The sequence below is a fragment of the Maribacter aquimarinus genome, from assembly GCF_047345505.1.
Lineage (GTDB): Bacteria > Bacteroidota > Bacteroidia > Flavobacteriales > Flavobacteriaceae > Maribacter.
The window spans coordinates 230687-288357 of sequence record NZ_JBLFEO010000001.1; the positions used below are offsets into that span (position 1 = coordinate 230687).

General features: G+C 51.2%; 44 protein-coding genes (1 of these 44 cut by a window edge). 30 read left to right on the top strand and 14 right to left on the bottom strand.

All coding sequences use genetic code 11. The features are described 5' to 3' along the window. The first annotated feature begins 667 nt into the window (after window positions 1-667). Window positions 668-1018 carry a GIY-YIG nuclease family protein gene (locus ACKWCC_RS01000; RefSeq protein WP_413994021.1) on the top strand — a complete coding sequence of 117 codons (351 nt, stop codon included), beginning with the start codon at window positions 668-670 and terminating at the stop codon, window positions 1016-1018. 12 nt (window positions 1019-1030) lie between these two features. Here the strand turns inward: ACKWCC_RS01000 and carB are convergent, their stop codons facing one another. Both carB and rpmH read right to left on the bottom strand, forming a co-directional pair. Next, complete coding sequence (carB, locus tag ACKWCC_RS01005) at window positions 1031-3883, bottom strand: carbamoyl-phosphate synthase large subunit (protein ID WP_413994022.1); 2853 nt, start codon at window positions 3881-3883, stop codon at window positions 1031-1033. A gap of 123 nt (window positions 3884-4006) precedes the next feature. Beyond that, on the bottom strand, window positions 4007-4174 hold the full coding sequence (gene rpmH, locus ACKWCC_RS01010) for a 50S ribosomal protein L34 (protein ID WP_413994023.1): 168 nt from the start codon (window positions 4172-4174) through the stop codon (window positions 4007-4009). A 340-nt stretch (window positions 4175-4514) separates the two neighbouring features. On the opposite strand from rpmH, the gene ACKWCC_RS01015 reads away from it, so the two are divergent. Further along, complete coding sequence (locus ACKWCC_RS01015) at window positions 4515-5030, top strand: DUF2892 domain-containing protein (protein ID WP_413994024.1); 516 nt, start codon at window positions 4515-4517, stop codon at window positions 5028-5030. 47 nt (window positions 5031-5077) lie between these two features. On the opposite strand, the gene ACKWCC_RS01020 is transcribed toward ACKWCC_RS01015, so the two are convergent. The 3 genes from ACKWCC_RS01020 to ACKWCC_RS01030 form a co-directional block, all read right to left on the bottom strand. After that, the gene (locus tag ACKWCC_RS01020) at window positions 5078-5713 is read right to left on the bottom strand and encodes a hypothetical protein (RefSeq protein WP_413994025.1); all 636 of its coding nucleotides are present in this window, start codon (window positions 5711-5713) and stop codon (window positions 5078-5080) included. A gap of 535 nt (window positions 5714-6248) precedes the next feature. Continuing rightward, on the bottom strand, window positions 6249-7220 hold the full coding sequence (locus ACKWCC_RS01025; RefSeq protein WP_413994026.1) for a lytic transglycosylase domain-containing protein: 972 nt from the start codon (window positions 7218-7220) through the stop codon (window positions 6249-6251). A 106-nt stretch (window positions 7221-7326) separates the two neighbouring features. Next, window positions 7327-8016, bottom strand: coding sequence for an alpha/beta fold hydrolase (locus ACKWCC_RS01030; protein ID WP_413994027.1), 690 nt, complete (start codon window positions 8014-8016; stop codon window positions 7327-7329). Window positions 8017-8173: 157 nt separating this feature from the next. On the opposite strand from ACKWCC_RS01030, the gene ACKWCC_RS01035 reads away from it, so the two are divergent. After that, window positions 8174-8467 carry a GNAT family N-acetyltransferase gene (locus ACKWCC_RS01035; RefSeq protein ID WP_413994028.1) on the top strand — a complete coding sequence of 98 codons (294 nt, stop codon included), beginning with the start codon at window positions 8174-8176 and terminating at the stop codon, window positions 8465-8467. Here ACKWCC_RS01035 and mtaB read toward each other — a convergent pair. From mtaB to ACKWCC_RS01050, 3 genes are all read right to left on the bottom strand, one after another. Next, window positions 8464-9852: a tRNA (N(6)-L-threonylcarbamoyladenosine(37)-C(2))-methylthiotransferase MtaB gene (gene mtaB / locus ACKWCC_RS01040; protein WP_413994029.1), complete on the bottom strand. Its 1389-nt coding sequence runs from the start codon at window positions 9850-9852 to the stop codon at window positions 8464-8466. The two genes, ACKWCC_RS01035 and mtaB, sit on opposite strands and share 4 nt — an antisense overlap. A gap of 168 nt (window positions 9853-10020) precedes the next feature. Then, a complete protein-coding gene (locus ACKWCC_RS01045; RefSeq protein ID WP_413994030.1) occupies window positions 10021-11199 on the bottom strand; it encodes a GlmU family protein in 1179 nt (392 codons plus the stop codon). A 187-nt stretch (window positions 11200-11386) separates the two neighbouring features. Beyond that, the gene (locus tag ACKWCC_RS01050) at window positions 11387-11656 is read right to left on the bottom strand and encodes a type B 50S ribosomal protein L31 (protein WP_413994031.1); all 270 of its coding nucleotides are present in this window, start codon (window positions 11654-11656) and stop codon (window positions 11387-11389) included. A 180-nt stretch (window positions 11657-11836) separates the two neighbouring features. Between ACKWCC_RS01050 and ACKWCC_RS01055 the strand changes: the two genes are divergently transcribed. The 7 genes from ACKWCC_RS01055 to ACKWCC_RS01085 all read left to right on the top strand — a co-directional run bounded on the left by ACKWCC_RS01055 (window position 11837) and on the right by ACKWCC_RS01085 (window position 18595). Then, window positions 11837-12361 (top strand): DUF4199 domain-containing protein, encoded by a 525-nt coding sequence (locus ACKWCC_RS01055; RefSeq protein ID WP_413994032.1) that lies wholly within the window; start codon window positions 11837-11839, stop codon window positions 12359-12361. Window positions 12362-12407: 46 nt separating this feature from the next. Beyond that, complete coding sequence (locus tag ACKWCC_RS01060; RefSeq protein WP_413994033.1) at window positions 12408-13388, top strand: glycosyltransferase family 2 protein; 981 nt, start codon at window positions 12408-12410, stop codon at window positions 13386-13388. A 23-nt stretch (window positions 13389-13411) separates the two neighbouring features. Next, a complete protein-coding gene (locus ACKWCC_RS01065; RefSeq protein WP_413994034.1) occupies window positions 13412-15121 on the top strand; it encodes a phospho-sugar mutase in 1710 nt (569 codons plus the stop codon). After that, entirely contained in the window at window positions 15121-16941 is a 1821-nt protein-coding gene (locus ACKWCC_RS01070; protein WP_413994035.1) for an ABC transporter ATP-binding protein, read from the top strand. The genes ACKWCC_RS01065 and ACKWCC_RS01070 overlap by 1 nt, the downstream gene beginning before the upstream one ends. Window positions 16942-17089: 148 nt before the next feature. Continuing rightward, on the top strand, window positions 17090-17641 hold the full coding sequence (locus tag ACKWCC_RS01075) for an RNA polymerase sigma factor (RefSeq protein ID WP_413994036.1): 552 nt from the start codon (window positions 17090-17092) through the stop codon (window positions 17639-17641). Between the two features lie 11 nt (window positions 17642-17652). Further along, window positions 17653-18156, top strand: coding sequence for a hypothetical protein (locus ACKWCC_RS01080; protein WP_413994037.1), 504 nt, complete (start codon window positions 17653-17655; stop codon window positions 18154-18156). After that, window positions 18149-18595: a hypothetical protein gene (locus tag ACKWCC_RS01085; RefSeq protein WP_413994038.1), complete on the top strand. Its 447-nt coding sequence runs from the start codon at window positions 18149-18151 to the stop codon at window positions 18593-18595. The genes ACKWCC_RS01080 and ACKWCC_RS01085 overlap by 8 nt, the downstream gene beginning before the upstream one ends. Before the next feature lie 44 nt (window positions 18596-18639). Here the strand turns inward: ACKWCC_RS01085 and ACKWCC_RS01090 are convergent, their stop codons facing one another. After that, a complete protein-coding gene (locus ACKWCC_RS01090) occupies window positions 18640-19683 on the bottom strand; it encodes a WD40/YVTN/BNR-like repeat-containing protein (protein WP_413994039.1) in 1044 nt (347 codons plus the stop codon). A gap of 78 nt (window positions 19684-19761) precedes the next feature. Here ACKWCC_RS01090 and ACKWCC_RS01095 point away from each other — a divergent pair, with 78 nt between their 5' ends. From ACKWCC_RS01095 to ACKWCC_RS01130, 8 genes are all read left to right on the top strand, one after another. Beyond that, window positions 19762-20976: an RsmB/NOP family class I SAM-dependent RNA methyltransferase gene (locus ACKWCC_RS01095; protein ID WP_413994040.1), complete on the top strand. Its 1215-nt coding sequence runs from the start codon at window positions 19762-19764 to the stop codon at window positions 20974-20976. 930 nt (window positions 20977-21906) lie between these two features. Further along, window positions 21907-22344, top strand: coding sequence for a hypothetical protein (locus ACKWCC_RS01100; RefSeq protein ID WP_413994041.1), 438 nt, complete (start codon window positions 21907-21909; stop codon window positions 22342-22344). Window position 22345: 1 nt separating this feature from the next. Then, the gene (gene rpsU, locus ACKWCC_RS01105) at window positions 22346-22543 is read left to right on the top strand and encodes a 30S ribosomal protein S21 (RefSeq protein ID WP_413994042.1); all 198 of its coding nucleotides are present in this window, start codon (window positions 22346-22348) and stop codon (window positions 22541-22543) included. 126 nt (window positions 22544-22669) lie between these two features. Further along, entirely contained in the window at window positions 22670-23476 is an 807-nt protein-coding gene (gene proC, locus ACKWCC_RS01110; RefSeq protein ID WP_413994043.1) for a pyrroline-5-carboxylate reductase, read from the top strand. A gap of 2 nt (window positions 23477-23478) precedes the next feature. Next, the gene (proB, locus tag ACKWCC_RS01115) at window positions 23479-24249 is read left to right on the top strand and encodes a glutamate 5-kinase (protein ID WP_413994044.1); all 771 of its coding nucleotides are present in this window, start codon (window positions 23479-23481) and stop codon (window positions 24247-24249) included. Window positions 24250-24266: 17 nt separating this feature from the next. Next, window positions 24267-25463, top strand: coding sequence for a glutamate-5-semialdehyde dehydrogenase (locus tag ACKWCC_RS01120; RefSeq protein WP_413994120.1), 1197 nt, complete (start codon window positions 24267-24269; stop codon window positions 25461-25463). Between the two features lie 220 nt (window positions 25464-25683). Beyond that, window positions 25684-29424 carry a phosphoribosylformylglycinamidine synthase gene (gene purL, locus ACKWCC_RS01125; RefSeq protein ID WP_413994045.1) on the top strand — a complete coding sequence of 1247 codons (3741 nt, stop codon included), beginning with the start codon at window positions 25684-25686 and terminating at the stop codon, window positions 29422-29424. Then, a complete protein-coding gene (locus ACKWCC_RS01130; protein WP_413994046.1) occupies window positions 29421-33179 on the top strand; it encodes an SNF2-related protein in 3759 nt (1252 codons plus the stop codon). Before purL ends, ACKWCC_RS01130 begins: the two co-directional genes overlap by 4 nt. Window positions 33180-33226: 47 nt before the next feature. On the opposite strand, the gene ACKWCC_RS01135 is transcribed toward ACKWCC_RS01130, so the two are convergent. The 4 genes from ACKWCC_RS01135 to pflB form a co-directional block, all read right to left on the bottom strand. After that, a complete protein-coding gene (locus ACKWCC_RS01135) occupies window positions 33227-34483 on the bottom strand; it encodes an L-lactate MFS transporter (RefSeq protein ID WP_413994047.1) in 1257 nt (418 codons plus the stop codon). 465 nt (window positions 34484-34948) lie between these two features. Then, window positions 34949-36451: a DUF3360 family protein gene (locus ACKWCC_RS01140; protein WP_413994048.1), complete on the bottom strand. Its 1503-nt coding sequence runs from the start codon at window positions 36449-36451 to the stop codon at window positions 34949-34951. Between the two features lie 159 nt (window positions 36452-36610). Further along, window positions 36611-37369, bottom strand: coding sequence for a pyruvate formate-lyase-activating protein (gene pflA / locus ACKWCC_RS01145; RefSeq protein WP_413994049.1), 759 nt, complete (start codon window positions 37367-37369; stop codon window positions 36611-36613). Between the two features lie 70 nt (window positions 37370-37439). Beyond that, entirely contained in the window at window positions 37440-39665 is a 2226-nt protein-coding gene (pflB, locus tag ACKWCC_RS01150; protein ID WP_413994050.1) for a formate C-acetyltransferase, read from the bottom strand. A gap of 790 nt (window positions 39666-40455) precedes the next feature. On the opposite strand from pflB, the gene ACKWCC_RS01155 reads away from it, so the two are divergent. The 10 genes from ACKWCC_RS01155 (at window position 40456) to ACKWCC_RS01200 (ending at window position 55464) form a co-directional block, all read left to right on the top strand. Next, complete coding sequence (locus ACKWCC_RS01155) at window positions 40456-42078, top strand: beta-N-acetylhexosaminidase (protein ID WP_413994051.1); 1623 nt, start codon at window positions 40456-40458, stop codon at window positions 42076-42078. A gap of 211 nt (window positions 42079-42289) precedes the next feature. Continuing rightward, the gene (locus ACKWCC_RS01160) at window positions 42290-44782 is read left to right on the top strand and encodes an MG2 domain-containing protein (protein WP_413994052.1); all 2493 of its coding nucleotides are present in this window, start codon (window positions 42290-42292) and stop codon (window positions 44780-44782) included. A 222-nt stretch (window positions 44783-45004) separates the two neighbouring features. Then, a complete protein-coding gene (locus tag ACKWCC_RS01165) occupies window positions 45005-46774 on the top strand; it encodes an AMP-dependent synthetase/ligase (protein ID WP_413994053.1) in 1770 nt (589 codons plus the stop codon). Window positions 46775-47104: 330 nt separating this feature from the next. Continuing rightward, entirely contained in the window at window positions 47105-47557 is a 453-nt protein-coding gene (locus ACKWCC_RS01170) for a MarR family winged helix-turn-helix transcriptional regulator (RefSeq protein ID WP_413994054.1), read from the top strand. 16 nt (window positions 47558-47573) lie between these two features. Next, window positions 47574-49979, top strand: a complete 2406-nt coding sequence (locus ACKWCC_RS01175) for a 3-hydroxyacyl-CoA dehydrogenase/enoyl-CoA hydratase family protein (protein WP_413994055.1) — start codon at window positions 47574-47576, stop codon at window positions 49977-49979. Between the two features lie 64 nt (window positions 49980-50043). Beyond that, complete coding sequence (locus ACKWCC_RS01180) at window positions 50044-50397, top strand: four helix bundle protein (protein ID WP_413994056.1); 354 nt, start codon at window positions 50044-50046, stop codon at window positions 50395-50397. Window positions 50398-50458: 61 nt separating this feature from the next. Further along, a complete protein-coding gene (locus ACKWCC_RS01185; RefSeq protein WP_413994057.1) occupies window positions 50459-51649 on the top strand; it encodes an acetyl-CoA C-acyltransferase in 1191 nt (396 codons plus the stop codon). A gap of 74 nt (window positions 51650-51723) precedes the next feature. After that, the gene (locus ACKWCC_RS01190; RefSeq protein WP_413994058.1) at window positions 51724-52041 is read left to right on the top strand and encodes a four helix bundle protein; all 318 of its coding nucleotides are present in this window, start codon (window positions 51724-51726) and stop codon (window positions 52039-52041) included. An 85-nt stretch (window positions 52042-52126) separates the two neighbouring features. Further along, complete coding sequence (locus ACKWCC_RS01195; protein WP_413994059.1) at window positions 52127-53938, top strand: acyl-CoA dehydrogenase family protein; 1812 nt, start codon at window positions 52127-52129, stop codon at window positions 53936-53938. Between the two features lie 98 nt (window positions 53939-54036). After that, window positions 54037-55464: a pyridoxal phosphate-dependent decarboxylase family protein gene (locus tag ACKWCC_RS01200; protein WP_413994060.1), complete on the top strand. Its 1428-nt coding sequence runs from the start codon at window positions 54037-54039 to the stop codon at window positions 55462-55464. Here ACKWCC_RS01200 and ACKWCC_RS01205 read toward each other — a convergent pair. Then, window positions 55461-57257, bottom strand: a complete 1797-nt coding sequence (locus ACKWCC_RS01205) for a glycoside hydrolase family 15 protein (protein ID WP_413994061.1) — start codon at window positions 57255-57257, stop codon at window positions 55461-55463. The two genes, ACKWCC_RS01200 and ACKWCC_RS01205, sit on opposite strands and share 4 nt — an antisense overlap. A 2-nt stretch (window positions 57258-57259) precedes the next feature. Between ACKWCC_RS01205 and ACKWCC_RS01210 the strand changes: the two genes are divergently transcribed. Together ACKWCC_RS01210 and ACKWCC_RS01215 are read left to right on the top strand one after the other, a co-directional pair. Further along, entirely contained in the window at window positions 57260-57568 is a 309-nt protein-coding gene (locus ACKWCC_RS01210) for a hypothetical protein (RefSeq protein WP_413994062.1), read from the top strand. Further along, window positions 57540-57671 carry the start of a bifunctional alpha,alpha-trehalose-phosphate synthase (UDP-forming)/trehalose-phosphatase gene (locus tag ACKWCC_RS01215; protein ID WP_413994063.1) on the top strand. Its footprint extends 2082 nt past the window's final position, so the window shows 132 of its 2214 coding nt (coding positions 1-132); the start codon lies at window positions 57540-57542; its stop codon lies beyond the right edge, outside the window. Before ACKWCC_RS01210 ends, ACKWCC_RS01215 begins: the two co-directional genes overlap by 29 nt.

The following is a 57671-nucleotide window of genomic DNA, read 5'->3' on the forward strand; positions in this document are numbered from 1 at the left end:
AAAAAATTAGGGGCCGGCGCATAAAAGGTTGGATTGGAATACGTTAATTCCTTTAAAGATAGTAATGAGCCTCGAGCCATATTGCCATTGTTTTCTTAAAATTGTGCTCTTTAGAAAACCTGATGCAGGTGAATCAAGGCAACCACCCAGAAAATGAAATGCCAATCGCTTTTTTTGGTTTCAAATTGAAAACACCCAGCTCCAAGGATAACGTCCAGAATCACCAAACAACCCAGAACAAACGTTCATCCTGTCCCCTGCTGGGACGCAAACAACACGTTAGCAGTGCCGCATCTACCTAACTAAAGTAGGCGTACCAGTGCACAAACACCCCATTATTTAAAAAGATAAAGATCGATGGCCTTGATCAAAAAATACCCCAAGGGAAGCCCAACGACATAGCCGATAAAATAGACTAGGAAAGTTTTGAAAGAATGTATCTTATTCCTGAACATCGTGCTTTTTTTTTCTATGTTAATGTTAGTGGCCCAAAGATATAAAAAAAATCAAAACAGTATGAATGGCGAAAAATAGCTTTCATTGCTGGGACAGGCGAGCGAGTTACGCCACTGCACTCACGGTCTTCATTGCCCGGCGGGCCCTCCTTTCCCTAAGGATTTGGAGGGTAGCCCTCCCCGACCTTATTTTTGGAACATAACCCAGCCCCATGCCCAAGCCCCAATACCGCGTTTATGTGATCGAGCTGTCCAAGCGCGTCTTTACGGAAAACAAAAAATTTAGGGAAGCCAATCCGCAATACAACGGGGTGCAGCAATGCCTGTATGTGGGGATGACCAGTAAAACGCCCCAGGAACGTTTCTTGGAGCACAAAAGCGGACACCGGAACAAGAAGGGCCATCGCCTATCGTCCTCCATCGTAAGGGGGTACGGACAGTACCTGCGCGGCAGCCTGTACCAGCACCTGGCGCCCGTGGCCACAAGGGCCGAGGCCCTGAGACTGGAAAAGGCCCTGGCCCTGGAACTAAGGCGCAAGCGCCATGCCGTGTGGTTCAACTAACGGGGGCGGGGCCTACTTGCTCAGGTACATTTTTCGCCTGGCGTAGAGGTTGTAAAAATCATCGTCCTTGAGGCTGTCTATGAACAGGATGCTCTCTCCCGTGCTCTTCATCTCGGGGCCCAGGTTCTTGTTCACGTTGGGAAACTTGTTAAAAGAGAAGACCGGTTGCTTTATGGCATAGCCCTCCAGCTGCGGATCAAATTTAAAATCCTTCACCCTTTTTTCGCCCAACATCACCTTGGTGGCATAGTTTACGTACGGTTCCTTGTAGGCCTTGGCTATAAAGGGAACGGTACGGGAGGCCCTTGGGTTGGCCTCAATGATATAGACCATGTCATCCTTTATGGCAAACTGTATGTTGATCAGCCCCACCGTGTTCAGGGCCAGGGCAATTTTTTTGGTGTGGTCCTTGATCTGCTGCATCACAAACTCGCCCAGGTTAAAGGGCGGCAGGGTGGCATTGGAATCCCCGGAGTGGATGCCACAGGGCTCAATGTGCTCCATGATGCCAATGATGTACACCTCCTCCCCATCGCAAATGGCATCGGCCTCGGCCTCTATGGCGCCATCCAGGTAGTGGTCCAGCAACAGTTTGTTGTTGGGTATCTTGCGCAGGAGGTCCACCACGTGGGCCTCCAGGTCCTGCTTGTTGATCACGATCTTCATGCCCTGGCCGCCCAGCACGTAAGAAGGCCTCACCAACAGCGGAAAACCCAGTTCATCTGCCAGTTGTAGGGCCTCATCCGCCGTCTCTGCCACTCCGAACTTGGGATAGGGAATGTTGTTCTCCTGCAAAAGGGTACTGAAGCTGCCGCGGTCTTCGGCCAGGTCCAGGGACTCAAAACTGGTGCCAATGATCTTTATGCCATACTTGCTCAATTTCTCGGCCAGTTTCAGGGCCGTTTGCCCGCCCAATTGCACAATGACGCCCTCTGGCTTTTCATGCCTGATGATGTCGTAGATGTGCTCCCAAAAAACAGGTTCAAAGTAAAGCTTGTCTGCCGTGTCAAAATCCGTGGAGACCGTTTCGGGGTTACAGTTGATCATGATGGTCTCGTACCCACATTCGGCCGCGGCCAGTACCCCGTGCACGCAACAATAATCGAACTCAATGCCCTGTCCTATGCGGTTGGGTCCGGAACCCAGCACCACAATTTTCTTTTTGTCCGTTACCTTACTGTCGTTCTCCACATAGCGCGTACCGTCGGCCAGCTCGATCTCCGCTTCAAAGGTGGAATAATAATACGGCGTCATGGCCTTGAACTCTGCCGCACAGGTATCTACCAACTTATAGACCCTGTTGATGTTTAGCTCGGTGCGCTTGTTGTACACTTCGCTCTCGTAGCATTCCAGCATGTGGGCGATCTGCCGGTCCGCGAACCCTTTTTGCTTGGCCTCCAACAAGAGGTCCTTGGAGAGGGTGGCAATGGTATATTTTGATATTTCTTTCTCCAACTGATGCAGTTCCTCGTACTGTTTCAGGAACCACATGTCTATTTTGGTGATTTCATGGATCCTGCTCAGGGGGATGCCCATCTGTATGGCATCGTACAGGACAAAGACACGGTCCCAACTGGGCACGGTGAGCTTGCTTATGATCTGGTCGTAGTCCTTGTACCCCTTCCCGTCTGCGCCCAGGCCGTTGCGTTTGATCTCCAGCGATTGGGTGGCCTTGTGCAGCGCCTCCTGAAAGGATCGGCCAATGCCCATGACCTCTCCCACGGATTTCATCTGCAGCCCTAGGGTACGGTCCGATCCCTCGAACTTATCAAAGTTCCAACGCGGTATTTTCACGATCACATAATCCAAGGTGGGCTCAAAGAGCGCCGAGGTGGATCGGGTGATCTGGTTGTCCAGCTCGTCCAAGGAGTAGCCAATGGCCAGTTTGGTGGCGATCTTGGCAATGGGGTAGCCCGTGGCCTTGGAGGCCAGGGCCGAGGAACGGGACACCCTGGGGTTGATCTCAATGGCAATGATCTCTTCTTTTTCGTCCGGGCTCACGGCGAACTGCACGTTGCAGCCCCCTTCAAAATCGCCAATGCTGCGCATCATGTGAATGGCCATGTCCCTCATTTTTTGGAAAGTGCGGTCAGACAGGGTCATGGCCGGGGCCACGGTAATGGAATCCCCGGTGTGGATGCCCATGGGGTCCATGTTCTCAATGGTACAGATAATGACCACATTGTCATTTTTGTCGCGCAGCAGTTCCAACTCGTATTCCTTCCACCCCATCAGGGCCTTGTCTATCATGACCTCGTGTATGGGCGATATTTCCAGGCCATGGCTCAGGAGGGCATCAAAATCTTCGGGCTGGTACACAATGGAGGCCCCTGCCCCGCCCAAGGTGTACGACGCCCGGATCACCAAGGGAAAGCCAAACTTTTGGGCAATTTCCTTGCCCTGCAAAAAAGAGGTGGCGGTGGCCTGTGGCGCCATGCCCACGCCAATGTCCAGCATCAGTTCCCGGAATTTTTCCCGGTCCTCGGTAATGTTTATGGCATCTATGTCAACCCCTATGAGCTCTACCCCAAAATCTTCCCAAATGCCCTTTTTATCGGCCTCTATACAAAGGTTCAAAGCCGTTTGGCCACCCATGGTGGGCAGTACCGCGTCTATCTGCGGATGGGCCTTTAGTATTTCCACGATGGATTTCGTGGTGAGCGGTTTTAAATAGACGTGATCGGCCATGGAGGGATCGGTCATGATCGTGGCCGGATTGCTGTTGATCAAGACGGTCTCGATGCCATCTTCCCTGAGGGAGCGTAGGGACTGTGACCCAGCGTAATCAAATTCGCAGGCCTGGCCAATGATGATGGGGCCGGAGCCAATGAGCAGTATGCAGTTTAAATCTTTTCGTTTTGGCATGATCTACAGTGTTTTGGGTAATAGGGTCTGTGCAATGGATGCCCCAAGGGCGCCGTGGGGCCAAAAAAAAGGTGCTACTTCCATAAAGTAACACCTTCGTATTTTGTATGATGGCAATATCATCTATTTTTTATGTCTAAGCTCAGAGGATACGGTGAGTTTTTTTCTTCCCTTGGCCCTTCTTCGTGCCAAGACCTTTCTTCCATTGACAGAGGCCATGCGCTCCCTGAACCCATGTTTGTTCTTTCTTTTTCTTTTAGAGGGCTGGTATGTTCTTTTTTGTCCGGGCATGTCTTAAAAGATTTTCTTTTGTTAGCGGCCTACGGAATCTTCCGTAAAACTGGGCGCAAATATACAAAGACTTTTGTCTTTGGCAACAGGAATCAAAAAAAATAATTTTTGCCCCATGGCCATAAGGAAAACCAAGGTTTTCGCTAGTTTTGCAGGGTTAAAAGAGAAGGCCGGTGGCGGTGCTCCAAACACGCAATGGCGCAGGGCCGGTAAAGCAAACCACCTCGGGGCAAGCCCACGGGGCATTCATTAGAAACTGAATATTAATTTCGAGGCAAGCCTTGGAGCATCAAACCCTTTGGCGGTGCCAATGAAATCAGCAAAACCTTAAACCACCATTATGTTCAATAAAAATATAAAATTGGTCATTGCGGCCTTGATCGTTGCGTACGCCATCTACCAATTCATTGAAGGCTATGTTGGCAATGGCATTTTCCTGATTCTTTTGGCCGGTATCTTCGTGTTCCTTTACTATAGAAACGAGATGATCTTATTGGCCTTCCTGCGCATGCGAAAACAGGATATGGCGGGCACCAAGAAATGGCTGGACAAGATCAGGAACCCAGAAACGGCACTGACCACCAAGCAGCAGGGGTACTACAATTACCTCCACGGCATCATTTTTTCACAGACAAATCTCACCACGGCCGAAAAATACTTCCGTAAAGCACTGAAATTGGGGCTTACCATGGATTATGACGTGGCCATGGCCAAATTGAGCCTGGCGGGCATTTCCATGCAAAAGCGCCGAAAACGGGAGGCCACCCAATTGCTGCGCGAGGCCAAGAAGTTGGACAAGAACAACATGCTCACCGAACAGATCAAGATGATGCAACAGCAAATGAAAAAGATCTGAGCTGTGGCAGACCTTGCGCCAAATGCGTCCCGGGCCCCTAGCGCTCCTTATTGCACAATGCCCTTTTCCGTAAGGTAACGTGCCAATTGCTTTCCGTAGGATTTTGCCGTGCCCTTGATGGAGGCATAGTTGGATACGGCAGATTGCCCGCTCCACACCAAGGCCTCTTCCCTGCGCTGTACCCCGGTGTCGTAGAGGTTGGCCTCAATGATGTATTCCTTTTCCGTGGTGTAGTAGTCCGGGGTCTGCACATAACCGTAGGTCCTGAAGATAAAACCGCCCGCCCGGGCAAAGCCCGTGGGATAGGTCATCGCGGTGCCGGGATTGTACACTTGTTTGTCCCGTACATTTACCAAACTAAGCACCAGCACCCCGTCCACTTCCTGCTCCTTTAGCCGCTTTACCAACTGCTCTTCCTGCCATTCCGATTCCCCTGCCACCAGGGAAACAATGTTCATCCCGGTAATGGCGTCCTGGCCCTGGTTCACCAATTGCGCCACAATGGCTTCCTCGGCCTCTTGCCTTACCTCCATGTCCTTGCTCACCACGAGCACGGTAAGTTTATCAAATTCCTTTCCGTTATAGTTCTCCTTGGTCCATTCCGAGGCCATCATGTTCTTAAGGCCGCCACAAGACGACAACAAAACCAAGGCACTGAGAAAAAAGAGCCGTGTTGCTTTCATATCCGTATCGTTTTTTTTTGAGGCTGCAAAATAAGGAAAAAATGGTTTTCCAGATGCGTGCCGATGCTGGGTGGTGGGAAGTACGAAGTTAGAAGTTAGAGGTTAGAGGTTAGAGGTTAGAGGTTAGAGGTTAGAGGTTAGAGGTTAGAAGTTAGATGTACGAAGTGGGAAGTGCGAAGTGGGAAGTGCGAAGTGGGAAATACGAAGTTTGATGTACGAAGTGGGAACCATTGAGCATTGAGCATGAACTCTGGGAGGTCGTTCTTCTGACTTGGGCCGATGGGATGAAGATTGGCCTTCAACCTTATACCTTTGGCGTTCAGTCTTGATTCTTCTTTAAATTATGTGCTGAGAGGCTGTTTTTGTGATTTGGGTCAATGTCGGTCAATTTGGGCCTTTATGGGCTCCGATGTCTTAAGCCGTGTCCCTCAGGCCCTGAGCACAAAGTCCTACGTCGTCAATCTCTCCACATTGTTCCCTTGTTCCCCACCAAGTGGCGCGCCCGCCGCAGAAACCGGCCATCGGGAAACATCGTCTATTTGGTCTCCCTGTAAAATCCTTTGTTGGGAATGGTAATGCTATACTTTTTGCCGGAGGCGTTGTTTAGATGGTTCTCCCTTAGCCAGGGATTGTGCCTTTTTAAAATCTTGTAGGTAATGCCGTATTCCTGGGCAAAGTCGGTAAGGTTGGCAATGGGTTTGTCCACCTCTACCGTAAAGGAGGGCGCCGCTTGGTACAGATCCTGTTCGTCTATGTAAAAACCATACTTTTCCGGATGGCTCAGGATTTCCTTGATGGCCATGATCCTAAAGACGTACCTACCGGTTTCCTCACTCATGAGCAGATCATAGTAATCATCCACCTCCTGGGCGGCCATGAACTTGTTGATCGCCCCGGGTCCAGCGTTGTACGCCGCCGCGGTGAGCGTCCAACTACCGTAGCGTTTTTTCCATCTGTTAAGGTATTCACAGGCCACTTCGGTGCTTTTTTCCAAATGGTAACGCTCGTCCACATTGCTGTTTACCTCCAGGCCGTATTCCTTTCCGGTACCGCGCATGATCTGCCAGAAGCCCGTGGCGCCCGCCGGTGAGACCACGTTGGTCAGGGCACTCTCCGCCACCGCGAGGTACTTAAAATCGTCCGGAATGCCATTTTTGGCCAAAATGGGCTCAATGACGGGAAAGTATTTATGGGCGCGCTTCATGAGCAACAGGGCGTTGGACTGCCAGTAGGTGTTCACCAAAAATTCTCGGTCCACCCGCTCCATGACCTCGGGGTCTTCCTGGGGCACGGCCTCCCCGGCAAAATTAAGGTCTTCCGGAATGGCAATGGAAGAGATGCGGTATTCCCGGGCCACATGTTTTTGCACACTGTCGCTAGGCGCATCAACCTTGGCGCCCTTGGTTTTGGCAGCCGTATTGGAATCGGGTGCCTTTACCGCAAATACCAAGGTTCCCACAATGAAAAGAATACCACAGAACATTAAAAAGGATTTCAATATTTTCATTTCTGACGAATTAAAAAGGATTTGGTCCGGTTAAAAAATGGGGCCTTTTACCGTTCTGGGAAGGTCTTCTCCCCTAGCTGCAATGCCCCTACCTGTCTCAAAGGTATTAAATAGAACTGTTTTCTTGCAAGATAATTGTGGGCAAGTGCTCATTGAACCACTTTGCCCTGTGAATGATCATGGTATGGGTGGCATTCTTTACCACCAGGCAATTGGTGGGGTTGGCCAGGGGGAAAACGGTGTCCTTGTCCCCGTGAATGTGCACCAGGCCGGCAGGCGGATGCTCCTGTTTCCAATTCACCGTCTTGTCAATGCACCAGTCCAAATACGCCTTGTCCCGCACGCTCAGGTAGCGCTCATACAGTTTCAGCCGCTTGGTAACGGCTTCTCCAAACGCATATTTTGCCAACAGTTCCACATTGTTCACCAAACCGGTGGGCAATAGCTTGTGCGCCTTGGTGTAACGGGCAAACAACATTTTTTTTGGCAACTCTGCGGTGCACTTTACACTGCTTACAATGATCGTTTTTTTAACGTGGACCATACGGGCCATTTCCTGCACCAAAATACCGCCAAAGCTCACCCCCAAAAGCACTGGGTTATCGTGCACAATATGGCGGGTCATCAACCGGGCGTATTCCTGCAGGGTCATCTTTGGTGTGGGCAGCTCCCATTCCAAGTAAACACATTCAAAACGGGAGGCATCCAATTTTATGTGCTCAAAAATGGCAGGGCCGGCGGCCATTCCCGGCATAAAATAAACTGCAATTTTGTGGGGCCGTTTTGAATTTAACATCGTTTAAAAATAGGATTTTCACCAAATTTTGGTTAAATTTGCTCACTTTGGCCATTAAAATGTTATTTTTTTTCGGCTGGTTTTTAAAGAACCGTGAGCATTACGATTGGGGAACATCGTAATTTTTTTGTCTTAGACCAACACTAAATTATACTATATGAACAATGTTACCATCACTGACAATGCTTTCTTGCGCCAATTTGAAACAAAAATTGACGGGCACCTGGCCAAAATAGAGTATTCATCCCAAGAAAGAAAAGTTTTCCTGACCAAGTTCATTGTACCGGAAGAAATCAGTCAAGAGGGCTTCAAGGAAGATTTCATCAAGGCGGTGTTGCACCATCTCCAAGAAAAGAACCTCCGTGTGGTTCCCACAAGTCCGCAAATAGCCGGTTTCTTAAGGAAGAACAGGCAGTACAAAGAAATGTTACCGGTGGGCATACGCATTTAGACCGAATTGAGCCTCCCTTCCCGGGAGGTTTTTTTTTGCCCTTCTTCGTCCTTCCTTCCGCCCATCCATTCAAAGCGCACCAACCCATCCGTGTCTATTTGGGCAAGGACCACTCGGTGCAGGGTGTTCACCAGCTGCGGATTCCAAGGCGCCTTTACCTTCACGTAGTTTTCCGTGAAGCCGTGAATGTAGCCTGCCTTGTTCTCACTTTCAAAGAGCACTTCGCGCTCCGTTCCCAGTTGACTTTCATAGAAGGCCCTTCTTTTTTTAACGGACAGGGCGCGCAACATCTTACTGCGTTTGTTCCGTACCTTTTGGGGCACCACCCCGTCCAGGCCAACCGCCTCCGTATTGTCTCGCTCGGAATAGGTGAACACGTGCAGGTAACTTATGGGCAGTTCATTGAGAAAATGGTAGGTTTCCAAAAAGAGGTCGTCGGTTTCCCCGGGAAAGCCCACGATCACATCCACCCCTATGCAACAATGGGGCATGGCCTCCTTGATCTGTTGTACCCTGTCCCGGTAAAGGGCCGTCATGTACCTGCGCTTCATAAGCTTCAACAACACATCGCTGCCGCTTTGCAGGGGAATGTGAAAATGGGGCACAAAGGCGTTGGGCCGTGCCACGAAGGCTATGGTCTCGTTCTTTAAAAGATTGGGCTCAATGGAAGATATCCGCAAGCGCTCAATACCGGGCACCGTGTCCAAGGCCTTCACCAAGTCCAAAAAGGTATGCTCGTGGCGTTTGTTGCCAAATTCGCCCTTGCCGTAATCACCAATGTTAACCCCGGTGAGCACAATTTCCCGTATCCCCTTATTGGCTATTTCCCTGGCATTGGCCAGGACATTGTCCAGGGTATCACTGCGGGAAATGCCCCGTGCCAGGGGAATGGTGCAGTAGGTGCATTTGTAGTCACAGCCATCCTGCACCTTGAGAAAGGCTCTGGTACGGTCGCCAATGGCATAGCTTCCCACGTAGAAATCGGCCTCTTCTATGGAGCAGGAATGCACCTCTGCGCGTCCCGAACGGTCTTGGGGCTGGTTAAAAAGCCCGTTGACGTACTCCGTGATGTTAAACTTTTCGGTGGCCCCCAAAACCAGGTCCACCCCGTTCACCTCGGCCAGTTCCTCGGGTTTCAACTGGGCATAGCAACCAATGGCCGCCACCACCGCCTCCGGGTTTGCCTTTTGGGCCTGGCGCACCACGGTCTTGAACTTTTTGTCTGCGTTTTCTGTAACGGAGCAGGTGTTGATCACGTACATGTCTGCCCGTTCCGTAAAGGGCACGCGCTCAAAGCCCTCCTCCTCAAAACTTCTGCCTATGGTGGAAGTTTCGGAAAAATTGAGCTTGCAGCCCAAGGTATAGAATGCCACTTTCCTTTTCATCTGGAGCCAACCTTTTTGTAAACGTGCAAAGATACGGTTTTGACCTAGATTGATGGGAAGCCTGTTTTAGGGCGTGCAGCACCCCAAATACTTTTGCCACCATCAATGGTCAGGGGTATGCCCGCTGCCGTGGGACAGGGCCATCAAGGGGAGAGCCAAGGCCCATAGCTAGGAATAATTGCGCCATTCTTGGGTTAGATCGAAGACGTGGAACAAAATATCGGCCTCCACGGCATTGAATTCCACCCCTCTTCTGGCCATCATCACCTCTGCGGCCTCAAAGGCCTTGGTGGGCATATAGGTGCTGAAACCGGAGGCCCCGCCCCAACTAAAGCTGGGTATGAAGTTTCGGGGGAAACCGGGCACATAAATGTTGCAGTTTACGCCCACCACCGTGCCGGTGTTGAACATGGTATTGATGGCAGATTTGCTGTGGTCGCCCATCATGAGGCCGCAAAACTGCAGCCCGGTCTGCTCAAAGCTCCGGGTGCCATAGTTCCAGGCCCGCACCTTGGCGTAATTGTTCTTTAGGTTGGAATTGTTGGAGTCCGCGCCAATGTTGCACCATTCCCCCAGCACCGCATTGCCCAGATAGCCTTCATGCCCTTTGCTGCTGTAGCCAAAGATCACGGCATTGCTTACCTCCCCACAGACCTTGCTGTGCGGGCCAATGGTGGTATCGCCATAAATCTTTCCTCCCATTTTCACCACGGCATGCTCACAGAGGGCCAACCCGCCACGGATAAGGCTGCCCTCCCATACCTCTGCATTTTTGCCAATATAGATGGGCCCGTCGGTGGCGTTCAAAATACTGTATTCCACCTTGGCACCAGGCTCCAGAAAGATGCGTTCGGGGCAAATAAGGCTATTGGTGGCAGAGATGGGCTCGCTCTTACGGCCTTTGGTAAGCAGTTCAAAATCGGCCTCCAGGGCCGCCCCATTTTTGGAAAAGATGTCCCAGGTGCGTCTTATCTCCACCAATTCGCCCTTAAAGGGGACATTTTCAAAACTGTTCACCGCCTCCCGATCGGGATCACCGGAGGTGCAATAGGCCACGAGGGTGTCGCCCGCCATTAACTTTTGGGAGGCTCCCAAAAGACCAATGGCCTTGACCAATTTTGGGTTGGGAAGCAGGGCCGCATTGATGAAGGTGTTCTCGGCGGCGGTGCGCATGGGAAACTTAACGCTCAGGTAGGCTTCCGTCTTACAGGAAGCCGTGGTGCCCAAATGGGCCTCCCATTTCTCCCTGATGGTAAGAATGCCCATGCGAATATCGCAAACGGGACGGGTAAAGGTAAAGGGCAAAAGATGTTCCCGGGCGGGACCATCAAAAAGTATGGGGTTCATGGTGTCGGTGGTTTTGGGCAAAATTAAGAAATCTTAAAGCTCAGGAACATTTGTTTGGACAATCATCCAAAAAAAATGGGTGAAAACCATCTCTTGGCCCTGGCGGCCCAGGGCACTTCCCACGCCCACCAAAAAAACCCCCAGTGGAAGCCACTGGGGGTCTCGTGTGCATCTAAAAAAAACGTTGCTACTCCTCCTGTTTGGAGGGCTTGGCAAATTTTTTGTACTTGTTCTTGAACTTGTCTATACGGCCGGCCGTATCCAACAATTTGGCCTTACCGGTATAAAAGGGATGGGAAGTTCTGCTGATCTCCAATTTTACCAAGGGGTATTCCACGCCATCCACTTCCAAGGTCTCCTTGGTGTCTGCGGTGGATTTGGTGATGAACACATCTTCGTTGCTCATATCCTTGAAGGCGACCAACCTATAATTTTCAGGGTGAATTCCTTTTTGCATTATGTTACTTTTTGTGCCCCCATTTCCAACAGCGGCTATTTTCAGGGGGCAAATTTAATTAATTTCTTGGGATAGCACGATTAAAATAGAGAAATATCCCCCAAAAAAAACAACCTGACTGTAACTTTTGGTACATTGCCCCTACCAATGGCATACAGTAACAACCAAAAACAAAAGAACATGGAACAGAACAGACCAACCACCGGAAAGGTATCACTGAATTTTGGACTATTGACGGGCGCTGTGGGCATTGTATTTGGCCTAATGCTCTACTTTGCGGACATGCACTACGAACGCGGTTTTGCCGTACAGACCATACAGATATTGATTTTGGTGGCCGGGATCATCGTGGGCATTGTACAGTTCAAGAAAATGAACTTGGGCTTTTTAACGCTATCGGAAGCGTTGAAGGTGGGTGCCGGAGTGGCATTGATCGCTGGCATCCTGGGCCTCGTCTATTTTTTCTTCCTCTCTAACGTCATCGAGCCAGACTACATGGACAACGTATTTGAATTGGGCAAGGAAGAGGCGATGGCCGCCAACCCCAGTTTAACCGAGGAGCAGATGGACCAAGGCATTGAAATGCAAAAAAAGTTTGCCTGGATCTCCTATCCGATCATCCTCATATTCAACATCATCATTGGGCTGGTCGTGGGCCTCATCGTGGGGCTGATCATGAAAAAAGAAGAACTGGCAGACGAGTAACAGCGGCATTTGTCTTATTTTTGACGGGAATTCCCAGAAGGTCGCCATGCAGCTATCCATCGTCATTCCCTTATTGAACGAAGAAGAATCGCTCCAAGAACTGCACGATTGGATCGTCTCGGTGATGACAGACCACGGGTTTACCTATGAAATCCTTTTTGTGGACGATGGCAGCAGTGATGCCTCTTGGGACATCATCATGAAACTGGCCAAGGGGAACCCCAACGTCCGGGCACTGAGGTTTCAACGCAATTTTGGCAAGTCGCAGGCCCTACACGCCGGATTTGGCCAAGCCCAGGGCGATGTGGTGATCACCATGGACGCCGATCTACAGGACAATCCGGAGGAAATCCCCGCGCTCTACCAAATGATCCGGGAAGGGGACTACGACCTGGTCTCTGGCTGGAAGAAAAAGCGCTACGATTCCGTATTGTTCAAAAACCTGCCCTCCAAACTCTTCAATTGGGCGGCAAGGAAAACCTCAGGGGTGCGCCTGCATGATTTCAACTGCGGCATCAAGGCCTACCGCAAACAAGTGGTGAAAACCATTGAGGTGTCCGGGGAAATGCACCGTTACATTCCGGTCTTGGCCAAGAATGCCGGTTTTACGGCCATAGGCGAAAAGGTGGTACAGCACCAGAGCAGAAAGTACGGCCGCACCAAGTTTGGGGCAGAACGCTTCATCAACGGTTTTTTGGACCTTATCACCATCTGGTTCGTATCCAAGTTTGGCAAACGGCCCATGCACCTGTTCGGGGCCCTGGGCGTGCTCATGTTCCTCATAGGGTTTGGTTTTGCGCTCTACCTGGGCGTGGACAAACTGTTCATTAACCCCTTTAGCCGTCTCATTACCGATCGCCCCCAGTTTTATATTGCCCTGACCTCCATGGTCATAGGCACCCAATTGTTTCTGGCCGGTTTTCTGGGCGAGATCATGATCCGATCAAAAAAAGAGGAAACCCGTTATGTGATCACAGAAGAAATGGGCATCAATACCACCACTTTATCCCATTCGGAGCAACCTTAGACAACAACATTAATTTATACCTTATGAACAACATTCTGGAAACTGCCAAAAGTTGGATGACCGATTTCTTTGATCCGGCCACCAAAAAAGAAGTGCAGCACCTTATGGACCATGACCCCGAAGAGCTCAAGGACCGGTTTTACAAGCAAATGGAGTTCGGTACCGGTGGCATGCGCGGTATCATGGGCGTGGGCACCAACAGAATAAACAAGTACACCCTGGGCAAGAGCACCCAGGGGCTTAGCAACTACCTGAACAAGACCTACAAGGGCGAGGCCATAAAGGTGGTCATTGCCTTCGATTGCCGGCACAACAGCGACTCCCTGGCCCGTACGGTGGCCGAGGTGTTCTCTGCCAACGGCATTAAGGTGTACCTCTTTTCCGAACTGCGAACCACGCCGGAACTTAGCTTTGCCGTAAGGCATCTCAACTGCCATGCGGGCATTGTGCTCACGGCCTCGCACAATCCTCCGGAATACAATGGGTACAAGGTCTATTGGACGGATGGAGGACAGATCGTACCGCCCCAGGACGGTGAGATCATCGCGGAAATCAACGCGCTGCCCTACGAGGACATAAAATTTGAACCCAACGAAGCCCTCATTGAGGTCATTGACAGGGAAGTGGACGAAGCCTTCCTAGAGGCCTCCGTGGCCAACGGCAATTTCAACGCGGCGGGCAAGGACGATTTTAAAATTGTCTTCACCTCCCTGCACGGCACCTCCATCACCGCCATTCCCGAGGTACTGAAACGGGCGGGCTATAAGAATGTGACCGTGATTGAGGAACAGGCCGAGCCCAATGGGGACTTCCCCACGGTACAATCGCCCAACCCCGAGGAGCCCGAGGCGCTCTCCATGGCGATTGCAAAGGCCGAGGAAATTGGCGCGGACATGGTGGTGGGCACGGATCCGGACAGCGATCGCTTGGGCATTGCCGTGCGCAACCTGGAAGGCAAGATGGAAATTGTGAACGGCAACCAGGCCATGGTCCTGATGACCCAGTTTTTGCTGCAACAGAGAAAACAAAGCGGGGTTAAGGGCAATGAGTTCATTGCCACCACCATTGTGAGCACGCCCATGATGCAACAAATGGCAAAGGCCCACGGGGTGGAATTCAAAACCGCGCTCACTGGCTTTAAGTGGATCGGAAAAATGATCAAGGACTTTCCGGAGTCCGAGTTCTTGGGCGGCGGCGAAGAGAGCTTTGGCTATATGGTGGGCGATTTTGTGCGGGACAAGGATGCCGTGACCTCCACCCTGCTGGCCTGTGAGATCGGAGCCCAGGCCAAGGCCAATGGGAGCTCTTTCTACAAAGATCTGATCGCTTGCTATGTGGCCTATGGGTTTTACAGGGAGCACCTGGTGGCCATTACCAAAAAAGGAATTAGCGGCGCCGAGGAAATTAAACAGATGCTCAAGGATTTCAAGGAAAAGCCGGTGGCGTCCGTGGCGGGCTCCAAGGTAAAATGGGTGGAGGACTACAACACCTCCGTGGCCAAAAACGTGCTCACCGGGGAAGAAAGGACCATAGACCTTCCCAAGGCCAATGTGCTCATCTATGAGACCGAAGACGGCACCCGGGTGGCGGCCCGTCCCAGCGGCACGGAACCCAAGGTAAAGTTTTACATAAGCACCAACGCCCCATTGCCCGCCGCCGAGGCGTACAAGGAGGTGGCCGCCCAGTTGGACGCTAAAATACAGCGCATCCTGGCGGAGCTCAATCTTTCTTGATGGAGTATTTTAAGAAAATCCTTCGCTTTGCCAGACCCTACGCCCTGTACGGGTACCTGAATATTTTTTTCAATGTCCTCTATGCCCTTTTCAGTGCCTTGGCCTTCGCCGCCCTGATCCCCACCTTGGACGTTATTTTCTATCCTGAAAAAAAAGTGACCACGAAACCCGTATATGAGGGACTGGGCACCGTTAAGGATTATGCCCTAAAGCAGGTGAACTACACCGTGACCCAGTATGCCGGAGACGACCAGATGAAGGGCTTGGTGCTGGTCATTGGCCTGGTGTTGCTGCTGTTCCTGCTCAAGAACCTGTTCAACTACCTGGCCATGTACTTCATTACCTTCCTGCGCAATGGGGTGCTTAAGGACCTTAGAAATGCCATGTACCAAAAGATCACCCAGCTGCCCATTTCCTATTTTACGGAGAAAAGAAAAGGAGATGTCATTGCCAGGGTCACTTCAGATGTCTTGGAGATCCAACACTCCTTCCTCTCCATTTTGGAACTGATCGTACGGGAGCCCCTGACCATGCTCTTTACCCTGCTGATCATGTTTGGCATCAGTCCGCAACTCACCCTTTTTGTGTTCGTTTTCATTCCCATTTCCGGCCTCATCATTACCAGGATCGGAAAATCACTGAAGAAAAAATCGGATCGCGTACAAAAGGAACAGGGCGAATTTTTGAGCATTGTGGAAGAGACCTTGGGCGGCCTCAGGGTGGTCAAGGCCTTCAATGCGGAAAATAGGTTTGTAAAGCGGTTTCAAAAAAGTACCTCGCGTTTTTTCCATTTTAGCAACGCACTGCTAAACCGGCAGAACCTGGCCTCTCCCACCGGGGAGTTTTTGGGCATTTTGGTCATTGGGGTGCTCCTCTGGTACGGCGGGCAACTGGTGATCGTTGAAAAGACCTTGGATGCGGCCTCCTTCATTGGCTATATTGCCCTGGCCTACAATTTCCTTACCCCGGCCAAATCCATTAGCAAGGCCTCTTACGGTGTACAGAAGGGCAATGCGGCCGCGGAAAGGGTACTGGAGGTCCTGGAAACCGAAAACCCGATTGCCGAAATGCCAAATGCCATTGACAAAGCAGGCTTTACCAGTGATGTGGTGCTCAAAGATGTGTCCTTTAAATACGAGGACGATTATGTATTGAAGCACTTTAACCTCTCCGTGCCCAAAGGAAGCACGGTGGCCTTGGTGGGGCAGTCCGGCAGCGGCAAGAGCACCATTGCCAATCTCGTGACCCGTTTTTATGACGTGACCGAGGGCAGCATTGCCATAGACGGCACCAACATAAAGCAACTTACCAAAGCATCGCTCCGGGCACTGATGGGCCTGGTGACCCAAGACTCCATCCTTTTCAATGACACCGTGGGCAACAACATTGGCCTGGGCAGGGAGAACAGTAGCTTGGAAGACATACAGGAGGCCGCCAAAATTGCCAATGCCCACGACTTTATCATGGCCCTTCCCAAGGGCTACGAGACCAATATTGGCGATAGCGGAAACAAGCTCAGCGGCGGCCAGAAGCAACGCCTCTCCATTGCGCGGGCAGTGCTCAAGAACCCGCCCATCATGATCCTGGACGAGGCCACTTCGGCCCTGGATACGGAAAGTGAGCGCCTGGTGCAGGACGCCCTGGAAAAAATGATGAAAAACCGCACCAGCATTGTCATTGCCCACCGCTTGAGCACCATACAGAACGCGGACAAGATCGTGGTGCTGCAGCGGGGCCAGATCGTGGAAGAGGGCACCCACAGTGAACTCATCCATAAAAATGGGGCCTACAAGAAACTGGTGGCCATGCAGTCCCTGTAATGATAGGGTGTCCGTGCGGTTGCGCGGCCGTTGCCCAACCGGTGCATTGATCGCTTCCATCCCCTGGGCCACGGGTTTGCCACCAAAATGTCTTCCGGCATTAAACCATTTTGTAAATTCAGGGTCTTAGCATACAAAACACGGTCTATTGAAGTCCATTGACCCCTTGGTGGCCCGCCTCCAGAACAAAGAAACCCGCGCAGACGCGTTCAGGACGCTGGTGGGCCAATACAAGGAGCGCTTGTACTGGCACATTCGCGGTTTGGTCCTGAACCACGCCGATGCGGACGATGTGCTGCAAAACACCTTTTTAAAAATCTTTAGGCACATAGACGGTTTTAAGGGCGATAGCAAATTGTTCTCTTGGATGTACCGCATTGCCACCAATGAATCGCTCAACTTTTTAAAGGAAAAATCAAGACAACTGGGCATGGCCACCGAAGAATACCAATCACAATTGGCAGAAAATCTGGAGGCCGATGTTTATTTTGAGGGCGATGGGATACAACTACAGTTGCAACGGGCCGTTGCCAGCCTGCCGGAAAAACAGCGATTGGTCTTTACCATGCGGTATTTTCAAGAGCTGAAGTACAGCAGCATGTCCGAAATCTTGGGCACCTCCGTGGGCGGGTTGAAGGCCTCCTACCATCTGGCCGCGAAGAAGGTGGAAGCCTATGTTAAAACAGCGCAAAGCATTTGATTGAAACTGCCATGAAAAAGAAACCGCACAATCCCTTTTCCGTTCCCGAAAACTACTTTGAGCGGTTGGAGGAACCTTTGGTGCAACGGGCCCTGTCCCAAGACAAAAAGCATCCCAAGGCAGCCGGGTTTACCGTGCCTGAGGGGTATTTTGACCATTTGGAGGCCACTTTGGCAAAAAAAACGGCACAGCACAAAAAAGTGATTCCGTTAAAGCGATACCGAAAATGGTACTGGGCCGCCGCAGTGGCCGTCCTAACCGTACTGTTCTTTTCCCTACCGCCAAAAAGTACGCCCGCACCAAATTTCCAAGGCCTGGCCCTGGCCGATATGGCATTCTATTTGGAAGAGCAGGGCAGCGCCCTTTCAGATGCGGAACTGGCCCAGACCCTATCCATGGACGAATTGGAAACGCTGGCGATGGACGGACTTTTGCTGGAGGACACCGCGCTGTACGACTATTTGGACAAGAACATTGAAGATTTGGAAACACAAAACATATACGAAGATGATTAAGTGGAAGATGACAATGCTATGGGTGCTCCTGGTTTCCTTTGGAGCCCTGGCACAGCAAAATGAGCGGCTGGAACGGGTAAAGGCCTTAAAGGTGGCCTTTTTTACGGAAAGACTGGACCTGAGCCCCGAAGAGGCCGAAGCCTTTTGGCCCATCTACAACGCCCACGAAACCCGAATGCAGGCCCTGCGACAACGGGAACGCGACCATAAAAGGGAAAGTGGGTCAGACATCGCAACAATGACGGACAAGGAGGCAGAGGCCGTGATAAAAGAAATATTGGTTCAAGAAAAAGAGCGTGCCCAAGAAAAAGAGCGCTTCATTATGGATATGGGCAAGACCCTCTCCCCAAAAAAGACCCTACTCTTGTTACAGGCAGAAACAGATTTTAAAAGGCAGTTGTTGCGGCAGTACGGTCAAAAAAGAAGGGGTCGTCCGTGAGCATGTCCGTCCGTAGGCCAAAAGCCTTTACGGAGTGGGCTTAGTTACTGTTCCGCGGTGGCAAAGGACAATTTGGCCACCCGGTTCTTCCCCGCTGCATAGGCCACGGTGGCAGAAAGGAACCTTATGGTGTAAAAGCCCTCATCGCTGAGCTTCTGCCAACTGAGGCCCCCATCTGCCGAATAGGAAATGCCCGTGAAGCCCACTGCCACCAATTGCTGTCCGTAGCTTCCCGGAACAAACTGCACGCAGCTTTTGTATCCCGGTGCGGCACCATTGGCCACCAGCTTCCAGGTAGCGCCGCCATCGTCCGTTCTCATTTTGTTGTTGGTGTTTCCCTCCGGTGCGGTATAGTCGCCCCCAATGGCAAAACCGGTGCGTTCATCGTAAAAATCCAAGGAATAGATGCCCTGTGTGGCCCCATCATTGGCCATGGGGGTCTTGATCACCTCCCAGGTCGCTCCCTTGTCCGCCGAAAAATAGATGTTGCCCGCGGTGGTTCCCATCCAGACCTTGTCTCCCTGGAGGGCTATGTTGGTGTTGCTCGCCGCAAAGGCGCCCTCTCCATCCGCGGCCTTTGGCAGGTCCCTGCATGGCACTTTTTGCCACGTTTGCCCGCCATCCCTGGTAAGGAGTACGGAAATGCAGTCCCCTACCCTGTCCCCCAGGGCTATGCCGTCTTTGTTGTCCCAAAATTGCATGGCATCGTAGAACACCCCTTCACCGCGCTCTTGGTACACCAGTTCCATGTTGCCGCCTTCCCCCGTTTTATACAGCAGGGCAGGATCGCTCACGGAGAGCATAAAGAAATCGGTGTCCGTATGGGCCACTGCCCTAAAGGAGGGGGCTACACTGTCATGCACCATAACGCTGGCCAGCACCTTACCGCTCAATACCCCCACGGTGCCAAAAAGGCCATCGGCACCGGCAAAGGCCAAGGTGCCCGTATCCAGGAAATCAATGGCCCTAATGCTCATGGAGTCGGTGTACACCGGGGTAATGTCCACGCCGGTGAACACGGTTCTGGGCTGGGGCTGTGCGCAGCGGACCAATAAGGCCATGATCAATAAAAGGACATAGGGGCGCATAAGACAATTTTCACCAAAAATAATCGGAATCGTCCCCAAAGCAATACCTTTGCCCCCATAATTTTAGAGCCAGAACCCATGAAATTGCACAGAAACTTGGTATTTGCCGTGATCGATGCCCTGAACCAGATCTTCAATGAAGGCGAATATGCGGACAAGGTGGTACAAAAGGTGCTTAAAATAGATAAGCGCTGGGGTGCCAGGGACCGTGGGTTCATCGCGGAGACCACTTACGAAATGGTGCGCTACAAAAGGCTGTACAGTGAGATCGCAGAGGTAAAGGCACCTTTTTCAAGACCGGACCTGTTTCGCATGTGGGCCGTTTGGGCGGTGCTCTCCGGCCTGCGCCTACCCGATTGGAAACAGATAGAACCCACCCCGGAGCGGCGCATAAAAGGAAAATTCGATGAGCTTTCCAAAATTAGAAAGTATCGCGAATCCATACCTGATTGGATAGACCATTTGGGGGCAGCCGCCTTAGGAGAAGCCTTTTGGACCTCGGAACTGGCCAAGCTCAACGAGCCGGCATCGGTCATTTTGCGCACCAATACCTTAAAAACCACCAAGGAGAAACTGCGAAAGGCCCTGTTGGAAGAGGGCATAGTGGCCGAACCCATCCAAGGCTATCCGTGGGCACTGCAACTCCCGGAAAGGGCCAATGTCTTTGTGACCCAAGCCTTTAAACAGGGCTTTTTTGAGGTGCAGGATGCCTCTTCGCAGAAAGTGGCGGCCTATCTGGACGTGTCCCCCGGACAGCGGGTGGTGGATACCTGCGCCGGAGCGGGGGGCAAGACGCTGCACCTGGCCTCACTGATGGAAAACAAGGGGCAGCTCATTGCCCTGGACATTTACGAGAGCAAGCTCAAGGAACTAAAACGCCGCGCCCGCAGAAACGGGGCGCACAATATAGACACCCGGGCCATAGACAGCACCAAGGTGATCAAAAAACTGTACGGCAGTGCCGATCGGGTTTTGGTCGATGCCCCTTGCACCGGTCTGGGCGTGCTGCGCAGAAACCCGGACACCAAATGGAAACTGCGCCCCGATTTCCTCGAAAAAATCGTGAAGACCCAACAGGAGATCTTGCGGTCCTACAGCAAAATGGTCAAGGAGGGGGGCAAAATGGTCTATGCCACCTGCTCCATTCTCCCTGCGGAGAACCAAGATCAAATTGCCCATTTCTTGGCGTCTGCGGAAGGGGTGGACTTTAGCCTGGTAAAGGACAAAAAAATATGGGCGCACAAGAGTGGGTACGATGGTTTTTATATGGCCCTGTTGCAAAAGGGCGGTTAGGCGCCCGACCCATTCAGGGCCCTTGCCCAAAAAAAAGGATTCTACCACCAAGGTCGTGGAAACGAAACGAAAATGGTACTGGCCAGATATGGGACGCTAGGACGTAAGTCTAAAAATAGATTCGATTACAAACACCCAGGAAGTAGGTCGCTATCATTCACGGAATAGAGGTAAGCAGATAAATAGGCATTAATTAAAAAAGGTAATTAAATGATTATCTGATCATTACTAATTTTTCCATTGTTCCTTCGAGCGCCCGCCTACCGTACGGGCAGGCAGTGGAGAACCATGCGCCAGCCAAAGGAGGCGTCAACTGCCTGCCGCGACCACCATCCAGGCGGGGGCCCGGCCCGACATTAGGGCTGTCAACTCTATTTAAAACAGGCAAGCATCTACCCACATGCACCATAAAATACAACATCCTACGTCTTCCGACTTTTAGTCCCCAGTTAAATTGTGAATCAAGAGTTTTACCCGCAACGCTAAGGGTGAAATCAAAAAAAAGGAATGGAGGCGCTCACCACGGGCCAAACGGCAGCCCCAGTAAAAACCAAGGACAAGGGAATGCGCACATGGCAGTGGCCCGGTGAAAATTCCCAAAAGAAGGAAGTCGCCAATTTTTTTTTACAATCCTGCAATCTGGGCAAGAATTTCTTGTGAACCCCTCAAAAAGATAAAAGTATCGGGCCAAGCCTTCGTCTTACCGTTCAATTTTTCATACTTTTGAAATTATGGCGGAAAAGACACATAAGCGAAAAAACCACAGGATTTTCACTTTCAGTTATCTGGTTTTCCGAAACCAGTCCCAAAAATTCATTCCCCCGACCCATTGAGGTGCCTTTTTATTTTTGTCCGGGGCGTTCCTGCCCCCGCATACCGCTATATTCAATACCTAGCGGAAACAAATCAAAAACTTAAAAGTGCTGCCATATGCAGATCAATACGTACGACGCCTTTTCGCGTTTAACGCCGCTACAGATCGATGGGTTGACCAAGTTTATCCACAAACACCAAATTGAGGACAACGCCAGGGAGACAGACATCAGAAGGGCCATAAGATATGCGTCCAAGGAAGTGCCCGGTTTTGGGGGCATTGTATATACCGCAGAGGAAGATGGCATGTTGATCGGGGCCATTGTCATGAACAGAACAGGTTTGGAAGGGAGCCTTCCGGAACAGCTGGTGGTGTCCATTGCCGTGCACAGGGAGCACCGGGATAGTACCGTTTACAGAAAAATGTTGAACTATGTGGTGGACTATTCCTGTGGAGATATAGGGGTACAGGTAAAAAAGGACAATCCCCTGGTTCCTGTGTTGGAAGACCATGGGTTTAAAAATGATTACATACAAATGAACTTAAAACAATGACATGCTAAAAATAGAGATCAAAGAAGGAGAGAACATTGAAAGGGCGCTTAAAAGGTATAAGCGCAAGACCCGGAAAGTAAAGCTTCTACAACGCTTGAAGGAGAACCAGTACTTCACCAAGAAATCCGTGGAAAAAAGGGCGCAAAAGAAAAAAGCGGCCTATCGCGAACAGTATCTCAGGGAACAGTCCGAGGAGTAAAAGACCCGCCCCGACCGTTATCCTTCAACATATAATGAACCCTCTCATTTCTTGATGCCCAGCAGGGCATTTATTGGCGATGGAAACCACTGCGTCCGCTCCTGGACGACCTTAAAAAAACAACAGATGAAAATTTTAGTGATAGGCGCCGGGAACATGGGGCTTACCTATGCTGAGGGCATGTCCAAGTCCAAACTGCTCAAGCGGCACAACATCATGGTCCTGGACAAGTCCGAAGAAACCTTGGAAGCCGTGGGCCGTATGGCTCATTTTGACACCTATGATGAACTCAAGACCTGTGTGCCGCAGGCAGATATCATCATGATCGCGGTTAAGCCCCACCACGCCGAGGAACTGCTCAAGGAACTGCGCCCCTTGGTGACCAAGGGCCAGGTGCTCATCTCCATCATGGCCGGCATGCACATCAAGGCCATCCAAGCCTTCACAGGCCTGAAAAAAGTGGTGCGGGCCATGCCCAATCTGCCCGCAAAGGTGGGAATGGGCCTCACCAGTTACGTGGCCTCCCCCGAGGTTTCGCGCTTGGAACTGTTAACCGTGGAAACCCTGCTAAACACCACCGGCAAGAGCATAAAGGTGGACAATGAGAATTTCATTGATGCCTCCACGGGCATCTCGGGAAGTGGTCCGGCCTATGTGTTTTATTTTATGCAGAGCATGATGGACGCTGCCCTGCAAATGGGCTTTTCCCACAACGTGTCCAAGGTGCTGGTAAGCCAAACCTTTACCGGGGCGGTGGAACTCTTTAACCAGGATAACATATCGCCCAACTCCTGGATGAAAAAGGTGGCCTCCAAGGGCGGCACCACCCAGGCGGCATTGGACAGTATGAAAGACAATAAAGTGGGGGAGCTCATCAAGGAAGCCGCCTTTGCGGCCTTTGACCGGGCCGTGGAACTGGGAAAAGAATATTGACCATGTACAAAGAACTCATTGTAATAAAAGTGGGCACCAATGTAATGACCAATAGGGACAACCGCATTGTGCGTCCCGTGCTCAACAATCTGGTACGCCAAATAGCCCAACTCTACGAGCGCAACATCATGACCATTTTGGTGTCCTCGGGTTCCGTCATTGCCGGCAAGGAGGTCTTGGGAGAGGCCAGCATAAAGGAAAAAACACAAAAGCGCCAGGTCTATTCGGCCATAGGGCAGCCAAGGATGATGCGCCTGTATTACAACATTTTCCATCAATACGGGATGAAATGTGCGCAAGTACTGCCCACCAAACGGGATTTTAGTCCTGGACTGCACCGTGACAACATGATCAACTGCTGTCAAGGCCTGCTCTCCGAGGGCGTGGTGCCCATAGCCAATGAGGACGATGCCGTCTCTGTGACCATGTCCATGTTCTCGGACAATGACGAACTGGCCACCCTTATTGCCCAACTGATGAATGCGGACAAACTGATCTTGCTCACGGATAGGGACGGACTCTACAACGGACATCCGGACTCCGAGGGCAGCGAGGTCATTGAAAAAGTAAAACCCAAGGAAGATTTGGACAGATATATAGAGGAAAGCCATAAAAAGGAGGGCGAAGGCCGTGGCGGTATGGGCTCAAAGCTTAATTTTGCCCAGATGGCGGCCGCCCGAAACATTACCACCTATATTGCCAATGGCAAAAAAGAGAACACGATATTGGACATCATGGACGGCAAGCAGGTGGGAACCGAAGTCAGTGTATAACAAAAAAGATACCTATGATGGACCTACTGGACACTACACTAAAAAACAAGGTATTGCAAACCATGGAGCAACTCCTGGAAAAGCACAGGGATGCCCTTTTACGGGCCAACAGTAAGGATCTGGAGGCCTTTACCCTAACCGATCGGGCCCTTTACGATCGCTTGGTGGTGAACAATGACAAAATAGATGGAATGATCCAGGCGGTGCGGTCCGTAAGGGAGCAGGACGATCCGGTAAACCGCGAAATCTCCCATGCCCAACTGGCCAACGGTCTCCGCATCAGCAATCGCACGGCTCCCTTTGGCACCATTCTCATCATCTATGAGTCGCGGCCAGATGTTACCGTGGAAGCCGCTGTTTTGGCCTTTAAGGCCAACAACACCATTTTCTTGAAGGGCGGCAAGGAAGCCCTGCACAGCAATACCGAACTGGTAAAACTTTGGCACCGGGCCCTTGAAGACAATGGCCTGTCCAGTGACTACATACAACTCCTTACCCTTGACCGGGAAAAAACCCGGGCGTTTTTAAGGAACCCGCCCGTAAAGTTGGACCTGATCGTGCCCCGGGGCGGGGAACGCCTCATTGCCTTTGTGAAGGAACATGCACAGTGCGCGGTCTTGGTGAGCGGAAGGGGAAACAACTTTCTGTACTTGGACAAGAACGCCGATTGGGGCAAAAGTGTGGCCGTGGCCCTAAATGCCAAAACACAAAAAATTTCGGCATGCAACGCCGTGGACAAGATACTGATCCACAAGGAGCTGCCCGGGTTCAAGGAAAAAGTGCGTTCCTTGGCCGGTGCGCTGGAAAAAGAAGGAGTGGAACTTTTGGTGGACGATGCCCTTGCCCCAATCCTTCCCGAACAAAAGAGAATGGATGAAGCACTGTGGAAAACCGAGTTTTTGGCCATGAAGTGCTGTTTGGCCGCCGTTGCGGACACCAAGGAGGCCGTAAACTTGATCAACGAGCACTCCGGGGGCCATTCTGCCAGCATAATGACGGAAAACCAAGAGGTGGCCCACCAGTTCATGCAACAGGTGGACTGTGCCGCGGTGTACCACAATGCCTCTACCCGCTTTACCGATGGCGGACAGATGGGCGTTGGCGCGGAGCTGGCCATAAGCACGGACAAACTGCACCACCGCGGGCCCCTGGGCCTTGAGCAACTGGTCACCAATAAATACCATGTCTTTGGAGATGGGCAGGTCAGGGCATAAGCGACGGTTTTAAGAAGCATCCCTTAACCGCGCCCCGCTACCCACAAAACCAAGATGCCGGAAAAAAGGGCGAAACCCTTCTAGAAGGGCACTGCAAAAGACCTGGCAACCCCCAGGGCCTTATCAACACCTATGGTGTAAAACTGCTCCCGCGGAGCGGTCACCACTTCATTTTAAATCGTAATTTTGCCGCTGTTATCCTCAAAAAGAACGCGCCGTTATGATTTACTTTTTTGGAAGTGCCAAGAACAAGGTTTATGCCGTTGAAACCACCGCAGAGCTCTTGCCCGCGGACCAGGAGAAAATGGTCTGGCTCTTTGGCAACCGTGCCCTTATGAACTCGGCGTCCGTGGACGCCTTTTTTGTTGGCCCAAGGGCCGCCATGGTCACCCCCTGGAGCACCAATGCCACGGAGATCGCGCAGAACATGGGCATTTCGGGCATACGTAGAATTGAGGAATTCAATGCCGTAGCCTCAAATTTTGGGGACTATGACCCCATGCTCTTTCAAAAATACCAAGGGCTGGACCAAGATATCTTTAAGGTGGATGCGGAGCCCAAACCCATTTTGGACATAGACGATATTGCGGCCTACAACCAAGAAGAAGGCCTTGCCCTGAGCGACGAGGAAGTAAATTACCTAAACGGCCTGAGCGATAAAATGGGCCGAAAGCTCACGGATTCCGAGGTCTTCGGCTTCAGCCAAGTGAACTCAGAACATTGTAGGCACAAGATCTTCAACGGAACCTTTGTCATCGATGGGCAGGAAATGCCCACTTCCCTATTTCAGCTCATAAAGAAAACATCCAAGGAAAACCCCAATACCATCGTATCGGCCTATAAGGACAATGTGGCCTTTATCAAGGGGCCAAAAGTGGTCCAGTTTGCCCCGAAAAGGGCAGATGTTCCTGATTTTTATAGAGAGGAGAGCTTTGACTCCGTCATTTCCCTCAAGGCCGAGACCCATAACTTCCCTACCACCGTAGAGCCCTTTAACGGGGCTGCCACCGGTTCCGGTGGCGAGATACGGGACCGCTTGGCGGGAGGGAAAGGCTCCCTTCCCTTGGCGGGCACGGCCGTGTACATGACCGCCCTGTCCCGTTTGGAAGAAGACCGGCCCTGGGAAAAGGGAATGCCCGCCCGCCCCTGGCTGTACCAAACCCCAATGGACATCTTGATCAAGGCCTCCAATGGCGCATCGGATTTTGGCAACAAATTTGGGCAGCCCCTCATTGCGGGCTCCGTGCTCACCTTTGAACACGATGAGGCCTCCGCTCCCTTTGGAGCAGGGCCAAAAACAGATGGAGGCACCAAAAAAGAAGGGAAGCCCTCCCGAAGACTGGGTTATGACAAAGTGATCATGCAGGCCGGGGGCATTGGCTACGGCAAAGCGGCACAGGCCTTGAAGGACACCCCTGAAAAGGGAGACAACATTGTGATTCTGGGCGGGGACAATTACCGCATTGGCATGGGCGGGGCCGCCGTTTCCAGTGCGGACACGGGCGAGTTCAGTTCGGCCATTGAACTCAATGCGGTACAGCGGTCCAACCCCGAAATGCAAAAACGGGCCGCCAATGCCATCAGGGGCATGGTGGAAAATGAGGAAAACCCCATTGTATCCATCCATGACCACGGTGCCGGCGGACATTTGAACTGCCTTTCCGAGCTCGTGGAAGACACTGGGGGCAACATTGACCTGGACCGTCTTCCGGTGGGCGATGCCACGCTTTCGGCCAAGGAGATCATTGGAAATGAGTCCCAAGAACGCATGGGCCTTGTCATTGCAAAGGACCGGACCCCCCTTTTAAAGCGCATCGCGGACAGGGAAAGGGCGCCCATGTACGAGGTGGGCGAGGTGACCGGGGACGACCGTTTCACCTTTGCATCCGCCACCACCGGGCAAAAGCCGATGGATGTGCACCTGACGGACATCTTTGGCAGTTCGCCCAAAACCGTGCTCACGGACCGCAGCGTGGCCAGGGACTACCCCGCGCCACAATACGAGCTGGCCTCGTTTCACGAGTATCTTGAACAGGTACTGCAACTGGAAGCAGTGGCCTGCAAGGATTGGCTCACCAATAAGGTGGACCGCTGCGTGGGCGGGCGCGTGGCCAAACAGCAATGTGCCGGCCCGCTGCAACTGCCCTTGAACAATGTGGGCGTGATGGCGCTGGATTTTAAGGGAAAGGAGGGGATCGCCACCAGTTTGGGCCACTCCCCCATCTCGGGATTGATCGACCCCAGGGCAGGCAGCAAAAACAGTATTGCCGAAGCCTTGACCAATATCATCTGGGCACCGCTGCAAGACGGTCTGCGCTCCGTATCCTTGAGTGCCAATTGGATGTGGCCCTGCAAAAACGAAGGGGAAGACGCCCGCCTCTATCAGGCCGTGAAGGCCGTATCCGATTTCTCCATTGCCCTGGGGATCAACGTTCCCACCGGAAAGGATTCCCTCTCCATGAAGCAAAAATACGGAGACGGGGAGGTCATTGCCCCGGGAACGGTGGTCATTTCGGCCGCCGCGCACTGCAAGGACATCACACAAGTGGTGGAGCCCGTTCTGCAAAAAGGCGCCCACGGGGCCCTGTACTACATCAACCTATCAAAAGATGCCTTTAAATTGGGCGGCTCTTCCTTTGTGCAAACCAGAAATGCCATTGGGGACGAAGCGCCCAGCATACAGGATGATGCCTATTTTAAAAACGTGTTCAACACCATTCAAGAACTGGTGGCAAACGGCAAGATCTTGGCTGGGCATGACGTGGCCTCGGGCGGTCTCATTACCACCTTGCTGGAACTTTGCTTTGCAGACAATGACCTGGGCGCCTCCCTGGATTTGAGCGCCCTGGGCGAAACGGACACCATAAAGCTGTTGTTTGCCGAAAATGCGGGCATTGTCTTCCAGGCCAAGGACGCCACCGTGGAACCCATTATGACCAGGGCGGGAATAGACTTTAAGAACATAGGAACCGCAACGGACAGCGGGGAACTCCAAATTAGAAACGGTGGCATGGAAATGGGCCTCAACGTGGCCTCCCTGCGCGACACCTGGTACAAGACCTCCTATTTGTTGGATGACCGGCAGACCGCCAACGGACTGGCCAGGGAACGTTTTGATAATTACAAGGTTCAAAAGCTGCGCTATGGCTTCCCTGCGGATTTCAATGGAAAAAAACCCGAGGTGCCGGCTTTTAACAAGCGTCCAAAGGCAGCCATTTTAAGGGAAAAAGGCAGCAATTCCGAGCGCGAGATGGCCAATGCCATGTATTTGGCCGGTTTTGATGTAAAGGATGTGCACATGACCGATATCATCTCTGGAAGGGAAACCTTGGAAGACATCCAATTTTTGGGTGCCGTGGGCGGCTTCAGCAATTCCGATGTATTGGGAAGCGCCAAGGGCTGGGCGGGCGCCATAAAGTACAACGCCAGGGCCAACAAGGTGATCCACGACTTTTTTGCCCGGAAAGATACCCTCTCCGTGGGCATCTGCAACGGCTGCCAGCTGTTCATGGAGTTGGAACTGTTGTATCCAGAACACCGCAACCACGGGAAAATGACCTACAATGACTCCCAAAAGCATGAAAGCGGCTTTACCTCGGTAACCATTGAAAAGAACCATTCTGTCATGCTTTCCAGTTTGGAGGGCAGCACCCTGGGCGTGTGGATCTCCCACGGGGAAGGCAAATTTTCCCTGCCCATGGAAGAAGGGCAGTATAACATTGTGGCCAAATATGGCTATGGCACCTACCCTGCCAACCCCAACGGTAGCGATTTCAATACGGCCATGCTCTGCGATAAGAGCGGGCGCCACTTGGTTGCCATGCCCCACTTGGAGCGCTCCATTTTCCCTTGGAACTGGGCCCACTACCCGGCCAATAGAAAAGATGCCGTATCTCCTTGGCTACAGGCATTTGTGAACGCTAGGGAGTGGTTGGAAAAAGCAAATGATAGAAAAAAATGAAATTTAAGAACCAACGCCTAAAAGACTATATATTTGGAAACACCACGGCTGGTGTTCGCGGAAGGGCCAAGAGTGTTGCAGTAAAGAACCTCCAGTTTGCCACAGACCACAGCTCTGCCTCGGCCAAGGTAAGGGGAAGCACGGGAACTTCCTATACCGTAACTTTTTACGGGCTTCAATATGGTTTGTTGAGCAGTTCTTGCACCTGCCCGTTCGACTATGGCAACGTATGCAAACACGAGGTGGCGGTTGCCCAAATGGTGGATGACCATATGGACCTCCCGGCACGTGGACTATCAGCAATCGTCCAAAAAAAGAAATCGACGAAAAAAAAGCAGGAAGCACCCAGTAGCTTGGACCTTCCCTTTACCTCTACCAAAGATATAACAAATTCCTACCTTATAGAGCACTGTTCCCCTACGGTTTACAGGGAATTGACGTATTACAGTGCAGATGTGGAGGTTAGGGAGACCAATGACAACAGTGCCCTCTTTATAGTACTGCCCTACTACGGAAGAATAGATTACGCCGCCGTTCAATTGAAAAAAAAGGATGGGGACACCCTTAATGTACGTTGCAGCTGCAAAAAGAGTTTTTCCAAACTCTGCATTCACCAAGCCGTGATTCTGGACTATATCTCTGAAAACCTGCCCCATCTTTTCATGGACAAACGTGAATTGGATCGGCAAAAAGATGAATTATTGGCAGCATACGGCTTTAGCATCAAGGACAGTGCCCACAAAACCTATTTCGATTTTGACCATGTGCACGGCAAACTGGTGGCTATTCCAAAAAAAGGTGTGGTGAGACTGAGCAAGTACAAGGACTATGAACCATTGTGCCAGGCACTTTTTACAGAAGAAAGTTCCATTGTGAACACGCTGCCCTTCATTAAAAAAAAAACAAAGGACAAAAAGCGTACCTTGGCCGTTGGCCTTGCCCTGATGGACGGTTTCAGGGAAGACGCGCCATCGGTCATCTCAGTACCCTTGAAAGGCAATCTAAAACGGGACGGGAGCACTTTGGTCTCCAAGATAGCAGAACTGGATGCCGGTGAACTCCTTAACAACGAGGAGGGCTTCACCGACAACGAAATGACCATTCTCAAAAAAGCCCTGGCCTTCTCTTCCAACACCTTGTATGACCTGGGCTGGCATAGCAATGATCTTGCCAACGTAAACCACTATATCCTTACTCAATTGCAACAGTTGCTCCCCCATTTGGGAGATACTTTGGTGTTGGGCGTTGAACTGTACGACCAGGTTCAGAAAAAAGACCTCTACCCCATTGCAGTGTCCCCGAAAAGTGCAGAACTCTCTTTTGCGGTAGAAGAAGAAAAGGATTTTTATGTGCTAAGGACCTATATTTCATTTGGAGGAAAAAAAAGGAGTCAGTTGTCGGCAGACATTGGCCAGAATTTTCTTTTTAGCAGAAATGCCGGGGTTTGGCACCTGAACAAGAGCATGCATTTCTGCAAGACCTTGGCTGCCTTTAGGAACAACCCTGAGATACGCATTAAAAAAGATGACTTTGAGGGCTACTATCAAAACTTTATCGTTCCGCTATCCAAAAAGTACCAAGTGGAAGTGGCCCACAGAAAAAACGAGAAGTTACAGCAGATAAATGTGGCCCTTGTAAAAAAACAAATCTACCTGTCAGTGGTGGAAGACCACGTTGTATTTAGGCCGATGATAGATCATTCCGGAACCACTTTTGCCCCGGGCAGACCTCAGGAGATCCTCACTGTTAATGGAGACGAAACCTTCACCCTTTCACGGAACGGGGATTTTGAAACAACGTTTTTGAACGAAATACAGAACTTGCATCCCTCCTTCGAGTATCAACAAGAGAACATCTTTTATCTTAATACCCAAGATTTTGTAAAGGACACCTGGTTTCTTTCCGCTTTTGAAAATCTTAGGGAAAAGGACATTGAGGTTTTTGGACACAACAATCTTAAACACCTAAAATACAACCTCCACCCTCCCAGCATCCAAATGTCGGTGAATTCCGGGATGGACTGGTTCGATGTAAGTCTCTCCGTGGCCTTTGGGGACCAAAACGTAAGCCTTGCCAATTTAAAAAAGGCCGTAGTGGCCAAAAATCGCTATGTTCCCTTGGATGATGGCACTCTTGGCATTCTGCCCGAAGACTGGGTGCAAAAGTATGCCCATCTTTTCCGATCGGGAAGCATAAAGAAAGATCGTATCACGGTGTCCAAATATCAATTGTCCGTGATAGACAGCCTGTACGATGACCTTGACCTGGAATCCGAGATGGTGCAAGAGCACTTGGTGTTGAAAGAAAAGCTACGTTCTTTTTCCTCCATCGAAAAAGTCAAGACCCCGAAAGGAATCAAGGCAGTGCTCAGGGACTATCAAAAAGAAGGCCTCAATTGGCTCAACTTTTTGGATGAATACGGTTTTGGCGGATGTCTGGCAGACGATATGGGCCTGGGAAAAACGTTGCAGGTCATCACATTTTTGGAGTACCTCAAGACCACTAGAAAACCGGATAAACCCCATCTGATCGTTGTTCCCACTTCATTGATATTCAATTGGTCCGAGGAAGTAAAAAAATTCTGCCCAGGTTTAAAATTACTGAATCTCACGGGTGCGGAGCGCAGTCAGCATAAGGAAAATCTTGGTGACCATGACGGCATCCTCACCACTTATGGCACCTTGTTGCGCGATATTGATGGGCTAAAGGACACTTTGTTTGAGTATGTCATTCTAGATGAATCACAAGCCATAAAAAACCCCAACTCCAAACGCTACAAAGCCGTGCGCATGCTACAGGCCAAAAATCGTCTGGTGCTAACGGGCACCCCGATTGAAAACAACACCTTTGACCTGTATGCCCAAATGACCTTTATAAATCCCGGTCTTTTGGGCACTTTGGCCAACTTTAAAAAAGAGTACGCCACGCCCATTGACAAGGACAAAGATGCCGATATTGCCAATGAACTGAGGCGATTGATAGCCCCCTTTCTATTGCGGCGAACAAAAGAACAAGTGGCCAAGGAACTGCCGGACAAAACAGAACAAGTACTGTACTGCACCATGGGCAAAGCACAACAAAAAGTATATGATGCGTACCGCAACAAATATCGGGACTACCTGATGGGAAAGATTGAAAAGGACGGACTGGGGAAATCAAAATTATATGTCCTGGAGGGCCTTACCAAACTCAGGCAAATCTGCGATGCCCCGATACTGTTGGGCGATGAGGAGGGGTACAGCGAAGAATCCATCAAAATAGACACCCTTATGGAGCAGGTGATGGAAAAGACCGGTGAGCACAAAATATTGGTTTTCTCCCAGTTTGTGTCCATGCTGCAACTTATAAAGGCCCGGCTGAAAAAAGAAGGTGTTGTTTTTGAATATCTAGACGGCCGTACCAAAAACAGACAGCAAAGGGTGGACAATTTCCAAAACAACACTGATGTCCGGGTATTCCTGATCAGTCTAAAAGCGGGGGGAACAGGTCTGAACCTGACCGCGGCAGACTATGTCTTCTTGGTGGACCCTTGGTGGAACCCCGCAGTGGAGGCCCAAGCCATAGACCGTTGTTATAGGATAGGCCAAGAAAAAAAGGTCATGGCGTACAAAATGATATGCAAAAACACCATAGAAGAAAAAATCGTGAGCCTCCAAATGGCCAAAAAACAGCTGTCCGCGGACATTGTACAGACCGATGAAAGTTTTGTGAAAAGCCTTTCCAAGGAACGGATTGCCCAGCTTTTTGGCGAATGAAACAGGAATGTTTGCCCTACAAAGGCTTTTTCCACTTTGATGATGCCCTAACTTTTGTCCCGCTGTCGCTCCCTTTCCTTGGTCATGCTCCGTTTTAGCACTAAGGACAGCAGCAGGGCCAGGACAAAACAACCGGAGAATACGCTCAGGGTAAATTCCAAGGAGCCGGTACGGGACAACAGTTGGTCATAGACCGTGGGGCCCACCACGCCGGCAATGGCCTTGGCCGTGAGGAGGTAACCCAGCAGGGTGCCCACGGAATCGTTGCCGAACAGATCGCTCAGAAAGGAAGGAAGAAGGGCAAAACCTCCCCCGAACATGCTAATGGTCACAAACAGCAGGGAAAGAAAAACCACCTCGGCCTGTACCCTTGGCATAAAGTAAAACACCAGTACTTGCACCAGAAAAAAGAGCACGTACATATTGGCCCTTCCCCAGAAATCGGACAAACCGGACCAAACCAGTCGCCCCAGGCCGTTAAAGATGCCCATGACCCCAACCATGCCCGCCGCCATCATGGGGGTATATCCCAGTTTCTCCTGCATCAAAGGGCTGGCGGCCGAAATCAGGGAAATGCCACAGGCAATGTTAATGAACATCATGGACCAAGCCAGATAGAACCGCTTACTGCCCAGGGCCTGTCTTGGGGTAAGTTCCTCCAAGGGTTGTACCACCTTGCTTTTTTTCTCCTCGGAATATCCCTTGGGCACATAATTGGCCGGAGGCGGGGCCAGATAGAGGGAAGAAACCACGACTATAAACGTATAGGCCACTCCCAGCACATAGAACGCATGGGCAATGCCCAGACCCTCAAACAAACGCTGCATCACGGGGCCGAACAAAAGGGCCGAAAAGCCAAAGGCCATGATCACAATGCCCGTGGCCAGTCCCTTTTTGTCCGGGAACCATTTTACCAAAGTGGCAATGGGCGTTATATAGGCAATGCCCAGCCCTATGCCACAGATACCGCCATAGGCCACAAAAAAGCCCCACAAAGCCTCCGTGGCCACGGCCAGGCCGGAAAGCAGGAATCCCGCCCCATAGAACAGGCCTCCCACCATGCCGGCAGTGCGCGGGCCAACCCGCTGTACCCAAGGCCCCATAAAGGCCGCTGAAAAGCCCATGAACAATATGGTGATCTTAAAGGCCCATTTAAGCTCGTCATTGGCCACACCAAAAACGTCCTTAACGGGATTGGTCATGACCGAATACGCATAAACGGAGCCTATGGAAATATGGATGCCCACTGCGGCGGCCACCATGAGCCATCTATTTTTAAGTGATTTCCGGGTCGTCTTGTCCATTATGCCAAAGCTTGGTTAGATTGATTTTAAAAAATGGTTCTACCATTACATTTGTGGGTAAAAAACGCTTGATTCACAACTTGACTTAGGACTACAAGACGCAACACATAGCATTTTATATTTGTAGCTCCATAAATTATAGCCAATTACTTTACGGGTGTTTGTTATCGGACATATTTTTGCTCCTACGTCCTAGCGTCCTACCTCTGGCCACTACCATTTTCTTTTCCACAACATTCGTGGAAGAACCAAAAAATCTTTTGCGTCTTCGGCAGGCTCTGGGCAGAGCACCATTGCTTTCAACCGTCCAAGAGCATCCTTGCGCCAAGGGCTTTTGTAAAGGCACGTTTGCCCGCCCTTGCGTGTGCCGATGTTGTTCCACTGGGCACATTTCCATTTGCAGCCGCATTGGGCGTTGCCCGGCCGCAGTATGGTTTTCTGGAAAGCCCCTGCCAAGAAACGGACCTACAGCAGCGACTGAATGCCATAACTGCCCTTGAACATGCCCACTGCCAAAATTGCGGCCAGACAGACGCCCACAATACCAATGGGAATGACCAGGCGGTCCAGTTTGGAAAGCTTTCTGGCCCGCTCCTTGTCCCCGATCAGCCCGTTGTTGTCCAGGAACATGGCAAAGGCCCAGGCCAGTACGGGATTGGTGACCATGGCCATAAAGATACAGACCCCGGCGGCCTGTGCGCAAGCACTTCTCTTCACCATTTGCACCCCTGCCTCTATCATGGGCAAAAACACCCCGACCAATAGGGCAATACATCGTACGGGAGGCCATACGGCAATGTCCATTGGGCTGCCAACAATGGCCACTCCCATGACCAACAGTCCCAATAGGATGGCACCAGCGGGAATGGGCCTTTTGGCAATGGCCGCGGGGATCATATAGGTTCCCCAAGAAGAGGTGATGTTACCGCCGCCAACCGCCGTGCCCACCATTTGCCGAAAGGAGCACATGGTCATGGTGTCATCCACATCCATTAAGACCCTTTCTGATTTTTTGGGATAGTTCATCTCTTGAAAAATGCGATGGCCCAAAAAATCCGGAGACCACATGGCCACTGCCAAAATAGCGAAGGGAAGGGATGCGATGAAATGTTGGGCATTGGGCAGCCCCAGCATCCACCCCTGATCGGTGCTGCCCCACCAATAGACGGGGTTTAAATTGGGGAGCCCCATTTCCGTGGTAAACTGAAGATCAAACCCGGCCCCACCCAACAGGGCAATGGCCAAGGCCACCAAGGCACAGATGGGTATGGCCAGCCACCGCTTGTCCAATCGGGCCAAAACACTGTACAAGAGTACCGTGACCACTAAGATGACCAGGCCCAGATACCCCATGAATCCGGCCGTGTCGGTGCTGGTCTTGAGCCCCATGCTCCAGGTCTGAATGGTCTTTATCTGGCCCATGCCCCCGGTAAAGCCCAAAAAGATCAACAAGCCACCGGCCACACCTTTACTGGTAAGGTCCACCAAGCGAGAGCCTCCTTTCAGTACGCTGAGCAAAAGTCCAAAAACCCCGATCAGCAGGGCTAGGGCCAAGGGGTGCGCACCGGCAAGGGCTATACTGGCGATCAGGGGTATCATGGGGCCGTGGTTACCGGCCAGGTTGGCCCTTGGGTTAAAAAAGCCCGATGCCAAAATCACGAACAACAGGGCCGGTATCAACATTTCCACCCGAGAGACCTCAATGGCAAATTCCTTGCCCAGGGTAACGCCTTCGTGCGCTTCCGTAAGGCCTATGGCCCAGGCCATCATCACGGAAGAATACATGGCAATGATGCCAATGGTACCCGCAAGGGCGGGCACAAGATCTTCCCATTCAAACCTAAAATCGCGGCCGGGCAGGTTCAATTTCCAGCGCCTGGGGCGCATGATCTGCAATTCGTGGTCCAGATAGGCTGATCGGTTCTTGAAATCGGATGCCGGTCTGTGTTGTTCTTTGTAGCTTTTCATTGGCGTTGCTGCCGTCCCAAGACGGCGAGCCTGGTTTTTCAAAAAAGGCACCTAACCGCGATGGTGGGGTCTGGCAATAGGTGCCCGTTTTAGTGGTTTTTGGTTATTGGTTATGTAGCAGGGGCCCACCTGGCCTCGACATAAAAAAAACGCGACGTTTCAATTTACGCTCACCTGTTTAAAATAAGGCTCCAAAATGGCCTTGGCCTCCTGGATCTCTGCCGGGGTGTTCTCCCGGGCATCCGCCAGGGGATATTTCCAGCCCAGCGCCTCCCATTTGTGCACCCCCAATTTATGGTAAGGCTGCAGTTCCAGTTTCTCAATGGTTTTATAATCTTTGAAATATGTTCCCATTTTATGGAGCAGTTCAGGATGATTGGTCATTCCAGGGATGAGCACATAGCGCAGCCACATGGCCTTTCCGGACCGCTCCCTGTGCTTGGCCAGGGTAAAGGTGGTCTTCTTGTTCCGCATCCCAGTGATCTGTTGGTACCCGGCTTCGGTCATGTGCTTTATGTCCAACAACACCAAATCGGTATAATCATCCAAGAGCGTCTGGGCAAAGTGGTTCAGAAGACGTCCGTTGGTATCCAGTGCGGTATGGATACCCGCATCCTTCAGCTTTTTGAAAAAGGGCACCAGGGCCTTGGCCTGTAACAGCGGCTCCCCACCGGACACGGTAACACCGCCCGTTTTACCAAAGTAGGGCTTCATCTTTACCGCCTTTTCCACCAGCTCGCTTACCTTATATGCCGTTCCGCCTTCCATGGGTATGGTATCTGGATTGTGGCAGTACACACATTTTAACTTACATCCCTGCAAAAACAGGACCCAGCGCAAACCGGGGCCGTCATGGGCACCAAAAGATTCTATGGAATGGACATGGAGCGTGGGCTCTGAAGTAGTGCTATTGGTCATGGTGATGGGTACATAAAATGGCACCTGCCGGACTTCCCCCAAAATCCAAGCAGATGCCGCTTATGGGCAACTACAGCGTTTCGTGAAACGAACGTGTAATCACCTCTTGCTGTTGTTCCCTGGAAAGCCTGGTGAAATTAACGGCGTAACCGGAAACCCGAATGGTAAGCTGCGGATAGTTTTCTGGATGCTCCATGGCATCGAGCAAGGTTTCCTTGTCCAAGGCATTGATGTTTACGTGCTGTGCGCCCTTGGAAAAATATCCGTCCAAGATGGTGGCCAGGTTCTCCACCCGAGTTTCCATATCGGAGCCCAGGGATTTGGGCACAATGGAAAAGGTATTGGAAATGCCGTCCTGGGCATCCTCATAATCTATCTTTGCCACTGAGTTCAGGGAGGCAATGGCCCCTTCCGAATCCCTGCCGTGCATGGGGTTGGCCCCCGGTGCAAACGGAATTCCCATGGCCCTGCCATCTGGTGTGGCCCCTGTTTTCTTGCCGTACACCACGTTGGAGGTAATGGTGAGCACGGAAAGTGTGGGCCTGGCGTTCTTGTACACGGGCAGCTCCTGTAACGCTTGGTTAAAATCTGCCACGGACTGTGCCGCCAGGGCATCTACCCGGTCATCATCATTTCCGTACTTTGGAAATTCGCCCTCAATTTTAAAGTCCACCGTAAGTCCCTCTTCATTTCTTATGGGCATTACCTTGGCAAATTTTATGGCTGAAAGGGAATCGGCCAGAATGGACAGACCTGCCATCCCATAGGCAATGTCAATGCTGGGATTGGTATCGATCAAGGCCATTTGGGCTTTCTCATAATAATACTTGTCATGCATGTAGTGGATAATGTTCATGGTGTCATTGTACACCCTGGCCACCTCTTTCATAGCCAGTTTGTAATTGGCCATGACCTCCTCAAAATCCAAATAGGTTCCTTTTATTTTGGGTATGCCCTCCACCACGGTTTTGCCCGTGATCTCGCAACGGCCCTCGTTCAAGGCCAACAATAGGGTTTTGGCCAAGTTGGTACGTGCCCCAAAGAACTGTATGGATTTGCCCAGGTCTTGGTGGGAGACACAGCAGGCAATCCCGTAATCGTCCGATCGGCGGCTTTTGCGCATCAGGGTGTCGTTCTCAAATTGCAGCGAGGAGGTATCAATGGCCACCTTGGCACAGAATTCCTTGAAATGCTGTGGAAGGTCATGGGACCATAAGACCGTCATGTTGGGCTCGGGAGAGGGCCCCAGGTTGTACAAGGTGTTCAAAAAGCGGAAAGAGGTCTTGGTCACCTTGGTCTTTCCGTTATGGAACATTCCCCCTATGGCCTCGGTCACCCAGGTGGGATCGCCGGCAAATATTTCATCGTAGGCCCCCATTCTCAGGTGGCGCACCATACGGAGCTTCATCACAAATTGATCAATGTACTCTTGGGCCTCTTCCTCCGTGATTCGGCCAAGTTCCAAATCTTTCTGAATGTAAATGTCCAAAAAGGTGGAGACATTGCCCAGGGACATGGCCGCACCATCTTGTTCTTTTACCGCGGCGAGGTAGGCCATATAGGTCCACTGCACCGCCTCTTGCGCATTGGCTGCCGGGCGGGCCAGGTCCAAATCGTATTTTTTGCCCAGCACCAACATTTCCCGCAATGCCTTTATTTGATCGGAAACCTCCTCGCGCAAGCGGATGGTGGCATCGGTCATGGGCCCGGTGATCTCGGCAAGGTCCCGCTGTTTGCCCTCAATGAGCTTATCGATCCCATACAGGGCCACCCTTCTATAATCGCCAATGATCCTTCCCCGGGCATAATTGTCGGGCAGGCCGGTTAAGATGCCCAGGGAGCGGTATTTTCTAATTTCTTCATTATACGCGGCAAAAACACCGTCATTGTGTGTTTTTACATATTTGGAGAAAAGGGTCTGGATGTTCTCGCTGGGCTGCAACCCCAGCTCTTCCAAAGCCTTTTGTACCACATTGAACCCACCAAAGGGCTTCATGGTGCGCTTTAGCAGTTCATCGGTCTGCAAACCAACGATCACCTCGTTTTCCTTATCAATATATCCCGCGTCAAAAGCACCGATACTGGAAATGGTCTCTGTGTCCGCACATCTTACCCCATGGTTCTGGCGCTCTTCCAAAAGGGCGGCTTTGCAAATTTCCCATAACTTTTTGGTCCGTTCACTGGGCCCGCAGAGAAAATCTGCCGTTCCGTGGTAGGGCGTGCTGTTTTCCACCACAAAATCCCTTAGGTTTATTTCGTTGAACCGGCTGCTGGAACTTTTTTCTTTTATTTTCATTGGTTTATCAATTACAAGTTAAACTGCTTTGACACGGCAAAGGTAAACCAGGCTTATTTCCCAGAAACTGATAAAAATCATTTAAGCGAATTTTTGATTGATTTTTCGAACAATACTCCCAAAACTGAAAGCATTGCTCTTGGTGTAGGCAGCCAGTCGGGGGTCGGCACCATGGCCAACAACTTTTAATACCAGTTCTCGTTTTAAATGCAGCCATTGAAATTGAATTGTTTTTTTGGACCGTGAAAAAGAAAAAACGGGCAAGGCCCAGCTACGACTTGTTTTTGTTTTGAAGTAGGGCGTAAAAAGAAACCCTTTGTTGGCTTATTTTCAATTGGGAAATGGTATAACAAAGCAAACTGTTCTTTAACCGCATATGGAAGGCCCGGGCAAAATGGGTCATCCCACCGCTATAAAAAAATAGATGGGACCCTAACCCTGAAGAGGTAAAGGACATTCGCGATGCGGGTGCAACCTTAGATAAAAGAAAGCTTTTTGCCATTGAAGCATGGCCATGGCGACGGTTATCGGGAAAAAGTGAGCGAGCGATGGGTTTTGCAGGGATTTGTGACCGTACCATAATTCTTAAGGCATCGCGCGGGTTCAATGGCTGGGCCACCCTTTACAACTGGCACGGGAAACTGCCCTAACGGCAATGTGCCCATGGAAGAAACCCTGTTCCCCAATTTGGTGCGAAAGACCAAGGGGGGGGGTTACCCACAGCTAGAATTTTTCCTATCTTTAAAGTTGTAGCCGATCAAATGTCCGTTTGAAACAACCACTGCCTTCCATGAAAACCTCCGTTGCCTTATTTTCCTTATTGTTTTGCTTTGCCCTTTCCCTAAGGGCACAGGGCCCTGACCCCTACAAGGTACTTGTGGTGCCCCATCCGCTGGAAATGAATTTGAAAACGGGAAGCTTCCCGATCGCCGAAGGTATTGGGGTTCTGGCCGGTGAGGGGGTTGGCCAAGAGGTGGTGAACCACTTTATGCAACTGATAAAGGACAGCACGGGTGTGGCCTTGCGGGCTTCCCGGGATGCCACGGCCAAGATCTTGTTCACACTGCGGCCGGAGCTCCCTCCGGAAGCCTACGAACTGCACATTGCCCCAAAGGAGATGGAGGTCATTGCCAATGATGGTGCCGGATTCTTTTATGCCCTACAGTCCCTACGGCAACTGTTCCAGAAAGAGAAAAAGGCCAACAAAACCCAGTGGCACCTTCCGGCCCTTAGCATAAAGGACAGGCCCCGGTTTGGTTGGCGCGCCTACATGCTGGACGAGGCCCGATACTTTCAGGGAGCAGAAGTGGTGAAGCGACTACTGGACCAAATGGCCCTTTTGAAGATGAACGTGTTCCACTGGCACCTCACCGATGATGCCGGATGGCGGGTGGAGATAAAAAAGTACCCAAAGCTCACGGAAATTGGGGCCCACCGGGCCGATTCTGAGATCGGCACCTGGAAAAGCGGAAAGCTGGCGGGGGTTCCCCACAGTGGATTTTACACTCAAGAAGAAATCAGGGACATTGTGGCATACGCCGCCCAGCGGCATATTACCGTGGTACCGGAATTTGAGATGCCAGGGCACGCCAGTGCGGCCATTGCATCCTATACCTGGTTGGGCAGCGCGGGAAAGGACATTGAGGTGCCCATCTTGTTCGGAAGGCATTATGACAACTATGATGTGACCAAGCCCAGGGTACACCAATACATAAAAGACGTGCTCCAAGAACTTTTTGCCCTCTTTCCCAGTGAGGTGATACACATTGGTGGCGATGAAGTGGGCTACAAAGTTTGGGAAGAAACGCCGCACGTGCAGGACTATATGGAGCAGAATGGCATAAAGAGCCCTGCCGATCTACAAGTGAGGTTCACCAATGAAATATCCAACTACATGGCCAGTAACGGTCGCCGAATGATGGGCTGGAACGAGATCCTGGGCGTTAATGTGCACACGGATTTTGAAGAGAAAAAGAATGACGTGGCGGCCGAGACCGAACTGGCCAAGAATGTGGTGGTCCATTTTTGGAAAGGCGGCCTGGATTTGATGAAACAAGCTGCAAAAAAGGGGTACGGCATTGTAAATTCCTTGCACAGCAGCACGTATTTAGATTATTCGCACACGAACATAAGCTTGGAGAAGGCCTACCACTTTAATCCCATTCCCGAGGGTCTGGAAGCAAAGTACCACCAGAACATCTACGGACTGGGCTGCCAGATGTGGGGTGAGTGGACCCCCACCAGGAAGGAAGTGGAACACCAAACCTTTCCCCGCATTGCCGCCTATGCCGAAGTGGGATGGTCTGCGCCGGCGCAGAAGGACTACGAGCGCTTCAAAAAAGGGCTGGCCAAGCTCCAAGGACACTGGAGGGCCATGGGGATTGGCTACGCAAAGGTTTTGGAGGCGCAGTAAAAAACCGGTCTCCCCATGGAGCGCTGCTCACAAACACCAGACACGGAGCCCGCTCCATTGGCCCTTCAAGGAAGGATCAGTAGCTGGGTAAAAGCAGGAAACCGTGCCCAAAAATCTGTTAAATAAGCCATTGAAACCCATAATTTTAACTTTTTTTAGTTAAATTGTTAACATCCAATGACCCGAAAAATAAGTTAAAACCGAAAAAACAATGAAATCCCTTGTTCGCCACGCCGCCCCTTTGCGCCCTCTTGTGGGTGGTCTTCTCTTTTTTATGGGTCTGCTCACCTTTGTTACGCCCGCAAATCTTCTGGCACAGCGAGCAACGAAATTGGAAGTGAACCAGTTGCCCTTGGAAAAAGTGTACCTGCACTTGGACAAAGCATACTATACCGTGGGGGAAACCCTATGGTTCAAAGCCTATTTGGTGGATGGACGAACCCAAATGCCCGATACGGAGAGCGAGGTGGTGCACGTAAACCTCATAGATCCCGATCAGGAAATTGTGGCCACAAAAGTGTTAAGAATCACCCAAGGAGGTGGCCACAACCATTTTAAGCTCCCGCCCCAGCTAAAAAGTGGGCACTACAACATCAGGGCCTACACCCATTACATGCAAAATTTTGGTCAGCAACTTTTTTTTGAAAAATCAATCTATATAAACGCCTCCAAGCAGGCTGTTTCCCAAGCGCGCAGGCCCACCCCAAAGGAACTTCAAGAAGGGCAGCCGGATGTTCAGTTTTTTCCCGAGGGAGGGCATTTGGTGCAAGGCCTGGTAAATCCCGTGGCCTTTAAAGGTCTGGACGCATCCGGGAAGGGATGGCAAGTGTCCGGAAAGGTATTGGACAACCAGGGCCAAACCGTGACGGATTTCAGTGCCTCCCATTTGGGCATGGGGCTCTTTCACTTCATTCCCGTGAAAAACAAAAGCTACCGGGCCGTGGTGGAACACAACGGAAAGACCTGGGAGTACCCGCTTCCCAGGGCCAAGCCCCAGGGCGTTCTCATGACCACCTCCGATCACGGCAAGCATTACAAAATAGAACTGAGAAGCACATCCGTCCCCATTGAAAATTACCAGCTGCTGGTAAAGCAACGCGGGAACGACGGAATGGAAGTGCCCATAAAACCGATGAAGGGCGAGAAGGCTGCGGTGGTGAAATTGGACAAGGACGTGCTACAAGAGGGAATTGCCCAAATCACCTTGGTAAGCGCAAGTGGCATGCCCTTGGCAGAGCGATTGGTATTCCACCAAGGTCAGGATGTTGTGGAGACGGTTTCCCTGACCTCCCCAAAGGAACTGTACGGCCCCAAGGATAAGGTTCGCTTGGAAGTGTCCCTCCCGGATGGATTTGGGAATCCGGAGGACTTTGCCCATCTGTCCCTCGGGGTGACCCACAGTGCCATGACGCCCTCTTTTACCCAAGCGGTGGACCTCAAGACCTATCTGCTCTTGCATTCCGAACTGCGGGGCGCCATTGAACATCCCGGTTATTATTTCCACTCCCAGGATGTGGACCGGCTAAAAAACCTGGACCTATTGATGCGCACCCAGGGTTGGCGCCAGTATAAACTGTTGGATGCGGTTGCCAAGGGGCAAAAAGGCTATGTGCCCGAAAAGGGCATTGGTATTCGCGGTAAGGTGATCGACCCCTACAAAAAAGACGAATCCGTGGAGGGGAGCGTAAGCCTCACCCTGAACAATTCAGAAGGGATGGTCAAATACACTACCCGCACGGACAATAAAGGGTATTTCAGATTTGAGGATTTGGACCTCCAGGACACCACAGAGCTGCTGATCAACGCCAAAGTGGCCCGCATTAAAAAGGACAAGAAACGGCAGCCCGTTGATATCTATGAAATTGTGCTGGAAGAACCTACGGGGCCAATACGGAAAGGTGGCCACGGAAATACCATTGGCTTGACCGATACCCAAGAGGCCAAGGACCTTAGCAATTTGGCCTTGATGGAAATGGGCAGTGCCATTCAGCTGGAAGAGGTGCAAGTTATGGCTCCTGAAAAAAAGGACGAATGGGAACTTAAAGAGGAATATTACCAGAGCAAAAGAGTGGGGGCACTCTATCGCAATCCATCCCATACCTTGGATTTTGACGACCCCACGATCATTGCCATGCCCAACTTGAATCCGCTCCAAGTCCTTCAAGGTCGGGTGCCCGGGGTTGTCGTACGGGGGGATTATGTATATGTTAGGGGCAACACTTCCCTTGGTAACAATGCCGCCCTTGTTTTAGTGGATGGATTTCCCATAGACCCTCAGGGTTTCTTTTTGCCACCCCAGGAGATTGACTTTATTGACGTGCTCAAAGGGCCGGATACGGGCATCTTTGGTCTTCGTGGTGGCAACGGGGTGGTTGCCATCTACACCAAAACCGGTCTGGCCATCAAGAACAAACCCACAGGAAGGCGCGGTGGCTCACTGACCACGGAACATCCCGGATTTGCCCAGTCAAAAACATTTTACACGCCAAAATACCCCAACGCCGGAACCTCCCATAATACATTAAAGGCCAGCACCACCCTGTACTGGGAGCCCAACATTGGCTTGGACAGTGAGGGCAAGGCCACCATTGCCTTCCCCACCGCGGAGCTGCCCGGTGAATACAGGGTGCGCCTGGAGGGCATAAGCAGTACCGGCGTGCCCCTGAGCACCAGCAAGAGCATCGAAATAAAATCCAGCCTGTAAACCTATTATCAACAATCTGGGCGAAAAAATAAATGAGGGATAGGAACACCGATCGAAACCATGCCCCCTTTATGGAGCGTATACATCCCATACCCTGACCAGATGCACCCCTTAGTGCCCATAAATTGGTAATTTGGGAAATAATTATGCATTAAATTGTCACTTCCGTTTTAGAAATTGGCCTTCTTTCACTATTTTGCTGGGATAAAAAAGTAGAAAGCGATGCAACATGTTACCCGTCTTTTTGATTTCCCGTATTACCAATTGGAACATTTTAACCTGGACAAAGCCCTTGTCACCAAAAGTAATGGGAAATGGGTGGCCACGAGTTCGCGCGAATATATAGACAAGGCCAATGCCCTGAGCCGCGGGCTGATTAGACTGGGGGTAAAGCCCAATGACAAGATCGCCATCATTTCCATGACCAACCGCACGGAGTGGAACATCTGTGACATTGGCATCTTACAAGTGGGGGCGCAAAACGTGCCCATTTACCCCACCATATCCGAAGACGATTATGAGTACGTGCTTAACCACAGCGGGGCCACCCACTGCTTTGTCTCCTGCTCCGAAGTTTTGGAAAAAGTGCTTTCCATTGGAGAGAAACTGAAGCACATCAAGGATGTTTTTTCATTTGATGAGCTGGACAACTGCAAGCACTGGAGCACCGTTCTGGAAAAAGGGGCCGATGAAGGCAACCAACACGAGGTGGAAGACCGGAAAAACGCGGTGAAGCCCGGGGACCTGGCCACCCTGATCTATACCAGCGGGACAACGGGCAAGCCAAAAGGGGTGATGCTATCGCACCACAATATTGTGTCCAATGTCATTTCCAGCAAGCTCCGTGTCCCTTTTGAGGCCGGGGCAACCGCCCTGAGCTTTTTACCGGTGTGCCATATTTTTGAGCGCATGATACTGTACCTGTACCAGTACTGCGGCATCAACATTTACTTTGCCGAGGGCCTGGACAAGATCAGTGACAATTTAAAGGAGGTAAAGCCCAACGTAATGACGGTGGTGCCCAGATTGTTGGAAAAAGTGTACGATTCCATCATTGCCAAAGGGGCGGCCCTTGGCGGCATAAAGAAAAACCTCTTTTTCTGGGCCGTGAACCTGGGGCTTAAATTTGAACCCTACGGGCAGAACGGCTGGTGGTACGAGAAACAACTGGGGCTTGCCCGCAAACTGATCTTTAGCAAGTGGAAAGAGGGCCTTGGCGGAAACCTGGACACCATGGTCTCCGGAAGTGCCGCCCTGCAACCCCGATTGGGACGTATCTTTGGGGCAGCGGACATTCCCGTTATGGAAGGCTACGGGCTTACCGAAACCTCTCCCGTGATCTCCGTGAACCAAGTGGACGGAAAAGGGTGGCGCATAGGTACCGTGGGGCGCATCATTGAAGATGTGGAAGTGAAGATTGCCAGCGATGGCGAAATTCTCTGCAAGGGCCCCAATGTCATGATGGGCTACTACAAAGACCCTGAAAAAACGGCCGAAGTCTTAAAGGACGGTTATTTCCACACTGGAGACATTGGGGAGATAGACTCGGACGGCTTTTTGAAAATCACCGATAGAAAAAAGGAAATGTTCAAGACCTCCGGAGGCAAGTACGTTGCCCCGCAACTGTTGGAGAACCGCTTTAAGCAATCGCGCTTCATAGAACAGATCATGGTGGTGGGAGAAGGCGAGAAAATGCCCGCGGCCCTGATACAGCCCAATTTTGAATTTTTGTACGAATGGGCCAAGCGCCACGAGGTTACCCTGAGTGAAAATTCTGATATTGTCCTGAACCCTAAAGTAATAGAGCGCATTCAGGAAGAAGTGGACGCCGCCAATGCAGATTTTGCCAAATGGGAGAAAGTGAAACAATTTAGGCTCACGCCAGATGTGTGGACCATTGACGATGGCCACCTTACCCCCACCATGAAATTGCGCCGTAAGATCGTAAAGGAAAAATACATGCACCTTTACAATGACATCTATGGCCACTGAGCCAACCCGTTAAAATAATGGCGTCGCGGCAAAAACGCCAAGATTCCAAGGCTTTGGCAGCACTTGGGCCACCCGCCTTGGCCCTGACCCTCCCAAGAACGCACTGCCCAGATATTCCCGGATAAGGCGTGTGCCCCTCCAATGGTACGGTATCTTGTTGGCACCACGATAAGGCCAAACACCCCAACCCGTAGGGTCTCTTTTGTGCCCACTTTCCCTTTTGGCACCTTGGGCTGTTCTCCCAGTGGTGACCTTTCTCCATAATTTGACATATTTACTATGCACGCATAGTAAATTTTTTATATCTTTGGAAGCGAACCCATAAGTTCCATGAAAGAAATAACCATTGATTATGCCCTCCGCGCCACTTGGCAAGCGGTGGCCAGAATGTACAATGAAGAGGCCAAACAATTTGACAGTACCATGGCCGTGGGCTTCACCCTTTTGAGCATTGACCCCAAAACGGGAACGCCTTCCACGGCCCTTGGCCCCAAAATGGGCATGGAGGCCACCAGTCTCTCCAGAATCTTGAAGAGCATGGAGGCCAAAGGATTGATCGAGCGCAGGCCCAATCCGGCCGACGGTCGGGGCGTCCTGATCCATCTGACCAATTTTGGGCTGGAAAAAAGAAAGGACTCCAAAGACGTGGTGATGCGGTTCAACGAAGTGGTGAAAAAAGAGGTGTCTCCAGAAAAGTTGCACCACTTTTTTGAAGTTACGGAGGCCATAAACAAGCTCATAACAGACAAAAGAATATACCTTAAAGACACATCTAATCAGTAAAAGCAGCCCGTACCAAATGAACAAGCACATAAAAAAAGTAGCCGTAATTGGCTCCGGAATCATGGGAAGCGGCATTGCCTGCCACTTTGCCAACATAGGAGTGGAAGTTTTGTTGTTGGATATTGTACCCAGGGAACCAACGGATCAGGAAAAGGCCAAGGGATTCTCCCTCACGGACAAGGTGGTGCGCAACAGGCTCGTGAACGATGCCCTGGCCGCGGCCCTCAAATCCAAGCCCTCCCCCATTTACCACAAGGATTTTGCCCAAAGGATCACCACCGGCAACTTGGAGGATGACATTGCCAAGGTTGGCGGAGTGGATTGGATCATTGAAGTGGTGGTAGAACGCCTGGACATAAAAAAACAGGTGTTTGAAAACTTGGAGAAGCACCGTACTCCGGGCACGCTCATTACCTCCAACACTTCGGGCATCCCCATACAGTTCATGAGCGAAGGCCGAAGTGAGGATTTCCAGGAGCACTTCTGTGGCACGCACTTTTTTAATCCGGCACGCTACCTGAAACTCTTTGAGATCATTCCGGGCCCCAAGACCTCCCCGGCGGTGTTGGAGTTCTTAAATGGCTACGGAGAACAGTTTCTGGGCAAGACCTCTGTGGTGGCGAAGGACACCCCCGCCTTTATCGGGAACCGAATTGGCATCTTTAGCATACAGAGCCTTTTCCATACCGTAAAGGAAATGGAGATGACCGTGGAAGAAGTGGACAAGCTCACCGGGCCCGTCATTGGCAGGCCAAAATCGGCCACCTTCAGGACCGTGGACGTGGTGGGGCTGGACACCTTGGTGCACGTGGCCAACGGCATAGCGGAAAACTGCAAGGAAGACGAGCGTCATGCCCTCTTTGCCCTGCCCGATTTCATTTCCACCATGATGGAGAACAAATGGTTGGGCAGCAAGACCGGGCAAGGGTTCTACAAAAAAACGAAGAACGACAAGGGCAAGACCGATATCCTGACCCTGGATTTGGACACCATGGACTATCGCGCCAAAAAAAGCGCCAAGTTCGCCACCCTGGAACTCACCAAGACCATTGACAAGGTGGTGGATCGCTTTGCCGTGTTAACGGGAGGCAAGGACAAGGCCGGGGAGTTTTACCGCAAGAGCTTCGGTCAGTTGTTTGCCTATGTCTCCCACCGTATTCCAGAAATCACGGACCAACTGTACAAAATAGATGATGCCATGAAGGCCGGTTTTGGCTGGGAGCACGGACCGTTCCAGATCTGGGATGCCGTGGGGCTGGAAAAGGGACTGGAGTTCATTGCCGCCGAGCAGCAGGAAGCCGCCCCTTGGGTGGCCGATATGAAGATGGCCGGCATAAATTCGTTCTACAGTGTCAAGGACGGCGCCACCTATTTTTATGACATTCCGTCCAAGGCCATGAAAAAGGTGCCCGGTCAGGACGCCTTCATCATTCTGGACAACATTCGCGAGTCCAAGGCGGTGTTCAAGAATTCCGGGGTTGTGGTGCAAGATCTTGGAGACGGTATTCTCAATGTGGAGTTCCAATCCAAGATGAACACCATTGGCGGAGACGTTCTGGCCGGCCTGAACAAGGCCATAGACCTTGCCGAAAAGGATTTCCAAGGTTTGGTGGTGGGCAACCAGGCAGCCAACTTCTCCGTCGGGGCCAACATTGGGATGATTTTTATGATGGCCGTGGAGCAGGAATACGATGAGCTCAACATGGCCATAAAGATGTTTCAGGACAGCATGATGCGCATGCGCTATTCTGCCATACCCACGGTGGCGGCCCCGCACGGCATGACCTTGGGGGGTGGTTGCGAACTGTCGCTGCACGCAGACAAAGTGGTTGCAGCGGCCGAGACCTATATTGGTCTGGTGGAATTTGGCGTGGGCGTGATCCCCGGCGGTGGCGGATCCAAGGAATTTGCCCTGCGCGCATCCGATTCCTTCCGCAAGGGCGATGTGGAATTGAACGTGCTGCAAGAGTATTTCCTCACCATAGGGATGGCCAAGGTGTCCACCTCGGCCTATGAAGCGTATGATCTGGGGATTTTACAGAAAGGAAAGGACCTTGTGGTCGTGAACAAAGACCGACAATTGGCCACGGCCAAGGCCCATGCCCGGTTAATGGCAGAAATGGGCTATACCCAACCGCCCAAGCGAAAAGACGTGAAAGTACTGGGCAAGCAGGCCCTGGGAATGTTCCTGGTGGGCACCGACTCCATGGAGGCCAGCAACTACATTAGCGAACACGACAAAAAGATAGCCAATAAACTGGCCTATGTCATGGCGGGCGGCGATCTCTCCGAACCCACGATGGTGTCCGAACAATACCTGCTGGATCTGGAACGCGAAGCCTTTTTGTCACTTTGCACCGAAAGAAAGACCCTGGAGCGCATTCAGCACATGCTGAAAACTGGGAAGCCGTTACGTAATTAGATTTTAGATTTGGGATTTTAGACTTTAGACTTGATACTTTGTTTTTAAACTAATTCAAATTGATATGCACGACTTCCAGAAACTACTTGTTTGGCAAAAATCCATGGACATTACAGAAGAGGTGTATCGTATATCGGCAGCATTTCCTGAAACCGAAAAATATGGATTAACCAGTCAGATAAGAAGAAGTGCAATTTCTGTTCCCTCCAATATTGCCGAAGGAGCAGGAAGGAATACCGATGGAGAATTTAGAAACTTTTTAGGTATCGCCAGCGGCTCGTCCAACGAATTGTTCACACAGCTTATTCTAGCCAATAGATTGGGTCTAACTTCCAAAAAAACCATTGATCCCATTCTTACTAAACTTATTGAAGTGCAAAAAATCAATTTTTCATTAATAAAAAAATTTACAAAGTAAATGGACTCACTTCTCACATCTCATATCTCACATCTCACATCTCACATCTAAAATCCAGTAAATGAAAACAGCATACATAGTCAAAGGATACAGAACGGCAGTGGGAAAAGCGCCCAAAGGGGCCTTTCGCTTTAAGCGCACCGATGAACTCGCCGCAGAGACCATTGCACACTTGATGAAGGAACTACCGCAATTGGACAAAAAACGGATAGATGATGTCATTGTGGGCAACGCCATGCCAGAGGGGTCGCAAGGGCTCAACATGGCGCGCCTCATCTCCCTGATGGGACTGGACATTGTGGATGTACCGGGAGTTACCGTGAACCGCTTTTGCTCCTCGGGCATAGAGACCATAGGCATCGCCACCGCAAAAATACAGTCCGGAATGGCCGATTGCATCATTGCCGGTGGTGCCGAGAGCATGAGCTCCGTGCCCATGACCGGCTACAAGACCGAGCTCAACTATGACGTGGTCAAGGCCGGGCACGAAGACTACTATTGGGGCATGGGCAATACCGCAGAGGCGGTGGCCCAGGAATACAAGGTGTCCCGGGAAGACCAGGACGAGTTTGCCTACAATTCGCACATGAAGGCCCTCAGGGCCCAGGCCGAGGACCGCTTCCAAGAGCAGATCGTGCCCATAGAAGTGGAACAGACCTATGTGGATGCCCAAGGCAAAAGGGCCACCAAGAAATATACCGTGATAAAGGACGAGGGGCCAAGAAAGGGAACCTCCATTGCCGTGCTCAACAAACTGCGTCCCGTTTTTGCGGCAAATGGTAGCGTAACCGCCGGCAACTCCAGCCAAATGAGCGATGGTGCCGCCTTTGTGATGGTCATGAGCGAGGAAATGGTAAAGGAACTGAACCTGGAGCCCATTGCGCGCTTGGTCAATTATGCCGCCGCCGGGGTACCGCCCCGGATCATGGGCATAGGGCCAGTGGCAGCGGTGCCCAAGGCCCTGAAGCAGGCCGGATTGAAACAATCCGATGTGGAATTGATAGAGCTCAACGAGGCCTTTGCCTCCCAATCCTTGGCCGTGATGCGCGAGCTGGACCTTAATCCGGACATTGTAAACGTGAACGGAGGTGCCATTGCCCTGGGACACCCCTTGGGCTGTACCGGAGCCAAACTTTCCGTGCAACTGTTCGATGAAATGCGAAAACGAAACATGCAGGGCAAACACGGTATGGTGACCATGTGCGTGGGCACCGGACAGGGCGCCGCCGGTATTTTTGAATTTCTTTCTTAAGAAGAAAAAAAGACTCAAGATTCAAGAGACAAGAGACTAGAGACTAGAGACTAGAGACTGGAAAGAGGAGAAAAATGGCGAAGCGGCATAATTATAAAAACCTGAAAATTTGGCAACTAGGTCTTGACCTTGCCAACGATGTTTCTGACGCCATAGTTCGTTTTCCAAAGCATGAGCGATATGATTTAAGCTCTCAAATTAGCCGATGCTCTATTTCAATGCCAAGCAATATTGCAGAAGGTTCCTCTAGATCGGACAAAAGTTTTAAGAATTATATTAATTATTCCCTTGGGTCGTCCTTTGAACTTGGGACACAATTATTAGTAGCATACCATAGAAAATATATTAAACAAAAAACATTAATCCTTTTAGAGGATAAAATAGCGGAATGACAACGTATGACTATGGGTTTCCAAAATGGCCTTAACCAATAGTCTTTAATCTCTATTCTATTTTCTCTATTCTAATTTTAGCCTTATGAGCACAGCAACAACAACAAAAGAAATCCTGAGAGGGGGACAATTCCTGGTAAAGGAGACCCACTGCGAGGATGTATTCACTCTGGAGGACCTGAGTGAAGAACAAGAGATGATGCGCGAGAGCACCAAGGAATTTGTGGACCGCGAACTATGGGCCCACTGGGAACGTTTTGAACAAAAAGACTACGCCTACACCGAAGAGACCATGCGCAAGGCCGGGGAGCTGGGCCTTCTCAGCGTGGCCGTTCCCGAGGCCTACGGCGGTATGGGCATGGGCTTTGTGAGCACGATGCTGGTCTGCGATTACATTTCCGGGGCCACGGGCTCATTCAGCACGGCCTTTGGGGCGCATACCGGAATTGGGACCATGCCGATCACCCTCTACGGTACCGAAGCACAAAAACAAAAATACGTGCCCAAACTGGCCTCGGGAGAGTGGTTTGGGGCCTATTGCCTCACCGAACCCGGCGCTGGATCGGACGCCAATTCCGGCAAGACCAAGGCCGTCCTTTCCGAAGACGGAAAACATTACCACATCTCCGGACAGAAAATGTGGATTTCCAACGCGGGCTTCTGCAACCTGTTCATTGTCTTTGCCAGAATAGAGGACGACAAGAACATTACCGGTTTCATTGTGGAGAAGGACCCCAGCAACGGCATTACCTTGGGTGACGAAGAAAAGAAACTGGGCATCCACTCCTCCTCTACCCGTCAGGTATTCTTCAACGAGACCAAGGTGCCGGTGGAGAACATGCTCTCCGAAAGGGGCAATGGCTTCAAGATTGCCATGAACGCCCTGAACGTGGGGCGCATTAAACTGGCGGCCGCGTGCCTGGAGGCCCAGCGCCGGGTCATAGGGGAAGCCACCAGATACGCCAACGAGCGCATCCAGTTCAAGACACCGATCATCAATTTCGGGGCCATAAAGGCCAAAATTGCCGATATGGCCACCAACGCCTATGTGGACGAAGCCGCGTCTTACAGGGCGGCCAAGAACATAGAGGACCGAATTGCCCTTAGGGTGGCCGCAGGCAACAGCCATCAGGAAGCAGAGCTGAAAGGGGTAGAGGAATATGCCATTGAGTGTTCCATTCTCAAGGTTGCCGTTTCCGAACATGTACAACAGACCACGGATGAGGGCATACAAATATTTGGGGGCATGGGCTTCAGTGCCGATACGCCCATGGAATCCGCTTGGCGAGATGCCCGCATAGCCCGCATCTATGAGGGCACCAATGAGATCAACCGTATGCTGGCCGTTGGGATGTTGGTAAAAAAGGCGATGAAAGGCCACGTGGACCTCTTGGGGCCCGCCACGGCCGTGGGCGAGGAACTCATGGGCATACCGTCTTTTGACACGCCTGACTATTCCGAACTGTTCGCTGAGGAGAAAGACTTGGTGAAACGCCTAAAAAAAGTGTTCTTGATGGTGGCGGGCAGTGCCGTACAAAAATTTGGACCCCAATTGGAGGAGCACCAACAGCTTATGATGGCCGCCTCGGACATTCTCATTGAGACCTATCTGGCGGAGTCTGCCATTTTGCGCACCGAGAAAAATGCCAAACGTTTTGGCGAGGAGGCCCAGGCCACACAGATCGCCATGTCCAAACTGTACTTGTACCGGGCCACGGAGAAAGTGATTCAAAAAGGCAAAGAGGCCATTATTTCATTTGCCGAGGGCGATGAGCAGCGCATGATGCTCATGGGCCTCAAGCGCTTTACCAAATACACCAATCACCCCAACGTGGTGGCCCTACGCACGCAGATTGCGGACAAGGTGGCCGCGGATGGAAAATATACGTTTGACTAACTCAAATGTCACTTTTGTTTTTCAACAAAAGGAAAGCCGCTCCATAAAGGGGCGGTTTTTTATTTGCACGCCCTTTGGCAAGCCCCTAAATTTACCCAATGAAAAAATCGCTCCTAGCACAAGTGTACGACCCGGAATCCTTTCGGGAACAAGGTCACGCCCTGATCGACCAGTTGGCGGACCACCTGTTGGAAAACCTTGGTGAAAAAGGCGGCCGTGCCATTGCCTATCGGCATCCCGATACGGAGTTGGCCTTCTGGCGTTCTTTTATGGAAGATGGGAAAAAAGAACAGCTGTTCCCCGAAATTTTGGAAGGGGCCACCAAACTGCACCACCCACAGTGCATTGGGCACCAAGTGGCGCCACCGGCACCCATTACGGCCTTGACCGCCATGATCGGCGGGCTGCTGAACAACGGCATGGCCATCTACGAGATGGGCATGAGCCCCACGGCAATGGAACGGGTGGTCACGGAAGTGCTTTGCGAAAAAATTGGTTACCAAGGGCACCCGGGCGGTTTTCTTACCTCCGGAGGCACCTTGGCCAATCTCACGGCACTGCTTACCGCACGCCGGGTCATGCTGCCAGAAGACGTTTGGAATCTTGGGCACGGGCGTCCCTTGGGCATCATGGTCAGTGAAGAGGCCCATTATTGCGTGGACCGGGCGGCAAAGATCATGGGGCTGGGCGAAAAGGGCATCATAAAGGTTCCTACCCAAGCCAACTATGCCATGGACAACGCACTGTTGGAAGAACAGTACCGCACGGCCACGGAGGCCGGCATACACGTCTTTGCCATAATAGGGAGCGCACCATGCACCGCCACGGGAGCATTTGACGATTTGGAAGGGATTGCCACATTTGCAGCACAAAAAAAGCTCTGGTTCCATGTGGACGGCGCCCACGGCGGTGCCACCATCTTCTCCGAAAAATACCGCCCACTCCTTAAAGGCATTGAAAAAGCGGACTCCGTTATCATGGACGGTCATAAAATGATGATGATGCCCACCATTACCACCGCCCTGCTCTATAAAAACGGAGACCACGCCAAGCTCACCTTTAGGCAAAAGGCAGACTATCTGCTCTCCCAGAGCGATCGTGGCGATTGGTACAATGCAGGGAAGAAGACCTTTGAGTGTACCAAGACCATGATGTCCGTACACTGGTACACCCTATTGAAATATTATGGCACCGACGCGTTCAACGCCTACGTGACCCAGCTGTACGACCAAGGGGCCGCCTTTGCGGAGATGATCGGTGCCCACCCCAAGTTGGAACTGGCCGTGCGTCCCATGTGCAACATTGTCTGTTTCCGGTATGTGGACCAAACACTATCGGGCAAGGCCCAAAACAAACAAAATGAAACCTTGCGGCAAGCCCTGTTGGAAAATGGGGAATTCTATGTGGTGCAGACCAAGCTCCGGGGGGTGCACTACCTGAGGATCACGGTAATGAACCCCTTTACCACCAAAGACCACATGGCCAAACTACTTCACAAGATAGAGAACATGGCCCTTGCCCTTTAGGCAATGGACTCCAGCACCTGTTCCTCCGTTTCCTTGTTGGAAAAGTTAATGGCACATTCGATCAGGGCCAAATGGGAATAGGCTTGTGGGAAGTTGCCCAAAAGCCTTTTGCTCTTAAAGTCTATGTCTTCACTGAACAGTCCCAAATGGTTGCTGTAAGACAGTAGGGTCTCAAAATGTTTTTCCGCTTTTTCTTCCTCCCCGATCTTAAAAAGGCTGTTTATGAACCAAAAGGTACAGATGGTAAAGGAGGAAGAGGGCATTCCAAAATCGTCCTCGTTCTTATAGCGATAGAGCAATCCGTCATTGCTCAGTTCCCGCTCAATGGCCTTGACGGTGCTCACAAACTTGGGATCTTTGGCGTGGATGAAACCGTAGGATTCCATGAGCAGCACCGCGGCATCCATGTCAGGGCTGCCGTAAGATTGGGTAAAGGCGTTCACCTGCGGATTCCAGGCATTTTCGTGTATGTCTCGTCGTATCTGCCGTTCCAGTACGGACCACTCCTCGATTTTGGACGTTTTACGGAAGATCCGGGCCACCTTCAGGGCACGGTCTATGGCCACCCAACAGAGCACCTTGGAAAAGGTGAAGTGCCGATCCTCGGAACGGAACTCCCAGATGCCCTTGTCCGGCTCCTGCCAATGCTTGGAAACGATCCAAACGATCCCCTTGGTAATGCCCCACAGCTCTTCCCCGTTCTCGGTGTCATTGCTGTATTTGGCAAGCTGTTCGTAGATGACGTCCATCAGGATGCCATAGATGTCGTTCTGCTTCTGCTTGTAGGCGGCATTGCCCACCCGTACCGGACTGGAACCCTTGTAACCGGCCAAATGGTCCAGGGAAAATTCCGTGAGCTTTTTCTCTTTGTTGATGCCGTACATGATCTGCAGCTTCTCGTCCTTGTCCGGAATCAGGTCCACAATGAATTGCAGGTAACGTTTGGCCATGTTGCGGTGGCCCAGGTCTCCCATGACCTTGATGACCATGGAGGCGTCCCGGATCCAACAGAAGCGATAGTCCCAGTTGCGCACCTCACCAATGGTCTCCGGCAAGGAGGTGGTGGCGGCGGCCAGCACGGCCCCCGATTTGTCGTAACTGAGCAATTTTAGGGTTATGGCGCTGCGGCCGATCTGCTCGTTGTACTTCCTGTAGTTTGGATTTTTGTCGCTCCAGTTCAACCAGTACACCTTGGTGCGCTCCAGTTCGGTGTACATTTTGCGCACGGTGGGCAAGAACAGTTTTTCATTGTAGCCCATTAAAAAATAGCCATCCGCTTCCAAAAGGATCTCCCGCCCCTCCATCACGGCATTTTTATTGAAATTGGTGTAGAGAAAACAGGTGTCGAACTTCTCACCGTGGGTCAGGCTCACGATAAAGTTTTTCTTCACATAACTTTCCGTGCGGCCCAAGGCATACTCCAACCTGGGATCGTAACGTACCCTAAAGCTTGGTTTTCCGGAAAGATGTTTAAAGAAGCGCACCAGCTCCGGCGGGGAGTTGTAACCGTTCTCCTTGCGATAGCGGGGCATAAAGTCCCGGACCTCAAAACTGTGTTCCCCGGACTGGAAATGGGTAATGAGGATGGCGGTGTGCTTTTTGTAGCGCTGGGTAATGGTATAGGAATCGTCCACCAAAATTTCAAAACTCCCCCCAATCTCATCGTCCAACAGCTTGGCAAAGACCGATGAGGAGTCGAACTCCGGCAGGCAGCACCAGTCAATGGCCCCGGTTTTGCTTACCAGGGCGGCACTTCTGCAATTTCCAATGATTCCGTAATCCAAATTCTCCATAGATGTTATACTGCTTTTATGTCATGGGCAAAGCTGGTCTCCAGGATGCCCGCTCACGGACCCTGGGCCTCTACAGAAACGGGGATGGTGCCCCATTATTTTGGGACGCCTCCAAGATATCCATAAAATTGGGCGGCCTATTCCTCATTTCCTCAAAAATGGCTAGGGACGGCTGTCCGTTCAATAAAAATTTTAATTCAAATGCACCAGCCGTTGTAAATGCCCCCTATTTTCCCGAAATTGAGAGAAATTCAACACTTAACAAAACTAATTCCGGTATTTATGTCGAAAACTATCATAATCTCAAATAGATTGCCCGTACAGTTACAAATCAACAACGGCGACATTACGGCCATTCCCAGCGTGGGCGGTCTGGCCACCGGTATGAAATCGGTGCACTCCGGGGGCGATAGT

What these genes read in the sequence shown, in the direction of transcription:
- ACKWCC_RS01000 (WP_413994021.1), top strand. Translation starts at nt 668, where the DNA reads ATGCCCAAGCCCCAATACCGCGTTTATGTGATCGAGCTGTCCAAGCGC.
- carB (WP_413994022.1), bottom strand. Translation starts at nt 3,883, where the DNA reads ATGCCAAAACGAAAAGATTTAAACTGCATACTGCTCATTGGCTCCGGC.
- rpmH (WP_413994023.1), bottom strand. Translation starts at nt 4,174, where the DNA reads ATGCCCGGACAAAAAAGAACATACCAGCCCTCTAAAAGAAAAAGAAAG.
- ACKWCC_RS01015 (WP_413994024.1), top strand. Translation starts at nt 4,515, where the DNA reads ATGTTCAATAAAAATATAAAATTGGTCATTGCGGCCTTGATCGTTGCG.
- ACKWCC_RS01020 (WP_413994025.1), bottom strand. Translation starts at nt 5,713, where the DNA reads ATGAAAGCAACACGGCTCTTTTTTCTCAGTGCCTTGGTTTTGTTGTCG.
- ACKWCC_RS01025 (WP_413994026.1), bottom strand. Translation starts at nt 7,220, where the DNA reads ATGAAAATATTGAAATCCTTTTTAATGTTCTGTGGTATTCTTTTCATT.
- ACKWCC_RS01030 (WP_413994027.1), bottom strand. Translation starts at nt 8,016, where the DNA reads ATGTTAAATTCAAAACGGCCCCACAAAATTGCAGTTTATTTTATGCCG.
- ACKWCC_RS01035 (WP_413994028.1), top strand. Translation starts at nt 8,174, where the DNA reads ATGAACAATGTTACCATCACTGACAATGCTTTCTTGCGCCAATTTGAA.
- mtaB (WP_413994029.1), bottom strand. Translation starts at nt 9,852, where the DNA reads ATGAAAAGGAAAGTGGCATTCTATACCTTGGGCTGCAAGCTCAATTTT.
- ACKWCC_RS01045 (WP_413994030.1), bottom strand. Translation starts at nt 11,199, where the DNA reads ATGAACCCCATACTTTTTGATGGTCCCGCCCGGGAACATCTTTTGCCC.
- ACKWCC_RS01050 (WP_413994031.1), bottom strand. Translation starts at nt 11,656, where the DNA reads ATGCAAAAAGGAATTCACCCTGAAAATTATAGGTTGGTCGCCTTCAAG.
- ACKWCC_RS01055 (WP_413994032.1), top strand. Translation starts at nt 11,837, where the DNA reads ATGGAACAGAACAGACCAACCACCGGAAAGGTATCACTGAATTTTGGA.
- ACKWCC_RS01060 (WP_413994033.1), top strand. Translation starts at nt 12,408, where the DNA reads ATGCAGCTATCCATCGTCATTCCCTTATTGAACGAAGAAGAATCGCTC.
- ACKWCC_RS01065 (WP_413994034.1), top strand. Translation starts at nt 13,412, where the DNA reads ATGAACAACATTCTGGAAACTGCCAAAAGTTGGATGACCGATTTCTTT.
- ACKWCC_RS01070 (WP_413994035.1), top strand. Translation starts at nt 15,121, where the DNA reads ATGGAGTATTTTAAGAAAATCCTTCGCTTTGCCAGACCCTACGCCCTG.
- ACKWCC_RS01080 (WP_413994037.1), top strand. Translation starts at nt 17,653, where the DNA reads ATGAAAAAGAAACCGCACAATCCCTTTTCCGTTCCCGAAAACTACTTT.
- ACKWCC_RS01085 (WP_413994038.1), top strand. Translation starts at nt 18,149, where the DNA reads ATGATTAAGTGGAAGATGACAATGCTATGGGTGCTCCTGGTTTCCTTT.
- ACKWCC_RS01090 (WP_413994039.1), bottom strand. Translation starts at nt 19,683, where the DNA reads ATGCGCCCCTATGTCCTTTTATTGATCATGGCCTTATTGGTCCGCTGC.
- ACKWCC_RS01095 (WP_413994040.1), top strand. Translation starts at nt 19,762, where the DNA reads ATGAAATTGCACAGAAACTTGGTATTTGCCGTGATCGATGCCCTGAAC.
- ACKWCC_RS01100 (WP_413994041.1), top strand. Translation starts at nt 21,907, where the DNA reads ATGCAGATCAATACGTACGACGCCTTTTCGCGTTTAACGCCGCTACAG.
- rpsU (WP_413994042.1), top strand. Translation starts at nt 22,346, where the DNA reads ATGCTAAAAATAGAGATCAAAGAAGGAGAGAACATTGAAAGGGCGCTT.
- proC (WP_413994043.1), top strand. Translation starts at nt 22,670, where the DNA reads ATGAAAATTTTAGTGATAGGCGCCGGGAACATGGGGCTTACCTATGCT.
- proB (WP_413994044.1), top strand. Translation starts at nt 23,479, where the DNA reads ATGTACAAAGAACTCATTGTAATAAAAGTGGGCACCAATGTAATGACC.
- ACKWCC_RS01120 (WP_413994120.1), top strand. Translation starts at nt 24,267, where the DNA reads ATGGACCTACTGGACACTACACTAAAAAACAAGGTATTGCAAACCATG.
- purL (WP_413994045.1), top strand. Translation starts at nt 25,684, where the DNA reads ATGATTTACTTTTTTGGAAGTGCCAAGAACAAGGTTTATGCCGTTGAA.
- ACKWCC_RS01130 (WP_413994046.1), top strand. Translation starts at nt 29,421, where the DNA reads ATGAAATTTAAGAACCAACGCCTAAAAGACTATATATTTGGAAACACC.
- ACKWCC_RS01135 (WP_413994047.1), bottom strand. Translation starts at nt 34,483, where the DNA reads ATGGACAAGACGACCCGGAAATCACTTAAAAATAGATGGCTCATGGTG.
- ACKWCC_RS01140 (WP_413994048.1), bottom strand. Translation starts at nt 36,451, where the DNA reads ATGAAAAGCTACAAAGAACAACACAGACCGGCATCCGATTTCAAGAAC.
- pflA (WP_413994049.1), bottom strand. Translation starts at nt 37,369, where the DNA reads ATGACCAATAGCACTACTTCAGAGCCCACGCTCCATGTCCATTCCATA.
- pflB (WP_413994050.1), bottom strand. Translation starts at nt 39,665, where the DNA reads ATGAAAATAAAAGAAAAAAGTTCCAGCAGCCGGTTCAACGAAATAAAC.
- ACKWCC_RS01155 (WP_413994051.1), top strand. Translation starts at nt 40,456, where the DNA reads ATGAAAACCTCCGTTGCCTTATTTTCCTTATTGTTTTGCTTTGCCCTT.
- ACKWCC_RS01160 (WP_413994052.1), top strand. Translation starts at nt 42,290, where the DNA reads ATGAAATCCCTTGTTCGCCACGCCGCCCCTTTGCGCCCTCTTGTGGGT.
- ACKWCC_RS01165 (WP_413994053.1), top strand. Translation starts at nt 45,005, where the DNA reads ATGCAACATGTTACCCGTCTTTTTGATTTCCCGTATTACCAATTGGAA.
- ACKWCC_RS01170 (WP_413994054.1), top strand. Translation starts at nt 47,105, where the DNA reads ATGAAAGAAATAACCATTGATTATGCCCTCCGCGCCACTTGGCAAGCG.
- ACKWCC_RS01175 (WP_413994055.1), top strand. Translation starts at nt 47,574, where the DNA reads ATGAACAAGCACATAAAAAAAGTAGCCGTAATTGGCTCCGGAATCATG.
- ACKWCC_RS01180 (WP_413994056.1), top strand. Translation starts at nt 50,044, where the DNA reads ATGCACGACTTCCAGAAACTACTTGTTTGGCAAAAATCCATGGACATT.
- ACKWCC_RS01185 (WP_413994057.1), top strand. Translation starts at nt 50,459, where the DNA reads ATGAAAACAGCATACATAGTCAAAGGATACAGAACGGCAGTGGGAAAA.
- ACKWCC_RS01190 (WP_413994058.1), top strand. Translation starts at nt 51,724, where the DNA reads ATGGCGAAGCGGCATAATTATAAAAACCTGAAAATTTGGCAACTAGGT.
- ACKWCC_RS01195 (WP_413994059.1), top strand. Translation starts at nt 52,127, where the DNA reads ATGAGCACAGCAACAACAACAAAAGAAATCCTGAGAGGGGGACAATTC.
- ACKWCC_RS01200 (WP_413994060.1), top strand. Translation starts at nt 54,037, where the DNA reads ATGAAAAAATCGCTCCTAGCACAAGTGTACGACCCGGAATCCTTTCGG.
- ACKWCC_RS01205 (WP_413994061.1), bottom strand. Translation starts at nt 57,257, where the DNA reads ATGGAGAATTTGGATTACGGAATCATTGGAAATTGCAGAAGTGCCGCC.
- ACKWCC_RS01210 (WP_413994062.1), top strand. Translation starts at nt 57,260, where the DNA reads ATGTTATACTGCTTTTATGTCATGGGCAAAGCTGGTCTCCAGGATGCC.